The 56954-nt window shown below is 67.7% G+C and carries 48 protein-coding genes, 1 pseudogene and 1 riboswitch (1 of these 50 running past the window's edge); of the genes and pseudogenes, 34 read left to right on the forward strand and 15 right to left on the reverse strand.

Annotated features, from left to right (window positions below; translation table 11 throughout):
* Positions 1 to 225 precede the first annotated feature (225 nt).
* The 4 genes from V5F48_RS16570 to cydB all read left to right on the forward strand — a co-directional run bounded on the left by V5F48_RS16570 (position 226) and on the right by cydB (position 4996).
* A complete protein-coding gene (locus tag V5F48_RS16570) occupies positions 226 to 450 on the forward strand; it encodes a hypothetical protein (protein WP_394259593.1) in 225 nt (74 codons plus the stop codon).
* Positions 447 to 2096: an MFS transporter gene (locus V5F48_RS16575; RefSeq protein ID WP_394259594.1), complete on the forward strand. Its 1650-nt coding sequence runs from the start codon at positions 447 to 449 to the stop codon at positions 2094 to 2096. The genes V5F48_RS16570 and V5F48_RS16575 overlap by 4 nt, the downstream gene beginning before the upstream one ends.
* A 448-nt stretch (positions 2097 to 2544) precedes the next feature.
* Positions 2545 to 3936, forward strand: coding sequence for a cytochrome ubiquinol oxidase subunit I (locus tag V5F48_RS16580; RefSeq protein WP_394259595.1), 1392 nt, complete (start codon positions 2545 to 2547; stop codon positions 3934 to 3936).
* A 55-nt stretch (positions 3937 to 3991) separates the two neighbouring features.
* Positions 3992 to 4996, forward strand: a complete 1005-nt coding sequence (cydB, locus tag V5F48_RS16585; RefSeq protein WP_394259596.1) for a cytochrome d ubiquinol oxidase subunit II — start codon at positions 3992 to 3994, stop codon at positions 4994 to 4996.
* 30 nt (positions 4997 to 5026) lie between these two features.
* Here the strand turns inward: cydB and V5F48_RS16590 are convergent, their stop codons facing one another.
* Positions 5027 to 5773: a ribonuclease HII gene (locus V5F48_RS16590; protein WP_394259597.1), complete on the reverse strand. Its 747-nt coding sequence runs from the start codon at positions 5771 to 5773 to the stop codon at positions 5027 to 5029.
* Positions 5774 to 6002: 229 nt separating this feature from the next.
* Between V5F48_RS16590 and ypfJ the strand changes: the two genes are divergently transcribed.
* The 16 genes from ypfJ to V5F48_RS16670 all read left to right on the forward strand — a co-directional run bounded on the left by ypfJ (position 6003) and on the right by V5F48_RS16670 (position 21436).
* Entirely contained in the window at positions 6003 to 6899 is an 897-nt protein-coding gene (ypfJ, locus tag V5F48_RS16595) for a KPN_02809 family neutral zinc metallopeptidase (RefSeq protein WP_394108500.1), read from the forward strand.
* A gap of 516 nt (positions 6900 to 7415) precedes the next feature.
* A complete protein-coding gene (locus V5F48_RS16600; RefSeq protein ID WP_138399461.1) occupies positions 7416 to 7697 on the forward strand; it encodes an acyl carrier protein in 282 nt (93 codons plus the stop codon).
* A gap of 9 nt (positions 7698 to 7706) precedes the next feature.
* Positions 7707 to 8180: a 3-hydroxyacyl-ACP dehydratase FabZ family protein gene (locus V5F48_RS16605; protein WP_394108501.1), complete on the forward strand. Its 474-nt coding sequence runs from the start codon at positions 7707 to 7709 to the stop codon at positions 8178 to 8180.
* Entirely contained in the window at positions 8173 to 9366 is a 1194-nt protein-coding gene (locus V5F48_RS16610; protein WP_394259598.1) for a beta-ketoacyl-ACP synthase, read from the forward strand. Before V5F48_RS16605 ends, V5F48_RS16610 begins: the two co-directional genes overlap by 8 nt.
* A gap of 306 nt (positions 9367 to 9672) precedes the next feature.
* Complete coding sequence (locus V5F48_RS16615; protein ID WP_394259599.1) at positions 9673 to 10956, forward strand: beta-ketoacyl-ACP synthase; 1284 nt, start codon at positions 9673 to 9675, stop codon at positions 10954 to 10956.
* 160 nt (positions 10957 to 11116) lie between these two features.
* Positions 11117 to 11875, forward strand: coding sequence for an SDR family NAD(P)-dependent oxidoreductase (locus tag V5F48_RS16620; RefSeq protein WP_394259600.1), 759 nt, complete (start codon positions 11117 to 11119; stop codon positions 11873 to 11875).
* Between the two features lie 23 nt (positions 11876 to 11898).
* Positions 11899 to 12921, forward strand: coding sequence for a zinc-binding dehydrogenase (locus tag V5F48_RS16625; protein WP_394259601.1), 1023 nt, complete (start codon positions 11899 to 11901; stop codon positions 12919 to 12921).
* 21 nt (positions 12922 to 12942) lie between these two features.
* Positions 12943 to 13878, forward strand: coding sequence for a lipid A biosynthesis lauroyl acyltransferase (locus V5F48_RS16630; protein ID WP_394259602.1), 936 nt, complete (start codon positions 12943 to 12945; stop codon positions 13876 to 13878).
* A gap of 101 nt (positions 13879 to 13979) precedes the next feature.
* Positions 13980 to 14462 carry a 5-(carboxyamino)imidazole ribonucleotide mutase gene (gene purE / locus V5F48_RS16635; RefSeq protein ID WP_394108507.1) on the forward strand — a complete coding sequence of 161 codons (483 nt, stop codon included), beginning with the start codon at positions 13980 to 13982 and terminating at the stop codon, positions 14460 to 14462.
* A 3-nt stretch (positions 14463 to 14465) separates the two neighbouring features.
* Complete coding sequence (locus V5F48_RS16640) at positions 14466 to 15575, forward strand: 5-(carboxyamino)imidazole ribonucleotide synthase (RefSeq protein ID WP_394259603.1); 1110 nt, start codon at positions 14466 to 14468, stop codon at positions 15573 to 15575.
* A 246-nt stretch (positions 15576 to 15821) separates the two neighbouring features.
* Positions 15822 to 16091 (forward strand): hypothetical protein, encoded by a 270-nt coding sequence (locus V5F48_RS16645; RefSeq protein WP_394108509.1) that lies wholly within the window; start codon positions 15822 to 15824, stop codon positions 16089 to 16091.
* Between the two features lie 250 nt (positions 16092 to 16341).
* Positions 16342 to 16572 carry a 30S ribosomal protein S21 gene (gene rpsU / locus V5F48_RS16650; RefSeq protein WP_012113273.1) on the forward strand — a complete coding sequence of 77 codons (231 nt, stop codon included), beginning with the start codon at positions 16342 to 16344 and terminating at the stop codon, positions 16570 to 16572.
* Positions 16573 to 16995: 423 nt separating this feature from the next.
* On the forward strand, positions 16996 to 18471 hold the full coding sequence (gene zwf / locus V5F48_RS16655; protein ID WP_394259604.1) for a glucose-6-phosphate dehydrogenase: 1476 nt from the start codon (positions 16996 to 16998) through the stop codon (positions 18469 to 18471).
* Between the two features lie 22 nt (positions 18472 to 18493).
* Positions 18494 to 19207 (forward strand): 6-phosphogluconolactonase, encoded by a 714-nt coding sequence (gene pgl / locus V5F48_RS16660; RefSeq protein WP_394259605.1) that lies wholly within the window; start codon positions 18494 to 18496, stop codon positions 19205 to 19207.
* Positions 19208 to 19360: 153 nt separating this feature from the next.
* Positions 19361 to 21016: a glucose-6-phosphate isomerase gene (pgi, locus tag V5F48_RS16665; protein WP_394259606.1), complete on the forward strand. Its 1656-nt coding sequence runs from the start codon at positions 19361 to 19363 to the stop codon at positions 21014 to 21016.
* Between the two features lie 198 nt (positions 21017 to 21214).
* Positions 21215 to 21436, forward strand: coding sequence for a hypothetical protein (locus tag V5F48_RS16670; RefSeq protein ID WP_394259607.1), 222 nt, complete (start codon positions 21215 to 21217; stop codon positions 21434 to 21436).
* A 279-nt stretch (positions 21437 to 21715) separates the two neighbouring features.
* On the opposite strand, the gene oxlT (V5F48_RS16675) is transcribed toward V5F48_RS16670, so the two are convergent.
* From oxlT (V5F48_RS16675) to V5F48_RS16690, 4 genes are all read right to left on the reverse strand, one after another.
* Positions 21716 to 23026: an oxalate/formate MFS antiporter gene (gene oxlT, locus V5F48_RS16675; RefSeq protein ID WP_394259608.1), complete on the reverse strand. Its 1311-nt coding sequence runs from the start codon at positions 23024 to 23026 to the stop codon at positions 21716 to 21718.
* A gap of 717 nt (positions 23027 to 23743) precedes the next feature.
* Positions 23744 to 25039 carry an oxalate/formate MFS antiporter gene (gene oxlT / locus V5F48_RS16680; protein WP_394259609.1) on the reverse strand — a complete coding sequence of 432 codons (1296 nt, stop codon included), beginning with the start codon at positions 25037 to 25039 and terminating at the stop codon, positions 23744 to 23746.
* A gap of 106 nt (positions 25040 to 25145) precedes the next feature.
* Positions 25146 to 26375 (reverse strand): formyl-CoA transferase, encoded by a 1230-nt coding sequence (gene frc / locus V5F48_RS16685; protein WP_394108516.1) that lies wholly within the window; start codon positions 26373 to 26375, stop codon positions 25146 to 25148.
* A gap of 267 nt (positions 26376 to 26642) precedes the next feature.
* Positions 26643 to 27110 carry a CBS domain-containing protein gene (locus V5F48_RS16690; RefSeq protein ID WP_394259610.1) on the reverse strand — a complete coding sequence of 156 codons (468 nt, stop codon included), beginning with the start codon at positions 27108 to 27110 and terminating at the stop codon, positions 26643 to 26645.
* A gap of 401 nt (positions 27111 to 27511) precedes the next feature.
* Between V5F48_RS16690 and V5F48_RS16695 the strand changes: the two genes are divergently transcribed.
* Positions 27512 to 28201: a GntR family transcriptional regulator gene (locus V5F48_RS16695; protein WP_394108518.1), complete on the forward strand. Its 690-nt coding sequence runs from the start codon at positions 27512 to 27514 to the stop codon at positions 28199 to 28201.
* A gap of 71 nt (positions 28202 to 28272) precedes the next feature.
* On the opposite strand, the gene carA is transcribed toward V5F48_RS16695, so the two are convergent.
* Positions 28273 to 29508, reverse strand: coding sequence for a glutamine-hydrolyzing carbamoyl-phosphate synthase small subunit (gene carA / locus V5F48_RS16700; RefSeq protein WP_394259611.1), 1236 nt, complete (start codon positions 29506 to 29508; stop codon positions 28273 to 28275).
* Positions 29509 to 29779: 271 nt separating this feature from the next.
* Between carA and V5F48_RS16705 the strand changes: the two genes are divergently transcribed.
* The gene (locus V5F48_RS16705) at positions 29780 to 30241 is read left to right on the forward strand and encodes a GatB/YqeY domain-containing protein (RefSeq protein WP_394108520.1); all 462 of its coding nucleotides are present in this window, start codon (positions 29780 to 29782) and stop codon (positions 30239 to 30241) included.
* 61 nt (positions 30242 to 30302) lie between these two features.
* On the opposite strand, the gene V5F48_RS16710 is transcribed toward V5F48_RS16705, so the two are convergent.
* On the reverse strand, positions 30303 to 31718 hold the full coding sequence (locus V5F48_RS16710) for an alanine/glycine:cation symporter family protein (RefSeq protein ID WP_394259612.1): 1416 nt from the start codon (positions 31716 to 31718) through the stop codon (positions 30303 to 30305).
* A 543-nt stretch (positions 31719 to 32261) separates the two neighbouring features.
* On the opposite strand from V5F48_RS16710, the gene dnaG reads away from it, so the two are divergent.
* Together dnaG and rpoD are read left to right on the forward strand one after the other, a co-directional pair.
* Positions 32262 to 34181, forward strand: coding sequence for a DNA primase (dnaG, locus tag V5F48_RS16715; protein ID WP_394259613.1), 1920 nt, complete (start codon positions 32262 to 32264; stop codon positions 34179 to 34181).
* A gap of 293 nt (positions 34182 to 34474) precedes the next feature.
* Positions 34475 to 36475: an RNA polymerase sigma factor RpoD gene (gene rpoD, locus V5F48_RS16720; protein WP_394108523.1), complete on the forward strand. Its 2001-nt coding sequence runs from the start codon at positions 34475 to 34477 to the stop codon at positions 36473 to 36475.
* A 96-nt stretch (positions 36476 to 36571) separates the two neighbouring features.
* Here rpoD and gntR read toward each other — a convergent pair whose 3' ends face one another.
* Positions 36572 to 37624 carry an HTH-type transcriptional regulator GntR gene (gene gntR / locus V5F48_RS16725; protein WP_394259614.1) on the reverse strand — a complete coding sequence of 351 codons (1053 nt, stop codon included), beginning with the start codon at positions 37622 to 37624 and terminating at the stop codon, positions 36572 to 36574.
* A gap of 247 nt (positions 37625 to 37871) precedes the next feature.
* Between gntR and V5F48_RS16730 the strand changes: the two genes are divergently transcribed.
* Together V5F48_RS16730 and V5F48_RS16735 are read left to right on the forward strand one after the other, a co-directional pair.
* Positions 37872 to 38441, forward strand: coding sequence for a gluconokinase (locus V5F48_RS16730; RefSeq protein ID WP_394259615.1), 570 nt, complete (start codon positions 37872 to 37874; stop codon positions 38439 to 38441).
* Between the two features lie 193 nt (positions 38442 to 38634).
* Positions 38635 to 39978 (forward strand): GntP family permease, encoded by a 1344-nt coding sequence (locus tag V5F48_RS16735; RefSeq protein ID WP_394259616.1) that lies wholly within the window; start codon positions 38635 to 38637, stop codon positions 39976 to 39978.
* Positions 39979 to 40098: 120 nt separating this feature from the next.
* Here the strand turns inward: V5F48_RS16735 and V5F48_RS16740 are convergent, their stop codons facing one another.
* The 4 genes from V5F48_RS16740 to V5F48_RS16755 all read right to left on the reverse strand — a co-directional run bounded on the left by V5F48_RS16740 (position 40099) and on the right by V5F48_RS16755 (position 42929).
* Positions 40099 to 40560 carry an arsenate-mycothiol transferase ArsC gene (locus V5F48_RS16740; protein WP_394108527.1) on the reverse strand — a complete coding sequence of 154 codons (462 nt, stop codon included), beginning with the start codon at positions 40558 to 40560 and terminating at the stop codon, positions 40099 to 40101.
* A 6-nt stretch (positions 40561 to 40566) separates the two neighbouring features.
* Entirely contained in the window at positions 40567 to 41061 is a 495-nt protein-coding gene (locus tag V5F48_RS16745; protein ID WP_394108528.1) for a UPF0262 family protein, read from the reverse strand.
* Positions 41062 to 41077: 16 nt separating this feature from the next.
* Positions 41078 to 42370 carry a histidinol dehydrogenase gene (gene hisD / locus V5F48_RS16750; RefSeq protein ID WP_394259617.1) on the reverse strand — a complete coding sequence of 431 codons (1293 nt, stop codon included), beginning with the start codon at positions 42368 to 42370 and terminating at the stop codon, positions 41078 to 41080.
* A gap of 94 nt (positions 42371 to 42464) precedes the next feature.
* On the reverse strand, positions 42465 to 42929 hold the full coding sequence (locus tag V5F48_RS16755; protein WP_394259618.1) for a DUF2948 family protein: 465 nt from the start codon (positions 42927 to 42929) through the stop codon (positions 42465 to 42467).
* A 191-nt stretch (positions 42930 to 43120) separates the two neighbouring features.
* Here V5F48_RS16755 and V5F48_RS16760 point away from each other — a divergent pair, with 191 nt between their 5' ends.
* Entirely contained in the window at positions 43121 to 44608 is a 1488-nt protein-coding gene (locus V5F48_RS16760; RefSeq protein WP_394259619.1) for an alpha/beta hydrolase, read from the forward strand.
* 108 nt (positions 44609 to 44716) lie between these two features.
* Here V5F48_RS16760 and V5F48_RS16765 read toward each other — a convergent pair whose 3' ends face one another.
* Positions 44717 to 45733, reverse strand: a complete 1017-nt coding sequence (locus V5F48_RS16765) for an AI-2E family transporter (protein ID WP_394259620.1) — start codon at positions 45731 to 45733, stop codon at positions 44717 to 44719.
* Positions 45734 to 45986: 253 nt separating this feature from the next.
* A riboswitch (guanidine-I (ykkC/yxkD leader) is annotated at positions 45987 to 46097 on the forward strand.
* A 72-nt stretch (positions 46098 to 46169) separates the two neighbouring features.
* On the opposite strand from V5F48_RS16765, the gene V5F48_RS16770 reads away from it, so the two are divergent.
* The 7 genes and pseudogenes from V5F48_RS16770 to V5F48_RS16800 form a co-directional block, all read left to right on the forward strand.
* A complete protein-coding gene (locus V5F48_RS16770) occupies positions 46170 to 47273 on the forward strand; it encodes a putative urea ABC transporter substrate-binding protein (RefSeq protein WP_394259621.1) in 1104 nt (367 codons plus the stop codon).
* Positions 47274 to 47479: 206 nt separating this feature from the next.
* On the forward strand, positions 47480 to 48292 hold the full coding sequence (locus V5F48_RS16775; protein ID WP_394259622.1) for an ABC transporter permease: 813 nt from the start codon (positions 47480 to 47482) through the stop codon (positions 48290 to 48292).
* A complete protein-coding gene (locus tag V5F48_RS16780; RefSeq protein ID WP_394108535.1) occupies positions 48289 to 49113 on the forward strand; it encodes an ABC transporter ATP-binding protein in 825 nt (274 codons plus the stop codon). Before V5F48_RS16775 ends, V5F48_RS16780 begins: the two co-directional genes overlap by 4 nt.
* 11 nt (positions 49114 to 49124) lie before the next feature.
* On the forward strand, positions 49125 to 49937 hold the full coding sequence (locus V5F48_RS16785) for an urea amidolyase associated protein UAAP1 (RefSeq protein ID WP_394259623.1): 813 nt from the start codon (positions 49125 to 49127) through the stop codon (positions 49935 to 49937).
* A 12-nt stretch (positions 49938 to 49949) separates the two neighbouring features.
* Positions 49950 to 50600: an urea amidolyase associated protein UAAP2 gene (locus V5F48_RS16790; RefSeq protein WP_394259624.1), complete on the forward strand. Its 651-nt coding sequence runs from the start codon at positions 49950 to 49952 to the stop codon at positions 50598 to 50600.
* Between the two features lie 3 nt (positions 50601 to 50603).
* Positions 50604 to 54353, forward strand: a complete 3750-nt coding sequence (locus V5F48_RS16795; protein WP_394259625.1) for a 5-oxoprolinase/urea amidolyase family protein — start codon at positions 50604 to 50606, stop codon at positions 54351 to 54353.
* Between the two features lie 93 nt (positions 54354 to 54446).
* Positions 54447 to 54836 (forward strand): annotated as a pseudogene (locus V5F48_RS16800) (allophanate hydrolase-related protein); the annotation flags it as partial.
* Positions 54837 to 54924: 88 nt separating this feature from the next.
* Here the strand turns inward: V5F48_RS16800 and V5F48_RS16805 are convergent.
* Complete coding sequence (locus V5F48_RS16805) at positions 54925 to 55959, reverse strand: Hsp33 family molecular chaperone (RefSeq protein WP_394259626.1); 1035 nt, start codon at positions 55957 to 55959, stop codon at positions 54925 to 54927.
* A 247-nt stretch (positions 55960 to 56206) separates the two neighbouring features.
* Positions 56207 to 56954: the 3' portion of an ornithine carbamoyltransferase gene (gene argF / locus V5F48_RS16810; protein ID WP_394259627.1), read on the reverse strand. 182 nt of this gene lie beyond the right edge of the window; the window shows 748 of its 930 coding nt (coding positions 183–930); the start codon falls outside the window, past its right edge; it ends in the stop codon at positions 56207 to 56209.

Here is a 56954-nt window from a genome sequence, read left to right on the forward strand (position 1 = left end):
TTTCCGCAACCATCTTTGCCGGGTGGAGAGGCCGCAGCCCCCTGCCCTCCCCCGCACCGAAGCTGGATGCTTCCGGCTTCGGCTCTTGGAGAACCGAACTCGGCAACAGCCGAGTTCGGGCGGGAGAGGGTTCCCACCGGACCCGGCCACTCGGCCGGGGACGCGGAGAGATGGGCCCTCCGGTCAAGCCGGAGGGCGACGATGGTCAGAAGGAACCACGCCCCTATGGCTGAACGCGCAAGCAACGCCCTCCTCGCCGCCCTCGCCCGGCGCCTGATATCGCCGCCGCCGGTGCGCTTTCTCGCGCTGCTGGCCCTGTGCGGGGCGTATGTCCAGGGGGGCCTCACCAAGGCCCGCGACGTCGAGGGCATCCGCGCGGAAACGGCCCCGTGGCATGATCTCACCCCCGGCGCCTCCACCGGGACCAGCCTGCACGGGAGGGACCTGTGAGCGACACGACCCACGGCGCGCCATCCTCCGCCTCGCCTCCAGCCGCGCCTGCCGCCCCGCCTCCCGCGGCCGGCGGCGCCTTCGCGCCGTTGCGGCGGCCGGTGTTCGCCGTGCTGTGGGGCGCCACGGTGCTGGGCAACACCGGCAGCTTCATGCGCGACGTGGCCAGCGCCTGGCTCGTCACCGACCTGTCCGCCTCCCCGGCGGCGGTGGGCATGGTGCAGGCTGCCGCCATGCTGCCGGTGTTCCTGCTCGCCATTCCCGCCGGGGTGCTGTCCGATATCCTCGATCGCCGCCGCTTCCTCATCGGCATCCAGCTCGGCCTCGGGGCGGTGAGCGTGGCGCTCATGGCGCTGTCCATGAGCGGCCTGATGACCGTGACCTCGCTGGTGGCCCTCACCTTCCTCGGCGGCGTGGGCGCGGCGCTGATGGCGCCCACCTGGCAATCCATCGTGCCCGAATTGGTGCCGCGTCCCGAACTGAAGAGCGCGGTGGCGCTGAACTCGCTGGGCATCAACATCGCCCGCTCCATCGGCCCGGCGGTGGGCGGCCTGCTGCTGGCCTCCTTCGGCGCGGCGGTGACCTATGGCGCGGACGTGGCGAGCTATGGGCTCGTCATCGCCGCCCTGTGGTGGTGGCGGCGGGATGCGGGCGCGCAGGACGACTTGTCCGAGCACTTCACCGGCGCCTTCCGCGCCGGCCTGCGCTATGCCCGCGCCAGCCGCGAGCTGCATGTGGTGCTGCTGCGCGCGGTCTTTTTCTTCTTCTTCGCCAGCGCGGTGTGGGCGCTGCTGCCGCTAGTGGCGCGGGGGCTGCTGAAGGGGGACGCCGCCTATTACGGCGTGCTGCTGGGCGCGGTGGGGGCCGGCGCCATTGCCGGCGCCCTGCTGCTGCCGCGCCTGCGGGCCTTCGCCACCGCCGACGCCCTGGTGCTGGGCTCAGCCTTCGTCACCGCCGCCGCCACCGCGAGCCTTGCCTTCGCGCCGCCGCGCTGGCTTGCTCTGGTGGTGCTGCTGGCCATGGGCGGGGCGTGGATCATCGCCCTCACCACCCTCAACGCCACCGCCCAGTCCATCCTGCCCAATTGGGTGCGCGGACGGGCGCTGGCGGTCTATCTCACCGCCTTCAACGGCGCCATGGCCTGCGGCAGCATCACCTGGGGCCTGGTGGCGCAGGAGATCGGGCTGGCGGCGACGCTCGTGGTGTCGGGCGCCGGCCTTGCCGTGGCCGGGCTCATCCTCCACCGGGTGAAGCTGCCGGCGGGCGAGGCGGACCTTACCCCCGCCATGCACTGGCCCGAGCCCCTGCTCGCCACCCCCGTGGAGAATGACCGCGGGCCGGTGCTCATCCTCATCGAGTATCGCATCGCACCGGAGGACCGCCCGGCCTTCCTCGAAGCCCTGTACCGGCTCTCCGCCGCCCGGCGGCGCGACGGCGCCTATAATTGGGGCGTCACCGAGGATGCCGCCGACCCGTCGCTGATGGTGGAGTGGTTCATGGTGGAGTCCTGGGCCGAGCACCTGCGCCAGCATCGCCGTGTCTCCCATGCCGATGCCGACGTGCAGGCGGGCGTGCTGAAGTTCCACAAGGGGGACGTTCCGCCCCGCGCCCGCCACCTGATCGGAGTGGAACGCCCCGCCCGGTAAACGTATTATAGCACCACCAAACCGAACCTCATGCCGAAGTCCGGTCCTTCGCCGAGAGCTCTCCGGGGAATCGGGTGCCGATGGTGGCGAACATCATGAATCGCGCACCCCCGCAGGGACCCGCCCGGAGGCCGGGTCTCAGCGGCGGCCGACACCGCCGGCACCGGTTCAATATCCCCGGCCCTGCGGCAACGCGGCATCAACCACGCGGTGCACGGGCCCACTTGCGTATCGACGTGTGGCCGGTACGCAGCTATTGTCCCCGCGTTTTCTGGGAAATGTTTCGCCTGCCGGCGCGCACGCTGGCGGGGGAGACGGAAGGCCAGCCTGAGCGCTGTCCGCAAGCGGTATCCAGCCCGTGGCAAGGGTCCTGTCCCTGCCGCATCCCGGTGGACCCGAGCGGACGACGCCAGCAGAGCTCCCGAGCGGACGACAAGGAGCGGACCCGATGGATTTCGATCCGGTGACCCTCGCACGCATTCAGTTCGCTTTCACGGTATCCTTCCACATCATCTTCCCCGCCTTCACCATCGGGCTGTCCGCCTTCATCGCCACGCTGGAACTGATCTGGCTGAAGACCGGACGCGACGTGTACCACCGCCTCGCACGGTTCTGGACCAAGATCTTCGCCGTGTCCTTCGCCATGGGCGTGGTGTCCGGCATCGTGCTGTCCTACCAGTTCGGCACCAACTGGAGCCGCTACGCCGAGTTCGTCGGCTCGGTGGTGGCGCCGCTCATCGGCTTCGAGGTGCTCACCGCCTTCTTCCTGGAGGCCACCTTCCTCGGCATCATGCTGTTCGGCTGGAACCGGGTGCCGCCGTGGCTGCATGTGCTGTCGTGCTGCGTGGTGGCGTTCGGCACCTTCATGTCGGCCTTCTGGATCCTCGCCGCCAACAGCTGGATGCAGACCCCCGCCGGCTTCGAGCTGCGCGATGGCCTCGCCTATCCGCTGGACTGGCTGGAGATCATCTTTAACCCGAGCTTCCACTGGCGCCTGCCGCACATGCTGCTGGCGGCCTACCTCACCACCTCCCTCGTGGTGCTTTCGGTGGGCGCGCGCTACCTGCTGGCGGGCAAGTTCCCCGAGGAATCCCGGGTGATGATGGTGATGGGCATCGGCATGCTGGCCATCGTCGGGCCGATCCAGGCCTTCGTCGGCGACAGCCACGGCCTCAACACAGCCCATTACCAGCCGGCCAAGATCGCCGCCATCGAGGCCCACTGGGACAGCAAGGAGCCGGCCCCTCTCGTGCTGTTCGCCTGGCCCGACGAGAAGGCGGAGAAGAATCTCTACGAAATCTCCATCCCGCGCGGCGCCTCGCTGATGATCACCCACAGCCTGGACGGCCTGTTCCCGGGGCTGAAGGACTTCGCCCCGCAGGACCGCCCGCCGGTGCTCGGCCCGTTCTTCGGCTTCCGCGCCATGGTGGGCGTGGGCGTGGTGATGATCCTTCTGGGCTGGATCGGCGCATGGCTGATCTACCGGGATGAGGAAACCATCACCCGCTGGTACCTGCGCCTGTGCTCCTGGGCGTGGCCGCTGGGCTTCATCGCCATCCTGTCGGGCTGGGTCGTCACCGAGCAGGGCCGCCAGCCCTGGGTGGTGGACGGACTGTTGCGCACCGAGGATGCCATGTCGCCCCTTGCCGGCTGGACCATAGCGGTGACGCTGGTGCTGTTCCTGATCGTCTACGGCATCATCTTCGCCGCCGGCATCTATTTCATGAACCGCCTCATCACGCGCGGTCCCGGCGGCACGCTGATCGAGCCGCCCAGCACGGAGCGGCCTTCGCCGCTGGCCGCCGCCCAAGGCGAAGGCCAGATGACGCCGGGCACCTGAGCCCGACGCCGGAATACGCTCATCCCTTCAACCGACGCGTGAGAGGATCCAAGCCATGGAATGGTATCTCCCCGTCATCTGGGGCGTCATCATCGGCGTCGCGGTCATCATGTATGTGGTGCTCGACGGCTTCGACCTCGGCATCGGCATCCTCTTTCCGTTCGCGAAGGAGGAGCGCGAGCGCGACACCATGATGAATACGGTGGCGCCGTTCTGGGACGGCAACGAGACCTGGCTCATCCTCGGCGGCGGCGGCCTGTGGGTCGCCTTCCCCAAGGCCTATGCGGTGGTTATGCCGGCGCTCTACCTGCCCGTCATCATCATGCTGCTCGCCCTCGTGTTCCGCGGCGTCGCCTTCGAGTTCCGCTGGGTGGCCATGGGCAGCCGGCGCTGGTGGAATGCCGCCTTCGCCGGCGGATCGCTGGTGGCGGCCTTCTCTCAGGGGGTGATCCTGGGCGGGCTGCTGCAGGGCATCACGGTGAAGAACGGTGCCTTTGCCGGCGGCCCGCTGGACTGGGCGACGCCGTTCGCCGCCTTGTGCGGCATCGGCGTGGTACTGGGCTATGCGCTGCTCGGCGCCACCTGGCTGCTCATCAAGACCGACGGGGTGGTGGCGGAGCGGGCCCGCGCCCACGCCATCCCCCTGCTGCTGGCCGTGATGGCCATGATGGCCTTGGTGAGCCTGTGGACCCCGATCGCGTTCGAGCGCATCGCCACCCGCTGGTTTTCCCGGCCCAACATCTTCTTCCTCGCACCGGTGCCCATCGTCACCGTGTTTGTCGCCCTGGCCGTGCTGCACTGGCTGAAGTCGGGACGGGAAATGCTGCCCTTCTTCGGCACGGTGGGGCTGTTCGTGCTCGGCTTTCTCGGCCTTGCCATCTCCACCTTTCCCTATCTGGTGCCGCCGAGCCTCACCGTGTGGCAGACCGCCGCCGCCGCGCCGAGCCAGATCCTGATGCTGTTCGGCGTCATCTTCCTGCTGCCGGTGGTGCTGGGCTACATGGCGTTCGTGTACTGGATCTTCCGCGGCAAGGTGCGCGAGGGCGAGGGGTATCACTGAGGGCTTGGACTGAGGGCGGTTGCGCCGTCCTCAGTCCGCCTCTTCCAGTTCCCCAGCCACCGGAAACAGGGCGAGCTGCTGCTCGCGCACCGGGGCAAACGACCGGCGGTGGTGCAGGCAGGGGCCGTGGGCCTTCAGCGCCGTGCCGTGCTCCCGTGTGCCATAGCCCATGTGGCGCTCGAACCCGTAGGCGGGAAAGGCCGCGCCGAGGCCCGCCATCAGCCGGTCGCGGACCACCTTCGCAACGATGGACGCCGCCGCGATGGAGGCGATGAGGCCGTCGCCCCCCACGATTGCCTCGACCTCGCAGGCCACGTCAGGCGGATCATTGCCGTCCACCAGAAGGAACGCCGGCCGGCACGGCAGGCCCCGCACCGCGTTCGCGAGCGCCCAGAGCGTCGCCTGGCGGATGTTGTCGCGATCGATGCGCGCCGGCGGGGCGAGGGAAATGGCGACCTCGGCGGTGGCGCAGATCTCCAGGTAGAGCGCCTCGCGCTTCGCCCGCGTCAGCCGCTTCGAATCATCGAGCCCCTGCGGCACCCGTGCCGGATCCAGCACCACGGCCGCCGCCACCACGGGGCCGGCGAGCGGGCCGCGGCCCACCTCGTCGGCACCGGCCACCGGGGCGATCCCCCTGGCGTACAGCGCCTGCTCGCGGGAGAAGTCGAGCCCCACCCAGCCGGCCGTGACGGCCTTAGCCTTCGGCGGCCGTCCACGCGGCCTTGGCGCAGAACCGGGATCGATGGCCTGAGGTGGGGTTTTCGGGCGCGACGCCATGGGGAAAGCGAAACCCTGATCTGACGGTGAGCTGGCAATGAGCTGGCCGCCTTGGTTCGAAGCGTGGCCCGCGCGTCTTGATAGCATGGAACCCCGGGACGGGCTGGGCATTGCTGCCGTCACACTGTAAACCCATATTCAGGAACGCGTCCAAGGCGCCCCTCGGCGGTGTGGACGTGACCTGAGCGTGATCTGGCCAAGGCCGGGAATCCTGTGCGGGAGGCGCGCGATGCGTTGGGACGATTTCCGCTCCAGCGATAATGTGGAAGACCGGCGAGGCGGGGGCGGCGGGGGCTTCCAGATGCCCGGCGGCCGGGGCGGCCTCGGCATCGGCACCATCATCATCGTCGGCATTGTCGGCTGGGCGCTGGGCATCAATCCGGCCGTGCTCATCGGCGGGCTGGAGGCCATAAACGGCTTGGGCGGCGGCAGTGCCCCGCAGCAGCAGGCGGCGCCGAGCACCACCCCGCAGGGCGCGCCCAAGGATGAACTCGGCCGTTTCGCCGCCGCCGTGCTCGCCCAGACCGAGGACGTGTGGACCGAGCTGTTCCGCGCCGAAGGCAAGACCTATCAGGAGCCCAAGCTGGTGCTGTTCTCCGGCGCCACACGCTCGGCCTGCGGCGGCGCGCAGTCGGCCATGGGGCCGTTCTATTGCCCGCTCGACCAGAAGGTCTATCTCGACCTCTCCTTCTTCCAGGAGATGAAGACCCGCTTCAAGGCGCCGGGCGACTTCGCCGCCGCCTATGTCATCGCCCACGAGGTGGGCCACCATGTGGAAAACCTCATCGGCATCCTGCCCAAGGTGCAGCAGGCCCAAGCCCGCGCCACGTCGAAGGCGGAGGCGAACAACCTGTCCGTCCGCGTCGAGCTGATGGCGGATTGCCTCGCGGGGGTGTGGGCCTACCACGCCAATGCCCGCTTCCGCATTCTGGAGCAGGGCGACGTGGAAGAGGCGCTGAACGCCGCCAGCGCCATCGGCGACGACCGGCTGCAGAAGCAGTCCCAAGGCTATGCGGTACCCGACAGCTTCACCCACGGCTCTTCGCAGCAGCGGGTCAACTGGTTTACCCGCGGCCTGAAGGGCGGCTCCATGCAGCAGTGCAATAGCTTCTCCGGCCCAATCTGAGGGCGGCTGCAGCCGATTGCACCGTCAAGCGAATCAGCCCCGACGAATCAGCCCCCGACCGCGGTGGCGGCAGCGTCCGCCACCCCGCCCCTTGCCCCCCGCGCAGCATCTTTGGCGCCATGCGCCGGGGCGGGAGCGTGGCCTCATGCTCTTCCTCATGCTCTTCCTCATGCTCGGACGGGCGCGTGGGGCGTGGGGCGCGGCACCCGCGCCCGTCGCGGCTCCTGCCCGCCCGTCTCCCGCACCCGCTCTTGCCTCCTGCTCTTGCCTCCCGCGGCCAAGCATGCGAAGGACGGCCGATCGCACGGCGCCGCCGCGGAGGAACCCTTCGCGCGGGCCGTTCGGCGTCGGCCATTGAAACCTCTTGCAGCCTTCGCTATAGGGGCCGACAACTTCTTCCGAAGGGGCCATGCGGCCAGCCCTCGGCCCCGAACGCAGACCTTGCAGAATGCCCAAGGGCGTGATGCGCGGGCCGGCGGCGAGCAGAGCGGCCGAGCACACGAGAGGCGTCAGTCCATGTCTTCGACGTTCGACACGGTGGCCAGTATCATCGCGGAAACCTGCGATATTCCGCGGGACACCATCACGCCGGACAGCCACGCCATCGACGATCTGGGCATCGACAGCCTCGACTTCCTGGACATCGCCTTCGCCATCGACAAGGCGTTCGGCATCAAGCTGCCGCTGGAGCAGTGGACCCAGGAAGTCAACGACGGCAAGGCCACCACCGAGCAGTATTTCGTGCTCAAGAACCTGTGCGCCCGCATCGACGAGTTGGTCGCTGCGAAGGCCGCGTGAGGCGCCTAGATGCGTCCTGAAGTCTTCAAGATGATCGACCGGGTCGTCGCCATCGACCCGTCGCTCCAGAAGATCCACTGCCAGGGCCTGGTGCCGGAAGAGAGCTCCATCTTCGAGGGGCACTTTCCCGGCTATCCCATCATGCCCGGCGTGCTGCTCATCGAGGCCATGGCCCAGACCACCGGCTGGCTGGTGCTTGCGCGCAACCGCTTCAACAAGATGCCCTTCCTCGCCACCGTCAAGGAAGCGAAGCTGCGCACCTTCGTGCTGCCGGGGCAGAATCTCGACCTCTACTCCGAAATCCTCCACGAGGGCTCGGGCTTCGTCGTGGCGAAGACCCAGGCCACGCTCGAAGGCAAGCCCATCTGCTCCGCCGAGCTCACCTTCCGCGTGCTCCCCTGGCCGGAAGGCAAGATGAAGCCCGTGGTGATGAAGGTGGCCGAGCACGTCTCATTCCCCCTTGCGGACTATACCGATGCCTGACGCGAACGCTGGCCGGCGCCGGATCCACCGCGACGTGTGGATTACCGGCGTCGGCCTCGTCTCCTCCCTCGGGGAGGGGCTGGATGCCCATTGGGAAGCGCTCGCCTCCGGCGCCTCGCCGGCGACCGATACCACCACCTACGCGCCCTACGTGGTTCACCCGCTCGTCAAGGTGAACTTCGACACCCAGATCCCCAAGAAGGGCGACCAGCGGCAGATGGAGCCGTGGCAGCGCATCGGCACCTATGCGGCCGGCCTTGCCCTCGAGTCGGCGGGGATCGCCAAGAATACCGAGATCCTGTCCGAGACCGACATGATCGTCGCGGCCGGCGGCGGCGAGCGCGATTTTGCCGTGGATGCGTCGATCCTGAACGAGCTGTCCACGTCCAACGATCCCGGCCGGCTGCTCAACGAGCGCCTTCTGTCGGACCTGCGGCCGACCCTGTCGCTGGCTCAGTTGTCCAACCTGCTGGCCGGCAACATTTCCATCGTTCACGGCGTCACCGGCTCCTCCCGCACCTTCATGGGCGAGGAGAGCGCGGGGGTGGACGCGACCCGCGTCGCCTATTCCCGCATCGCCGCCGGGCAGAGCAAGATCGCCCTGGTGGGTGGCGCCTACAATGCCGAGCGCGAGGACACGCTGCTCCTCAACGACCTCGACAATTTCTGCCTGAAAGGCGACCTCAAGCCGGTCTTCGCCGCGTCGGGCATCGCCTCCGGCTCCATGGGCGCATTCCTGGTTCTGGAATCGCCGGAGCACGCCGCGGCGCGGGGGGCCAAGCCCATCGCCAAGCTGTCCGGCGTGTGGTCGGAACGGGCGAAGCGCGCGGTAGAAGGCGCCGTCGCCGAAAAGGTGAAGGCGCTGTTGGCCACCGCTGGAACGCCGGCCGGCACCGCTGTCATCTCCGGCGCCACCGGCGCCCATGATGCCACCGAGGCCGAGCGCGCGGCGCTGGCCGCCTCCGGCCTGCCGGTGCGCGCGGTGGCAAACCGCATGGGCCACGGCTTCGAGGCCCAGTTCATCGCCGGCCTGGCGCTGGCCGCCCTGTCCCTGTCGAAGGGCGCGCTGTTTCCGCCCCTCGCCGGCGATCCGCTGGAGCAGGCGGGCGACGCCGCCGAGCGTATCGTGGTGACGCAGGTGGGACACTGGCGCGGCGAAGGCGCGGGGCTGGTGGAGAAGGCGTGAAGCTTCAGCGGACCGCCATTTGCCCTGAGCGTTTTGCGGCGCCCGGGAGCGGTTCGTGCCCCCTCACTCATCGCCTGCCCGGCGGACCCAGTCCGCATGATGGCAACAAAAGCGGCGCGCTCAGGACGAGGGGCGAAGGACCGGAAGTACAGGACGAGGCACCCGCGCATTGTCCTTTCCGCAACCTTCAGCTTATTTTTCCGACCCGCCGGCACGGACGCCCGCGCAGCAGCGATTTGCGCGGGGCCGGGGGACACCATGGACGGCGCCTGGGGCGGGCGCGCTTCACTTAAAGGAGCCGCGAACATGACGCAGGCGCATCTGGACAAGTTCGGCCGCCCCATCGTGGTGGTGACGGGCATCGGCATCGTCACCTCCCTGGGCCAGGGCAAGGAAGACAACTGGCGCCGCCTCACCGCCGGCGAATCGGGCATTCACACCATCACGCGCTTCCCCATCGAGGGCATGCGCACCACCATCGCCGGCACGGTGGACTTCCTGTTCGACGGCCGCGTCGCCGCCCCGAACCTATCGGAAAAGCTGGCGACGCTGGCGGCGGAAGAGGCCATCGCCGAATCCGGCATCGGCTCGGAGGGGGATTTTCCCGGCCCGCTGTTTGCTGCCGTGCCTCCCGTGGAACTGGAATGGCCCGAGCGGCGGCAATTGGCCGATGCGGTGGGTCACTACCCCATCGTCTATCACGACCTGCTCGGCGCGGCGGCCTCCGGCAAGTTCCGCCCCTGGCACGAGCGCTTCCTGTTCGGCTCGGTGGCGGATCGGCTCGCCGACCGCTTCGGTACCCGCGGCCAGCCCATCTCGCTGTCCACCGCCTGTGCGTCGGGGGCAACCGCCATCCAGCTGGGCGTGGAGGCCATCCGCCGCGGCGAGACCGATGTGGCGCTCTCCCTCGGCACCGACGGCTCGGTGCACCCGGAAGCACTCATCCGCTTCTCCCTGCTCTCGGCGCTGACCACCGCCAACGACAATCCGGAGGGCGCCGCCCGCCCCTTCGCCAAGAATCGCGACGGCTTCGTCATGGCCGAGGGCGCCGCTGCCCTGGTGCTGGAGAGCTATGAGCATGCGGTGGCGCGCGGGGCGAAGATCCTCGGCGTGCTGGAAGGCTGCGGCGAGATGGCGGACAATTTCCACCGCACCCGCTCCAGCCCCGACGGCCGCCCCATCATCGGCTGCATGACCAATGCCTTCGCCGACGCGGGCGTGACCCCTGACGACGTGGACTACATCAACGCCCACGGCACCTCGACGCCGGAAAACGACCGCATGGAATATGTGGGCATGAAGGCGGTGTTCGGCGACGAGAAGCTGGCGCAGACCCCCATCTCGTCCAACAAATCCATGATCGGCCACACGCTGACGGCGGCGGGCGCCATCGAGGCGGCGGTCTCGCTGCTCACCATCGCCAATGGGCGCATCCCGCCGACCATCAACTACAACATCCCGGACCCGGCCATTCCCCTCGACGTGGTGCCCAACGTGGCGCGCGACGCCACGGTCCGGCGGGTGATCTCCAACTCCTTCGGCTTCGGCGGACAGAATGTCTGCCTGGTGCTGGCGGGGGAGCCGGCGTGAGGGTGCAACGCACCGGTCGCTCCCTCTCCCGCTTGCGGGGGAGGGCTGGGGTGGGGGCACGTCTCTCCGCCTGCGCCAGCCTTTCGCGTTTTGGGCGAGACATACTGCTCTGCCCCCTCCCTAGCCCTCCCCCGCAAGCGGGAGAGGGAACAGTGCAGTGATGGCCTCCAGCAAGCCCATCCTCGTCACCGGCGGCGGGCGCGGCCTTGGCGCCGCCATCGTGCGCGCGCTGGTGGCGGCGGGATATCCCGTCACCTTCACCTACCGTTCGGCCGTTGCCGAGGCGCAGGCGCTGGTGGACGAGATCCGCGTCGCGCACCCGGATGCCATCCTTTCCGCCCGCGCCCTGGACCTTGCCGACCGCGCCGCGGTGGAGACGTTCGCCGAGGAGCTGGAGGCGGGGGAGACGCTCTACGGCCTGTGCCACAATGCCGGCGCCTCCTACGACACCCTCGCCGCCATGATCGACCAGGACAAGGCCGAGGCGGTGATGCAGGTGAACCATTTCGCCTTCGTGCGCCTTGCCCGCGCGGTGGTGCGGCCCATGACGCGGGCGAAGGCGGGGCGTATCGTCGCCATCGGCTCGGTGGCAGCGCTCCAGGCCAACCAGGGCAATGCCGCCTATGCCGCCTCCAAGGCGGCGCTGCTCGCCCATGTGCGCGGCCTCGCCATCGAGACCGCCCGGCGCGGGGTGACGGTGAATTATGTGGCCCCCGGCTTCATCGACACCGCCATGCTGGAAAAATTCGCCGACTATCGCGCCAAGATGGAGGCGCAGATCCCCGCCGGCCGCTTCGCGACGCCCGATGACGTGGCGCAGGTGGTGGCCTTCCTCTTCTCCCCCGGCGCGGGCTATATGACCGGCGCCATATTGCCGGTGGATGGCGGGCTCTCCGCCTCGCTCGCCGCCCACCGCTGACCCAACTTCCGAGATTAAAAAGAATGCGTGGCCTCCAGCTCGTCTCCGACCGCAGCCTCGAACTCGTCGACCTGCCCGAACCCGACGCCCCCGGCGCCGGCGAGGTGCAGATCCGCGTCAAGGCGCTGGCGCTCAACCATATCGACGTGTGGGGCTGGCGCGGCATGGCGTTCGCCAAGCGCAAGATGCCCCTCGTGGTGGGTGCGGAGGCCGCCGGCGAGATCGTGGCGCTGGGCGCGGACGTGCGCGGCCTGAAGGTGGGCCAGACGGTGGCCATGTACGGCGCCATGACCTGCGGCCACTGCGTCAACTGCCTGAAGGGCCGCGATAATCTTTGCCAGAACGTGGGCGGCGTGCTGGGCTTCCACATCGACGGATTCGCCCGCGACGTGGTCAACATGCCCGAGCGGCTGGTGATCCCGGCGCCCCAGGGCGTCTCCTTCGAGGACGCGGCCTGCGCCGGCATCACCTTCTCCACCGTCGAGCACATGCTGTTCGACAATGCGCAGCTGGAGACCGGCGAGACCGTGCTGGTGCATGCCGGCGGCTCGGGCATCGGCTCCGCCGCCATTCGCCTGGCCAAGGACGTGGGCGCCACCGTCATCACCACGGTCGGCGACGACGAGAAGATGGCGAAGGCTCTGGCGTTGGGCGCCGACCATGTCATCAATTATCGCAAGGACCGCTTCGAGCACGAGGTCCGCAAGATCACCAAGAAGGTGGGCGTGGACGTGGTGTTCGAGCATGTGGGCGCCGACACCTGGAACGCCTCGCTCCTGTCCATGAAACCCGGCGCGCGGCTTGTCACCTGCGGCTCCACCTCCGGCGTCAGCGTGCAGATGAATTTGATGCAGCTGTTCCAGCGCCAGTACAAGATTTTCGGCTCGTTCGGTGCCACCATCCGCAACGTGTCGGAAGGCCTTGCGAAGATGGGCCGCGGCATCAAGCCGGTGATCGACACCGTGGTGCCGCTGGAAAACTTCAACGACGGCCTGGAGCGGCTGGAAAGCCGCAAGGTCTTCGGCAAGATCGTGGTGAAGTTCTAAGGGTTGGCGCGGCGCCCGGCCGTGACCCGCCTCCCCCATTCCGTCCGCCGCCTGCTGTTCCGGCTGCGCCTTGCGCTGCAGCCGGTGGTGGAGGCGCTGGTGGGCGGCTATGTGCGCTTCTCCATCTGGTGGCTGCGCCTGTGGCCGCTGTGGCTTTCCGCCGGAGGCATGGCCTTCTGGGCGCGCACGTTCGGCCCCTTCTTCGCGGTCAGCAAGGTGGCGCGGCGCAACCTCACGGCCGCCTATCCGGAGAAGAGCAAGGACGAGATCAGCGCCCTCGTGCGCGGGGTCTGGGCCAACATGGGCCGCCTCACCGCCGAATTCGCCCAGCAGGACCGCCTGTGGGACTACGACCCCACCCGGCCCGGTGAAGGCCGCGTGGAAGTGGTGGGCGCCGAGATCTTCCAGCGCCTGCGCGGCGACGGACGCCCGGCCCTGTTCTTCACCGCCCATACCGGCAACTGGGAAATGTGCGCCATCGCCGGCGCCAAGTTCGATGTGCCCGGCGGCGTGCTCTATCGCGCACCCAACAATAAAAAGGCGGCCGCGCTGATCGAGGAGATGCGCTCCGGCACCATGCCGGGCCTCATCCGCGCCGGCCGCGACGCCGGCCGCCAGATGGCGCGCATGCTGGCCGAGGGGCAGCACCTGGGCATGCTGGTCGACCAGTATTGGACCGGCGGGCCGCAGGTGACTTTTTTCGGCCGGCCCTGCGCCACCAACCCGACGCTGGCGCGCCTCGCCCGGCAGTTCGATTGCCCGGTGCACGGCATGCGCGTCATCCGCCTGCCCGGCGCGCGCTTCCGCGTGGAGATCACGCAAGAGATCGCCCTGCCCCGCGATGCCGAAGGCAAGATCGACGTGGTGGGCGCCATGCAGACCGTCACCGGCGTGATCGAGGGCTGGGTGCGCGAATATCCCGACCAGTGGCTGTGGCTCCACCGCCGCTGGCGGTGAGGCCCGGCGCCCCGATGCAGACAGGAGAGTTGGCCGCAACCCTTGCCCCGGCTGCAGCGATCCTATAAAGCCGCGCTTTCCGTTTTAAGGGATCTTGTGGGATGAGCACGGCTGATGTTGCCGTCATCATGGGCAGCCAGTCCGATTGGGAGACCATGCGCCACGCGGCCGAGACGCTGGAAGCGCTGAAGATCCCGCACGACAGCCGCATCGTCTCCGCCCATCGGACGCCCGAGCGCATGTACGCCTTCGCCCGCAGCGCGAAGGCGGACGGCTTCAAGGTGATCATCGCCGGAGCAGGCGGCGCGGCCCACCTGCCCGGCATGGTGGCAGCGCTCACCACGCTCCCCGTCTTCGGCGTGCCGGTGCAGTCCAAAGCCCTGTCCGGCCTCGACAGTCTCTATTCCATCGTCCAGATGCCGGCGGGCGTGCCGGTGGGAACGCTCGCCATCGGCGTCGCCGGCGCGACCAATGCGGCGCTGCTCGCCGCCTCGGTGCTGGCGCTTTCGGACCCGGCCCTGTCCGCGCGCCTCGAAGCCTGGCGCGCGGCGCGCACCGGGGCGGTGGCGGAACGGCCGGCCTGAGCCATGCTGAAACCCGGCAGCGTCATCGGCATCCTCGGCGGCGGCCAGCTCGGTCGCATGATCGCGCTCGCGGCGGCGGAGCTCGGCCTGAAGACGCACATCCTGTGCCCCGACAAGGACAGCCCCGCCTTCCATGTGAGCGAGCGCCACATCTGCGCGCCCTATGACGATTTCGCGGCGCTGGAGCGCTTCGCGGCGGGCGTGGACGTGGTGACCTACGAATTCGAGAACGTGCCGCTCGCCACCGCCGAGTTCCTCGCCGCCCGGGTGCCCCTGAAGCCGGGGGCGAAGGCACTCGCCATCACCCAGGACCGGCTGGCGGAAAAGAGCTTCGTGCGCGACCTCGGCATCGAGACCGCCCCGTTCGCCGCGGTGGACGATCTCGCCAGCCTTGAGGCGGGGGTAGCGGCCCTTGGCCTTCCGGCGGTGCTGAAGACCCGCCGCTTCGGCTATGACGGCAAGGGCCAGGTGATGATCCGCCCGGATGAGGACCTCACCGCGGCCTGGCACGCGCTGGGCCGGCAGAGCGCGATCCTGGAAGGCTTCGTCGCCTTCGAGCGCGAGGTCTCGGTGGTGGCGGCGCGGCGGGCGGATGGCGCCTTCTGCGCCTTCGACGTGACCGAGAACGTGCACCGCGAGCACATCCTGCACTCCTCCACCGTGCCCGCCACCCTGTCGGCCGGCGCAGCGCGGCAGGCCCGCTCCATCGCCCGCGCCATCGGCGATGCCCTCGATTATGAGGGCGTGTTCGCGGTGGAGCTGTTCGTGGTCGGCTGCGGCGGACCGGAACGGGTGATCGTCAACGAGATCGCCCCGCGCGTGCACAATAGCGGGCACTGGACCCAGGACGGCGCCGTGACCTCCCAGTTCGAGCAGCATGTGCGCGCCATCGCCGGCTGGCCGCTGGGTGAGGTCGCGCGCATCGGCCGGGTTGAGATGACCAACCTCATCGGCGCCGACGTGCATGACTGGCAGGCCCTGCTCGCCGAGCCCGGCGCCCACGTCCACCTCTATGGCAAGGACGAGGCCCGCGCCGGCCGCAAGATGGGCCACGTGGTGCGGGTGCGCCGCGATCCGGAAGCCTGCACCAACATTCCCGACGGCGATTGCTAGAGCACGCCTTGTCCGATCAGATTGCATCGCGATCCGATCGGACAACGCGTTCTCGAGAGCTTTTTTCGAGCGAGGCGGAGACCAGCGCGCCACCTGTCGCAGTCCTGTCATCACACAGCACCACTATACCGCTTCAAGCTTGACCATTCGAAACCTGAGGCGAATCGCCATGGCGACGAGGGGCTCGCCATCGGGCATATCTGCCCAACTCGGATTCATTACTATAATACCATATTGGTTCGGGGAATGCAGGTGGCCCAGGATCGCTTCAAGGAGTGGCTGCGCGAGCTGGCGCGGCACATGGCCCGGACGGGCCGCTATGGCAGCTGGCGTCTGATCCAGATCGAGCTGCGGTTCATGCAGGGCATCCGGGAGGCGGCCAACTGCTTCGCCGATTCCGAGATCCGGACGGAGCTGGACGCCCTTTGCCGCGAGGCACAGAAGCAGGCCGCCCGGGCCATCGTGCTGCCTGGGCTGGAGCCATCCACCGATTCCGCCTTCGCCACCGCCCGGTGATCGCGTCTTCCCGGACCCGGTAGACCGCTTCGACCGGCCGCAGCGAAGATGAGCCGACACAAGGCCCCGCCTCGCTTTTCCAGCGCATATGGCATGTGGACAAGGTTCAGGGCTTCTGATAAGAGAGCAGCCTTCCGGATGAGCTGAAGTCGAGCGAAAGGCTCGGGCTTCCCCGGTCCGGGTGTTCAGATCATGGTTGGCCAGATCACGGCTTGCTGGGCTCGGCGCAACAGCTCGAAGAGGTAAACACGTGCAAGTTCTCGTCCGCGACAACAATGTTGATCAAGCCCTCAAGGCGCTCAAGAAGAAGATGCAGCGCGAGGGGATCTTCCGCGAGATGAAGCTGCGTGGCCACTACGAGAAGCCGTCCGAGAAGCGCGCCCGCGAGGAGGCCGAGGCCATCCGCCGCGCCCGCAAGCTTGCCCGCAAGCGCGCCCAGCGCGAGGGCCTCATCCCCTCCAAGCCGCGCCCGACCCGCTGATCCGGCGGAGCGCCGGCCGACGCTGAACCAGCACGGCGCAGGTGCCTCCAGGTTTTGTGCCGTTTCACACGTTTGAGCCGTTTCAACCGCGCGTGCGGCCACGCGCGGATTGCGCTTAGGTGATGTCCGGACCAGCCCGTGATCCCCGAGCGGAACGATGATCGCGCCGTGCCAAGACGGTGCTGACGCCTGCAGACGCCCCGCCCCCTTGCCCGCCCCCCTTGCCCGCCCCACCCCGCTTTCATGACCCTCGCGCATCCTGTGGAGCGCGCCAGCCGGTCTGGCACGTTCTCTTTCCAAGTTTTTGAGCCCGATCCGATCAGAGTGATTCAATCTGATCCGGTCGCGCTCTAGAGTAGCCATTCCGCGGCGGGGCGGCGGGGACGCGAGCGTGGTTGGCGCCGCGGTCAGGGGGAGAGGCTCATGTTTGCGCGTGTGGTCGCGGTCGAACCCTTCGACATCATCGTGTTCGGCGCCACCGGCGATCTGGCGCGGCGCAAGCTGCTCCCGGCCCTGTTCGAGCGCGATCTCGCCGGCCAGATGCCCGACGAGGCGCGCATCATCGGCGTATCCCGGCGCCCCATGGAGCGGGCGGCCTTCCAGGACTTCGCCCGAGACGCGGTGGAAACGTCCGACGGCATCGAGGAGGCCCGCCCCGCCCGCCTCGCGCGTTTCCTGAACCGGCTCGATTATGTGGCCGTGGATGCCCAATCCGACGCGGGTTGGGCAGACCTCGCCCGCCTGCTGGAGGAGGGGCGCGAGCATGTCCGGGTGCTCTACCTCGCCGTGGGGCCGGACCTGTTCGACCCCATCTGCGCGCGCATCGGCGCCCACGGCATCGTCACCGACACCACCCGCGTGGTGGTGGAAAAGCCGGTGGGCAAGGACCTCGCCTCGGCGCTGAAGGTGAACGCCGCCGTCGGCAAGGTCTTCCGCGAGGAAGCGGTGTTCCGCATCGATCATTATCTGGGCAAGGAGACGGTGCAGAACTTGATGGCGCTGCGCTTCGCCAACGCCCTGTTCGAGCCGGTGTGGAACAATGCCCATGTCGACCACGTGCAGATCACCGTCGCCGAGAGCATCGGCACCGCCGGCCGCGCCGGTTACTACGACACGGCCGGCGCCCTGCGCGACATGGTGCAGAACCACATCCTCCAATTGCTCTGCCTGGTCGCCATGGAGCCACCGGTGTCGCTGGACGCGGATGCGGTGCGCGACGAGAAGCTGAAAGTGCTCAAGGCCCTGCGGCCTATCGACGAGAGCAATGCCGCGCTGCTCACCGTGCGCGGCCAATATCGCGCCGGCGCCTCGGCGGGCGGGGCGGTGCCGGGCTATCTGGAAGAGCTGGGCTCTTCGACCTCGCAGACCGAGACCTTCGTGGCGCTGAAGGCGGAGATCGGCAACTGGCGCTGGTCCGGCGTGCCGTTCTACCTGCGCACCGGCAAGCGGCTGGCCTCGCGGGTGTCCGAGATCGTGGTGGCGTTCCGGCCCATCCCCCATTCGGTGTTCGATGGAGAGGCGGGTCCCATCATGCCCAACCGCCTGGTCATGCGCCTCCAGCCCGACGAGGGTGTGAGGCTCTGGCTGATGATCAAGGACCCCGGCCCCGGCGGCATGCGGCTGCAGCATGTGCCCCTCGACATGAGCTTTGCCAGCGTGTTCGGGGTGCGCAACGCCGACGCCTATGAACGCCTCATCATGGACGTGGTGCGCGGCAACCAGACCCTGTTCATGCGCCGCGACGAGGTGGAGGCGGCCTGGCACTGGATCGACCCCATCCTTGATGCCTGGCGAACCTCCCGCGAGCCGCCGAAACCCTACACCGCCGGCACCTGGGGTCCCTCCGCCGCCATCGCCCTCATCGAGCGGGACGGACGGACCTGGACCGATGATGCCTGAGGCCCCCAATTCAGAGCCTGCCATGACACCGCCCGCCCTCCCCTTCGCCCTCGCCGCCTATGATGATCCCGCCGCCCTCGCCCGCGCTTTGGCGGCGCATGTGGCGGAGGCGCTGCGTGCCCGCATCGCCCGCGACGGGTCGGCGAGCCTTGCCGTCTCCGGTGGCCGCACGCCGACGCGCTTTCTCGAGACCCTGTCCGGCGCCCCGCTGGACTGGAGCCGCATCTGCGTCACCCTGGTGGACGAGCGCTGGGTGCCCGAGACATCGGACCGCTCCAACGCGGCCCTGGTGCGGCGCCATCTGCTGAAAGGCCCGGCCGCTGCCGCCCGGTTCGTGCCGCTCTTCACCGGCGCGCCGACGCCGGAAGACGGCCTTGCGGACGCCGAGGCCGCCGCCGCCGCCCTGCCCGCCCCGTTCGCCGCCGTGGTCCTGGGCATGGGGGATGACGGGCACACCGCCTCCTTCTTCCCCGGCGCCCAGGCGCTCGCCGCCGCCACCGATCCGGCCGGCACGGCGCGCCTTATCGCGGTGCGGGCCGAAGGGGCCGGCGAGCCGCGCATCACCTTCACCCTGCCGCCCCTCGTCGCGGCCGACCTGCTGCTGTTGCACATCGAGGGCGCCACCAAGCGCGCGGTGCTGGAGCAGGCGGCGGCCGGCGGCGACGTGGCGCAATGGCCCATCCGGGCCGTGCTGGGCAACGCCCGTACGCCGCTCGACGTGCTCTGGTGCCCCTGACGCCCGCGCCCCGAAGGCAGGCAATGCCTTTCCGGGGTTGAGAAACGCCACCCTCGCCCATGAGGTCGGAGGGTTTAGTTCACCCTTGTCGCACGTTCTTCATGCGAACCTGCATCCACTTCGCCGACCTGGCCTGACGGAGATTTCGCGCCCATGACGTCCAACGTCCCGTCCAACGCCCTTGCGACCGACGCTGCCTTCAAGGCCCTCGCCACCGCTTGGACCTCCCGCGAGGGACGCATCCTCGACCTGTTCGCGACGCCGGACCGGTTCGAGCGCTTTTCCGTCGCCTATGGCGACTTGCTCATCGACTTCTCCAAGACCGCCATCTGCGATGACATCCTCAAGCAGCTCTTCGACCTCGCCCGCGCCGGGGGGGTGGAGGCGCAGCGCGACGCCATGTTTGCCGGCGACCACATCAACCTCACCGAGGATCGCGCGGTGCTGCACACCGCCTTGCGCGACCAGGCGAGCGAGACCATCCAGGTGGACGGCATCGACGTGAAGCCCGGCGTGGTGGACACGCTGGCGCGCCTTGGCGCGTTCGCCGCGGGCGTGCGCGAGGGCCGCATCGCCGGGGCGAGGGGCGGCGTCATCACCGACGTGGTGAACATCGGCATCGGCGGCTCGGACCTCGGGCCGGCCATGGTGACGCTGGCCCTCGCGCCCTACCACGACGGGCCGCGCTGCCACTTCGTCTCGAACGTGGACAGCGCCCACATCACCGACGTGCTGAAGCGGCTCGACCCCGCCACCACCCTGTTCATCGTGGCCTCCAAGACCTTCACCACGGTGGAGACCATGACCAATGCCGCCACCGCGCGCGCCTTCATCGTGAATGCGCTGGGCGAGGACGCGGTGGGCGCCCATTTCGCCGCCGTCTCCACCGCCCTCGACAAGGTGGGGGCCTTCGGCATCCCGGCCGATCGCATCTTCGGCTTCTGGGACTGGGTGGGCGGTCGCTATTCGGTGTGGTCGGCCATCGGCCTGCCGCTGATGCTGGCCATCGGCCCGGACCGATTCCGCGAATTCCTCGCCGGCGCGGCGGCCATGGACGAGCACTTCTGCTCCGCCCCCCTCGACCAGAACCTGCCGGTGCTGCTCGGCCTCATCGGGCTGTGGCATCGCAACGCCTGCGGCTTCCCGAGCCGCGCCATCATCCCCTACGACCAGCGCCTCGCCCGTCTGCCGGCCTATCTCCAGCAGCTCGACATGGAGAGCAACGGCAAGGGCGTGACGCGGAACGGGCAGCCCGTCGCCCGGCCCACCGGCCCCGTCGTGTGGGGCGAGCCCGGCACCAATGCGCAGCATGCGTTCTTCCAGTTGCTGCACCAGGGCACGGATATCGTGCCGGTGGAATTCCTGATCGGGGCGCAAAGCCACGAGCCGGCATTGAAGGATCATCAGGACCTGCTGGTGGCCAACTGCCTTGCCCAGTCGGAGGCGCTCATGCGCGGGCGCTCGCTGGATGAGGCGACGGCCCAGCTTCAGGCCAAGGGCATGGCCGGGGACAAGGTGGCGGAGATCGCGCCCCATCGCGTCTTCCCCGGCGACCGGCCGTCGGTGACCATCGCTTATGCCACCCTCGATCCATTCACCCTCGGGCGCATCATCGCCCTCTACGAGCACCGGGTGTTCGTGGAAGCGGCGGTGTGGGGCATCAACGCCTTCGACCAGTGGGGCGTGGAACTGGGCAAGGAACTCGCCACCCAGTTGCTGCCGGCGGTGACCGGCGGGGCGCTGCCGGCCAGCGCGTCCGCCTCCACATCCGGCCTGATCGGCCATCTCCAGGCGATCATCGGGCGCTGAGCCCCGACCTTTCGGTCGGTATCTTGTTCTTCTCGTCCGACGACGCATGGGCGATGCTGCTATGCAGCAATGCGGGGGTCCCCCTGCGTATTATGTATACCAAATCGGCCTCGGCCTGCGTTATGAAGAGGTCGATCCCGATGGTGCACCGCACATGTGGGCACGTTCGGGGTGGCACTTGAGGTGCCCGGAGACAAGATGATGAACGTGCTTGAACTGACGGCCTTCGGCCTTTTCGGCATTGTACTTTCGCTCGCGGTTACCGGCTTGAGCGCACAGAAGCCTTACATGACGGTTACTGGCGGCATGGGCATTCCGGTGGAAGACGTCCTGCTGCAGCCGTCCGAGCCGCGCTTTGCCTCCGTGCGCACCGCAGCGAACGGCGCCGTCGAGGTGGCCGTCGCCCCCCGCCACAACTGATGCCAACGGTCCTTGAGCTTGGCTCATGGGCCATTGCTCGAGCCCGCGCGGTATTTAGGCCTCGCCCGCTCGGCATCGGCCCAAGACCGAAGCCGACGGTGTGAAGGCCCCGCGCTGGGGACGCGGAGCCCTGGACGCGGAGCCCTCTGCCGCCTCACGCACGTGCGGACAAAAGAAGGGAGCGGCAAGCCGCTCCCTCAAGTTAGGCCCGGGGTAGGAGGGCCAAAGTGAAGCCCGTGGTGGGGCCGGGTTTCCCCGCCCCCTCCCATCGGACAATCTTCAGCTGACGACCTTGGCGCTGGCGACCTCGACGTTCTCCTTCGCCGCCGCCCCCAACACGAAACGGGCCCGCAGGGGCTTCAGGACGAAGAGCGCCATGAGCGCGGCGACGGCATTGACGCCCGCCGTCAGCATGAACACCAGGTCCCAGTTGCCGAGTTTTGCAACCGCGACCGAGGCCAATGGCACCACCAGCGAGGCGGTGCCCTTCGCGGTGTAGAGCAGGCCCGCGTTGGTGGTGGCATAGCGCGAGCCGAAGGTATCGCCGCACGTCGCCGGGAACAGTGAGTAGATCTCACCCCAAGCGAAGAAGACGAGGCCGGTGAGAATCACGAACGCGATCGGGTCTGCGCCGAACTGGGCCAGAGCCAGCACGCCCACCGCTTCCAGCGAGAAGGCGATGAACATGGTGTTCTCGCGCCCGATATTGTCCGACACCCAGCCGAAGAACGGGCGGGTGACGCCGTTCAGCACCCGGTCGATGGACAAGGCGAAGGTCAGGGCAGGCAAGGTGAGGCCCATGATCGAGACCGGCACGTCGGCGATCTTGAAGTCCTTGGCGATGGAGCCGAGCTGGGCCGTGGCCATCAGGCCGCCCGCCGCCACCAGCACGAACATCAGATACATGACCCAGAACACCGGGGCCTTCAGCATCTCGCCCGGACCATAGCTGCGACGGCTCTGGGTGGTGGAGGTGGTGGCGACGCTGGGAACCTGCCCCGGCTTCGGGCTCATCAGGAAGAGCGACGCCACCAGCACCACGGCCCCCTGGATCAGGCCGAAGAACAGGAAGGTGTGCTCGTAGCCCTGCGCCTTGATCATGGCCGCGATGGGCACGATGGTCAGGGCCGACCCGGCGCCGAAGCCGGCGGCGGTGATGCCCGCGGCAAGGCCGCGGCGATCGGGAAACCACTTCAGCGCCGCACCCACGGCGGTGCCGTAGACCGCGCCGGCGCCGGCGCCGCCGAGGGCCGCCGAGACGTAGAGCATCGCAAGGCTGGAGGCGACCGAGTTGAGCGCCCAGGACAGGGCGCACAGGATGCCGCCGAGAAACACGACCGGCCGCGGTCCGAACTTATCCACGAACCAGCCTTCCACCGGGACCAGCCACGTCTCGAACACGACGAAGATGGTGAAGGCCACCTGGATGGCGGCGCGGCCCCACTGGTGTTTCTCGTTCATCGGTTCGACGAACAGGGTCCAGCCGTACTGGAGGTTGGCGATCATGGACATGCAGACGACGCCGATGGCGAGCTGCATCCACCTTCCGCCCAACGGCCCGCGCACGGGCGTCGAGAGATTCTGCGACATTTCCTTCCCTTTCTCACTGGGGATCATCGAGAGCGATGAACGGCCCGTGACGGTCGCCATTCTTGTCGCGGGCTTTCTTGACGGAGCCCGCTCGCGTACCACGGGGGAAGGTGTATCAAAAATACGGTATACATAATGCGTCTAACGGCTATGTAACCGATACCTACCGGCGCTTTCAGGGATAATCGGGATGAGAAGAGCCGATCTTGCCCGGCATGGCCAAGATTAGATCAAAGACCTCCTCTTCGCTATTGATCACATATGCCCAGCGTAGATGCACATAACGCGGATTTATAACCCGCTATGACAGTGATCGACTTTCAGCATCACAACAAATGCCTCAGCTGACATGCCAGAGCACGCGCCGCCCGGTGCGCCGCGCACTGGGATCTGGCAACGCATCCCGTGTCGGAGGTAGAGCAGCGCACAGACAAAAAAAGCCCCGGCACAAGGCCGGGGCTTGAGGGGCCGCCACTGGGGCGGCGGAGGGACCGCTTCGGTCGCCCCACTCCTGCGCTCGGCACAGGTGGGGCGAAGCCCTGAGGTGCGCGGATCGTCCGGATCCGGATCTGATTATCCGCGCACCCTTGGCTTGGGCTTTCCGATCTGAAACCCGGTCAGCCGGCACCGCAGGCCAACCGGAAATTACTTTGTCTCTTGAAACAGGCCTGGCTGGTCCGACCGGGGCGGGTAGCCGTCCCGGTCGGGTCTCACCCGTCAGGCCGGAACTTCGCGGGCGGCGGACTCAGCTGCCGCCGCCTCGGCATTGAGCCGGTGGTGGCGCGCCAGCATGGGCCGCAGGACGAAGAGCGCCCCGAACGCCGCGGTCAGATCCATGGCAGCCACCGTATAGAGCACGGTGGTCCAGGTGCCCGTCGCCTCCATCAGGATGTTGGCGAGCGGCACCAGCAGGGCGGCGAAGCCCTTGGCCGTGTAGAGCATGCCGTAGATCTTGCCGATGTGCTTGGAGCCGAAGGTATCCGCGGCAGTCGCCGAGAACAGGGAGTAGACTTCACCCCAGGCTAGGAAGACCACGCCCGACAGGATGATGAACGCCCACGGATTGTGGCCGAACGTGCCCAGCGCGACGATGCCGATGCCTTCCATGGCGAAGGCGAAGAACATGGTCTTCTCACGGCCGATATGGTCCGAGATCCAGCCGAAGAAGGGACGCGAGAAGCCGTTCAGGATGCGATCCAGCATCAGGGCGAAAGGCAGCGCCGCCATGGCGAAGAAGTAGAGGTTGACGTTGATGTGCTTCACGCCGAGGTCTTCGGCGATCACGCCCAGCTGCGCCACGGCCATGAGGCCGCCCGACACCGTCAGGACGAACAAGACGAGCATGATGTAGAACACCGGGGTCCGGAGCGCCTCACCCAGGGTGTAGTCGCGCCGGCTCTGGGCCACGATGGACGAATACACCACCTCGGTCTTGGACGGCGCCCGCAGGAAGCCGGCGGCGAGCAGGATCACCGCGCCCTGGATCAGGCCGAAGGTGAAGAAGGTTTCCTGATAGCCGCTCGTCTTGATCATGGCGGCGATGGGCAGGATGGTGAGCACGGTGCCCGAGCCGTAGCCGGCAGCGGTGAGGCCCACGGCCAGGCCGCGGCGATCCGGGAACCACTTCAGCGCGGCGTTCACGCAGGTGGCGTAGACGCAGCCGACACCGATGCCGCCGACAGCCGCCGCCACATAGAGCGCGGTGAGGGATTCGGCATAGGAATTAAGCACCCACGACAGGCCGGTGAACACGCCGCCGACCAGCACCATGACCCGCGGGCCGTATTTGTCGATGAAATAGCCCTCGATGGGCGTCAGCCAGGTCTGCACCACGACGAACACGGTGAAGGCCACCTGCACGGAGGCGCGCGTCCAGCCGCGGGTGGAGACGATTTCCGGAACGAACAACGTCCAGGAATACTGGATGTTTGCCGCCGCCACCATACAGACGATACCGGCGATGAGTTGCAGCCAGCGATTGGTCGCAGGCGCCTTTACTGCTGCTTCAACCATTTTCCTACCCCTTGAGACTCTTTGTTCTTTTTGATGCTGGTAACCGCCCCACCCTCTTTTTGTCCCTCATGGAGCGGCGGATGTTCAAACGGGTGTTTTTATCCCGTCAGACTGCACCGGCGGCACGCATGCCGGCGATCTCTTCGTGGGTGTAGCCGAGCGTGGCCAGCACCTCGTCCGTATGCTCGCCCAGGAGCGGCGCGCGCTCGACGGGGACATGGCTTGCGGACAAATGGATGGGGGATCCAACGGTGACATAGGTGCCGCGCTCGGGATGCGGCACCTCCACCAGGAACCCGCGGTCATAGAGTGCGCGATCCTCCAGGATGTCCTTGGTGGACAGCACCGGGCCGCACGGCACGTCGATGGCCTTCAGGGCGGCCATGACTTCGAACTTGGTGCGCTTCGCGGTCCAGCGCTCGATGATTTCGAAGCATTGGTCGAGCCTTTGGGCCCGCGCCTCGTGCGAGGCGAACTTCACGTCTTCGATGAGGTCCTTGCGACCCACCAGCCGCATCAGCGGCGCCCAGCCCTGGGGCTGGATGATGACGTAGCAATAGTCGTTCTCGCCCCCCGGAGCGCAGCGCAGGGCGGCACCCGGCTGGCCGCCGCCGGAGCAATTGCCCGCCCGCGGCACGCATTCCCCCTCCGGCGCGCCGGGATATTCGGTGAGCGGCCCGGCGCCAAGGCGCTGCTGGTCGCGCAATTTCACGCGCAGAAGGTTCACCACGCAATCCTGCATGGCCACGTCCACCTTCTGGCCTTCACCGCTGATGGTGCGCTGGTAGAGCGCCGCAAGGATGCCGGTCACGCAATGGATGCCTGTGCCGGTATCGCCGATCTGGGCACTGGAAGCGGTGGGCGGGCCGGAGCGCCAGCCGGTGGTGCTCATGGCGCCGCCCATGGCCTGGGCAATGGTCTCATAGGCCTTGGCATCCACACCGGCGCCTTCGGCAAAGCCGCGGATGGAGGCATAGATGAGCCGGGGATTGCGGGCGCGGACGGCCTCGTAGCCGAAGCCCTGCCGATCCAGCACACCGGGGCCGAAATTCTCCACCAGCACGTCGCAGGCGTCGATCAGGCGACCCATGGCCTCCTGGCCCTGCGGCGTCTTGATGTTGATGGTGACGCTCCGCTTGTTGGCGTTCAGCATCGTGAAGTAAAGGCTGTCCACATTGGACTTGTCTCGCAGCTGCGAACGGGTGATGTCCCCGCGCCGCGGCATCTCAACCTTGATGACCTCTGCCCCCAGCCACGCAAGAAGTTGCGTCGCGGATGGGCCGGACTGCACGTGCGTCATGTCCAGGACGCGCACGCCGTCGAGCGCCTTGCCCATGCATCCACTCCCGGATTTCCCTGCCCTGATTGCGGAGCCGCCGGTCTGCGCCGGCTTGCTATTCGCTGGGTTGCCGGCTTGCGCCGGCGCGCCATCTTCTCGATTACCGGCGTTGCCGGCGTGTCTTGTGCGGGTTTGCCAGCTTTGGCCGGCGGGGACTGGACCCTGAGGGCGTGGTCCGCGGTACTCTTGTGTACTGAATTACGTATGCCAGATACAAAATGTAGCACCGTCGTTCGGTCCCCGCAATCCCTTTGCGCAAGGACATCACCTAAGAGCGGCGAGACCTGCTTCCATGCCGGCGCTGACCGGCTCGCGAAGGGCCGCTTCCTCTTCCTTGAGGTAGTGGCGCATGAGATCGGTGGCGCTGATGACACCGACGAGGCTGTGATCCTCGATCACCGGCAGGTGACGCACCTGATGCTCCACCATCAGCCGCAGCACGGTTTCGATGCTGTCGGCCAGAGTGCAGCTGACCACCTCCCGCTTCAGCAGGCTGGCGAGGACCATCTTGGGCGTATTGGCGCCGTGCTCCAGCACTGCGCGGGTGACATCGCGCTCGGAAAAGACTCCGACCACGGTGTTGCCCTCGGTACGACAGACATCCTTGACGATGACGGAGGAGATGTTCTCCCGCTTCATCACCAATACGGCGTCAGCCACAGTTTCATGCATCCGCAAGGTAATGATGCGGGTGTCGCGCTTGGCCCGCAGCATATCGTCCACGGTCTTCATAGGCGTTCTCCCCTGGCTCGAGCGCGCGCCGACGCCTGCAAGGCAAGCGGCTGGGATGGCGCATCGTCGATGACACATTCAGAAACGGATTCACCGACCAGGTCGGTTCGACCTGATCGGACCCGGCCCTGTGTTCGCCGTCATGGGCGGGGCTTGGGCCAAATAGGCCGCCCCGTCTTCTCGGAGAGATGCTGGTATTCAAAATACATTCTGTCAACGCGCAACGCGGCAGGAACCGGCCCATATCTTTGCTGCACCGCAATGCAACTACGCAGCAGGTGCGGCATTGCTTACCACCAGCAATCATGCTGCCATTCGATATGATGTATATGGTGGGCAAAGGCGGGAATCGCGCGGCGCCGGTCCGGCGAACCTGAATCAGCCAGGGGCAAAAGGGTGCGATGACGTACCAGGATATCAATGTGAAGCCGATCGAGACCGAATCGAGCTTCCGCATGAAGGCGTACAAGGCGCTGAAGACGGCCATCATGGAGATGGACATCTACAGCCACCCCGAGGAAATCCGCCTTGAGGAACGCCAGCTCTCCGAACGGCTCGGCGTCTCGCGCACGCCGATTCGCGAGGCCATGACCTTGCTGGAGCAGGAGGGCTTCGTGCGCTCCGTGCCCCGCCGCGGCATCTTCGTGGTGCGCAAGACCAAGCGGGAGGTGATCGAGATGATCACCGTCTGGGCGGCTCTGGAAAGCATGGCCGCGCGACTCGCCTGCGAGCGGGCCAGCGAGGCGGAGATCCGCCTGCTGCGCGAGAATGTGCGCGCCTTCGCCAACCGCGATCCGGAAGAGTATGTCTCGGAATATTCCGAGGCGAACCTTGCCTTCCACAAGCTCATCATCCGCATGTCCGGATGCCAGCTCATCGCCGAGACCACGGAAAACCTGTTTCCCCACATGCGCGGGGTGCGCAAGGTGACCATCGGCCAGGACCACCGCGCCCAGCGCTCCATCGTGGACCACACGAAGATCGTGGAAGCCATCGAGAAGCGCGACCCGGATCTCGCCGAGCGCCTGGTGCGCGAGCACACCATGGGCCTTGCCCGCCACGTCTCCGACCACGGCAACTTCCTGGACTGAGCGGCGGCCACGCACGCAAATAAAACGGCCGGCGCATGCGCCGGCCTTTTTACATGTCCAGGGAAGGCCCCTCAGGCCGCCTTGTGCTTGCCAATCATCTCGACGAAGCGGTCGAAGAGATAGTGACTGTCCTGCGGGCCGGGGCTCGCCTCGGGGTGATACTGCACCGAGAACACCGGCCGGTCGGCCAAAGCGATGCCGGCATTCGACCCGTCGAACAGGGAGACATGGGTCTCCACCACATTCTTTGGCAGGGTCTCGCGATCCACCGCGAAGCCGTGGTTCATGGAGGTGATCTCCACCTTGCCGGTGGTGAGGTCCTTGACCGGATGGTTCGCGCCGTGGTGGCCTTGATGCATCTTCACCGTGCGTCCGCCCACCGCGAGGCCGATCATCTGGTGGCCGAGGCAGATGCCGAAGGTGGGCACGCCGGTCTCGATGATCTTGCGGATCACCGGCACCGCATATTCCCCCGTGGCCGCGGGATCGCCGGGGCCGTTGGAGAGGAACACGCCGTCCGGCTCCAGGGCCAGGATGTCGTCGGCCGAGGCGGTGGCCGGAACCACCGTCACCTTGCAGCCGGCGCGGGCGAGCAGGCGCAGGATGTTGCGTTTCACGCCATAGTCCACCGCCACCACATGGTGGCGCGGCGCGGCCTGGTGGCCGTAGCCCTTTTCCCATTCCCAGGTGGTCTCGTCCCAGCCGAAGCGCTGGGCGGAGGTGACGCCGGGCACGAGGTCCATGCCGATGAGCCCGGGCCAGGCCTGCGCCTGCGCCTTCAGCGCCGCCATGTCGAACACGCCGTCGGCGGCATGGGCGATGACCGCGTTGGGCATGCCCGCCTCGCGGATGAGGGCGGTGAGCGCGCGGGTATCGATACCGGTGATGCCGGGAATGCCGCGCGCCGTCAGCCATTCATTCAGGTGGCGGGTCGCCCGGTAGTTGGAAGGCTCGGTGATGGCGGTGCGCAGCACCACGCCGCGCACGCCCGACGCGGCGGCCATGGACACCGTCTCGATGTCTTCCTCATTGGTCCCCACATTGCCGATGTGCGGGAACGTGAAAGTGATGATCTGGCCTGCATAGGAGGGATCGGTGAGGATCTCCTCATAGCCGGTGATGGCGGTGTTGAAACACACTTCGCCGGCAAGGCAGGCTTGGGCGCCGATACCGAAGCCTTCGAGGACCGTGCCATCCGCGAGGACGAGGACGGCGGTGGGCTTGGGCTCGCTCCAGCCTTCGGCGGAGGGGCGCGCATCCCGGCCTTCGGCCGGAGCGGTCGGGGCGTGGTCTTGTTCGTTGGTCATGGATCGCCTAGATAGAGCCTCGCGCGTCGGGTTTCCAGCGTCCCGCGCGAATTTGTGCGGCGCGGCACCGGAGAGGCGGCGCCAGACCGTCGAGGGACCGGGGAGGACCAAGCCTCCGCAGGCCGGCGTTTGGATGGAGCCGAAAGCGTACAACCGGGTCATTCCAGCCCCGTTGCTCCACCCGGCGCCCCGAAACCGCCAGAGCTTAAACCGCCAGAGCTTCCGCGTTTCCCCCCTTACAAACCATTCTCCCAATCAAGGACGACGTTCCGTGCTTCGTGACGACATCAACACGGCCCTTAAAGAGTCGCTGAAGGCGCAGGACAAGCGCCGCACCGGCACGCTCCGGCTGATCAACGCCGCGCTCAAGGACCGCGACATCGAGCAGCGCGGCCACGGCAAGGACCCCCTCACCGACGACGAGCTGCGCGCCCTGCTGGCCAAGATGGTCAAGCAGCGCGAGGAAAGCGCCAAGATCTACGAGGAGAACGCCCGCCCCGAGCTCGCCGAGCAGGAGCGCGAGGAAATCACCTATATCCAGGCCTTCCTGCCGCAGCAGCTCTCGGAAGCGGACACCCGCGCCGCCATCACGGCGGTGATCGCGGAAATCGAGGCCAAGGGCATCAAGGACATGGGCCGCACCATGGCGGTGCTGAAGGAGCGCCACGCCGGCGCCATCGACTTCGGCAAGGCCTCTGGCTGGGTGAAGGAAGCCCTCACCGCCGCCGGCTGAGGCCGTTCGCCGGCGGGTATGCCCGCCGGCTACCGCCTCCCTTCATGGAAGGCAAACCCGGTCAGCCCCGGCGCTTCCAGATCTCGCCGTCCACGCCCGGCGGCAGGTCCGGCATGTCCGCGGCGATGAAGACCGGCTCCACGCCGGCCTTGCGCTTGGCGAGATAGTCCTGCGCCAGCCGCACCACCGTGCCCGACAGCAGCACGATGGCCACGAGGTTGATGGAGGCCATGAGCCCCATGGAAGCGTCGGCCGCGTTGAACACGGTGGCGACGCTCTGGATCGCGCCCCACACCACCATGGCGAGCACGCCGATGCGCAGGATCACCACCCCGGACACATGGCCGTGGCCGAGGAACACCAGCGCATTCTCCGCATAGGAGTAGTTGCCGATGATGGAGGTGAAGGCGAAGAAGAAGATGGCGATGGCGACAAAATAGCGTCCCAGCCCGCCCACATGCGCCTCCAGCGCCGCCTGGGTGAGCTGCGTGCCGGTGAGCGTCCCCAGTTCCACGCCCGACAGCAGGATGAGCAGCGCGGTGGCGGTGCAGATCACGATGGTGTCGATGAACACGCCCAGCGACTGCACGAAGCCCTGGCTCACGGGGTGGTGCGGATCGGGCGTCGCCACGGCGGCGATGTTGGGCGCACTGCCCATGCCGGCCTCGTTGGAGAACAGGCCGCGCTTCACCCCGTTGAGCATGGCCGCGGCCACCGCTCCCGAGACACCGCCCGCCGCCGGCTCGAGACCGAAGGCGCTGCCGACGATATGGCCGAGCATGGCCGGCACCGCGCCAAGATGGGTGACCAGCGCATAGAGCGCGAGAGCCACATAGGCCAGCGCCATGAATGGCACCACCAGCTCAGCGGTGCGCGCGATGGCGGAGATGCCGCCGAAGATGATGACGCCCGACAGCGCGGCGACGGCCAGCCCGGTCCAAAGCTTGGGGATTTCGAAGGCACCGTGCATGGCATCGGCGATGGAATTGGCCTGCACGGCGTTGAAGACCAGGCCGAAGGAGAGGATGAGGCAGACCGAGAATACCCCGCCGGCCCACGGCGCCTTCAGCCCCCGCGCGATGTAGAAGGCCGGCCCGCCGCGATAGCGCCCTTCGTCGTCCTTCACCTTATAGAGCTGGGCGAGAGTGCTTTCGGCGAAGGCGGTGGCCATGCCGAGGGCCGCCACCACCCACATCCAGAAGATGGCGCCGGGCCCGCCGAGGGTGAGCGCCACGGCGACGCCGGCGATGTTGCCGGTGCCCACCCGCGAGGCGAGCGAGGTGCACAGGGCCTGAAACGGCGTGATCCCGGATTTGTCGGTGACATCCGACCGCAGCACGGAGCGCAGCATCTCCGGAAAATGCAGGATCTGGATGAGGCGCAGGCGGAAGGTGAAATACACGCCCACCGCCAGCAGGCCGTAGATGAGGATGTAGCCCCAGAAGACCGTGTTCAGGAAATCGATCAGTGCGTCCATTGCGCCCGAGCCCCGTGCAACGCCACCGTGCACCGGTCAAGCTAGAGCAATTTCAGCAAAAGTGCGAAGCGGTTTTGCGTCCGCAATTGCGATGAAACAAAGGTCTAGAGCATGTTCGGCGAACCGGTGATTGCCGAACATGCTCAAGAGCATTTTCGAGCGAAGTGGATACCGGTTCGCGTAAAGAAAATGCGTAAACTCAATGACCTAGAGCATTTCCACGATTCAGTGAAACGGGGAAATGCTCTAGCGGCGGGTCGCCCCGGGGTCCATCGGGATCGGCAGCGGAACGTGCCGCTCCGCCACGTCATCCCGTGATGTGGATAACGAGGATTTGCCTGTCCGGTTGCAGTCTTGTTCAGCCCGCCGAACACGCAGCGCTTTACAAGCGAGGGTCCTCCTCCCACTGTTACAGGCCGTGTCCTGCAGCGCCCGCGATGGGCCTCGGCGGCCCTGCGCGCCATAGCCGCCAGACCACGCCTACGAAACCACGAAGACGACACCTCGAAGACGACCCAACAGACGAGGCACCGATCAGGCCATATGCGCTTTTCGCCCGCCTTCCTCGACGAGATCCGTGCCCGCCTTCCCGTGTCGGAGGTGGTGGGACGCCGCGTCAAGCTGAAGAAGCAGGGGCGCGAGTTCGCCGGCCTCTCCCCCTTCAATGCCGAGAAGACGCCGTCCTTCTTCGTCAACGACCAGAAGGGCTTCTACCACTGCTTCTCGTCCGGCAAGCACGGCGACGTGTTCGACTTCCTGATGGAGACGGAGGGCCTGCCCTTCGGCGAGGCGGTGGAGCGGCTTGCCGCCATGGCCGGCCTCCCCCTGCCGCAGGAGACCCCGGAAGCCGCCGCCAAGGAGCGGCGCCGGCACACCCTGTTCGAGGTCATGGCGCTGGCCGCCCGGCATTTCGAGGAGACGCTGCAATCGCGCCTCGGCGCCAAGGCCCGCGGCTACCTGGCCGACCGGGAACTGGGCGCCGCCACCCAGAAGCGATTCGGCCTCGGCTATGCCGCCGGTGAGCGCTTCCGCCTGAAGGAGGCGCTGGGCAAGGCCGGCGTGCCGGTGGACGACATGGTGGAAGCCGGCCTGCTGATCGCCGGCGACGACATCCCCGTGCCCTATGACCGCTTCCGCGACCGGGTCATGTTCCCCATCACCGATCTCAAGGGCCGCATCGTCGGCTTCGGCGGGCGGGCGCTGGAGAAGGACGTCCCGGCAAAATACCTCAATTCGCCCGAGACGCCGCTCTTCCACAAGGGATCGCTGCTTTATAACGGGGCCGCCGCCCGCACCGCCGCCCAGTCGGGCGCGCGGGTGATCGCGGTGGAAGGCTATGTGGATGTGATCGCCATGGCCGAGGCCGGCTTCGACGCCACCGTGGCGCCGCTGGGCACGGCGCTGACCGAGGAGCAATTGCAATTGCTCTGGCGCATGTCGGAAGAGCCGCTGCTGCTGTTCGACGGCGACAAGGCCGGACGGCGCGCCGCCCATCGCGCCATCGACCTCGCCTTGCCGCACCTGAAGGCGGGCCGCAGCCTCGCCTTCGCCACCCTGCCGGACGGCCAGGACCCCGACGACCTCATCCGCCGCTCCGGCCGCGAGGCCATGGAGGGCGTGCTGGCCCAGGCGCGGCCATTGGTGGCGGAACTGTGGGCGCGCGAGAGCGAGAGCGCCACTCTGGACACGCCGGAGCGCCGCGCGGGCCTCGAGGCGCGCCTCGGCGAGGTGGTCTCCGCCATCGCCGACGAGACGGTGCGCAAGCACTACCGACAGGAATTGCTCGGCCGCTTCAACGCCCTCGTCTCCCCGCAGGATCGCGCGCCGGCCAGGGCCCGGCGCGAGGGCTGGAAGGACGGCTGGCAGCCATCCGGCGGCCGCCGCGGCGCGCCCTTGCCCCCGCCGCTGGTGCCGCGCGGCACCGAGATCGCCCGCAGCGCGCTGGTGCGCGGCCCCATGGCCGCCCTGCCCCGCAACGAGGCGTTATTGCTGTTCTGCCTCATAAATCACACTTTCCTGCTGGACGAGGCGGATGAGGACGTGGCAAGCCTGCCGCTGGCCAACCCGGAGGCGGATCGCCTGCGCCGCATCCTGATCGACGCCCACCTCGAAGGTGCCGATGCCGAGTCCCTGGCGGAGCGCCTGGGGCAGGCGGACATCGACGCCCTGACGCGCCGGGTGAAGGCATTCGCCAACCCCCGGCACGACTGGCCGGCATATCCCGATACCGCCCAGAGCGATGTCCGGCTCTGGTGGCATCAGCGCACGGCCTTGCATCGCAAGGCCCACGCGCTATCTAGAGAGCTAAAGGAGGCCGAGCGCACCCTGGGGGAGGACCCCAGTGAAGCCAATTTTGCCTGGCTTCGGGACGTCCGCGAGCGCCTTTCGGCGCTGGACGGGACCGAGGCACTGGTGGAAGGCTTTGGTGCGTCATCCGGCCGGAGTGCCGTGCGCTCCCTTTGAACCGGCCGTGGTCCTGGAACGGGTTTTCCGGGAACCGGTGGGGTACAAAGGTGGTTTACGGCACTCTTTCTCGCCATCCGGTCGTCGGCCCCCATGGTGGCCATGCCGGTGAGCGAATTGGAATGAAAGGGAGCCTAACGCATCAACCATAGGGGTTGGAAGTGCGTTCAGGCTGGTTTAACGGGATGGCGTCAAAAAAGCCGCTCCCGGGCGCAAAGGCAAAAGGTGGCACGGCCGAAGCGCCGCGCCGCCGTTCTGCTGTTGGCAGTCAGCAGGATCCGCAGGAGAAGTCCATGGCGAAGCAGTCTTCCGAAGCGACCGAGGCTCCCGAGAAGGAGACCGACGCGCCCGACGGGCCGTTGCTCGACCTCTCCGACGCCGCCGTCCGGAAGATGATCAAGAATGCCAAGCGTCGGGGCTATGTGACCTACGAGCAGCTCAACGAGGTGATGCCTTCCGAGGAAGTCACCTCCGAGCAGATCGAGGACACCCTCGCCATGCTCAACGACATGGGCATCAACGTCATCGAGGCCGAGGAAGCCGAGGCCGAGGAGGGCACTGAGGAAACCGAGGCGGCCGAGGAGCCCGAGGAGGCCGAGGGCGGCGAACTCACCGAGCCCGCCCCGCGCGCCGTCGCGCGCTCCGAGACCAAGTCCGAGCCGGCCGAGCGCACCGACGATCCGGTGCGCATGTACCTGCGCGAAATGGGCTCGGTGGAGCTGCTCTCCCGCGAGGGCGAAATCGCCATCGCCAAGCGCATCGAGGCCGGCCGCGAGGCCATGATCGCCGGCCTGTGCGAGAGCCCGCTGACGTTCCAGGCCATCATCATCTGGCGCGACGAGCTCACCGAAGGCCGCGTGCTGCTGCGCGACATCATCGACCTGGAGGCCACCTACGCCGGCCCCGAGGGCAAGAACCCGCCCGCAGCCCTGGGCGAGGAGGCCGCCCTGGCCCCCGAAGCGGGGGAAGACGGGCTTTTGGGCGACGCGCCCGGTCCCGAGGGCGACGACGACGACATGGAAAATTCCATGTCGCTCGCCGCCATGGAAGCGGAGATCAAGCCGAAGGTGCTGGAAACCTTCGACCGCATCGCCTCCTCCTACACCAAGCTGCGGCGCCTTCAGGACCAGAACGTCGAATCCAAGCTGAAGAACGAGACGCTCTCGCCGGCGCAGGAGCGCAAGGCGAAGAAGCTGAAGGAAGACCTCGTCGGCGACGTGAAGAGCCTGTCCCTCAACCAGGCCCGCATCGACGCCCTGGTGGAGCAGCTCTACGAGATCAACAAGCGTCTCGTCGGGCTGGAGGGGCGCCTGCTGCGCCTCGCCGACAGCTATGGCGTGACCCGCGACGACTTCCTGAAGAACTACATGGGCGCGGAGCTGGACCCCAAGTGGGTGCTGCGCGTGTCCAAGCTCGGCACCAAGGGCTGGAAGGGCTTCGTCGGCCACGAGAAGGATACCATCCACGAGATCCGCGGCGACATCCACGCGCTGGCCACGGAGACCGGGCTGGAGATCGCCGAGTTCCGCAAGATCGTGCAGATGGTGCAGAAGGGCGAGAAGGAAGCCCGCCAGGCCAAGAAGGAAATGGTGGAGGCCAACCTGCGCCTCGTCATCTCCATCGCCAAGAAGTACACCAACCGCGGCCTGCAGTTCCTGGACCTGATCCAGGAGGGCAACATCGGCCTGATGAAGGCGGTGGACAAGTTCGAGTACCGGCGCGGCTACAAGTTCTCCACCTATGCCACCTGGTGGATCCGGCAGGCCATCACAAGGTCCATCGCCGACCAGGCGCGGACCATCCGCATCCCCGTGCACATGATCGAGACCATCAACAAGATCGTGCGCACGAGCCGGCAGATGCTGCACGAGATCGGCCGCGAACCCACCCCTGAGGAGCTGGCCGAGAAGCTCGGCATGCCCCTTGAGAAGGTGCGCAAGGTGCTGAAGATCGCCAAGGAGCCCATCTCCCTCGAAACGCCCATCGGCGACGAGGAGGATTCGCACCTCGGCGACTTCATCGAGGACAAGAACGCCATCCTGCCCATCGACGCGGCGATCCAGAGCAATCTTCGCGAAACCACGACGCGTGTGCTCGCGTCGTTGACCCCGCGCGAGGAACGCGTCCTGCGCATGCGCTTCGGCATCGGCATGAACACCGACCACACGCTGGAAGAAGTGGGCCAGCAGTTCTCGGTGACCCGCGAGCGTATTCGCCAGATCGAGGCGAAGGCGCTGCGCAAGCTCAAGCACCCCTCGCGCTCGCGCAAGCTGCGGTCGTTCCTCGACAATTGAGCGGGCGGTAATCCCAGTCGGAAAAGGCGGCCTAAACAGGCCGCCTTTTCTTTTGCCGCTTTTGCTATCAGCCTGCCGGCGCCAGCAAAGCCTGCCTCAGCTGCTCTCGCGCTCCACCAGTTCAAAGCCCAGATCGATGGCCGGCTCGGCACGGCACTCCCCCTCCATGAGATCCACGAGCCGGCGCGCTGCCGCCTCGCCCACCCTGGCTCGCGGGGTGCGGATGGAGGTGAGGCGCGGGGCCATGTGGGCCGACAGCGGCAGGTCGTTGAAGCCGACCACGGCGACCCGGCCGGGAATGGGGATCTGCCGTCGCGTCGCCTCGAAGATGGCACCCTGCGCGAGGTCGTCGTTGCAAAAGAAGATGCCGTCGATGTCGGGATAGGCCTCCAGCAGGCGCACGAACAATTCGCCGCCGAGGACGACCGATGAGGGTTCAGGCACCGAGAGCCACACCGGGGGCCGCACCTCCCGTTCCGACGCCAGCACCCGCTGGAAGCCGAGCCCGCGTTCGAGGGCGCGCGGATCGAGCTGGGCGGCCACATAGGCAAGATGGCGCCTGCCCCGCGCCAGCAGGTGACGCGCCACCGCCGCGCCGGACTCCTCCTGCGAGAAGCCGACGCTGTGAAGCCCCGCCTCCCGGCTCAGCTCCATCATGTAGACAACGGGGATGCCGCTCGCCTTCAGCAGGCTGCGCGTGGCCGGCGTCTGCTCCAGGCCGGTCAGCAGGATGCCGCGGGGCTGGTAGGCGAGATAGTTGCGGACAAGCTTTTCCTCCTCCTCCGGCGAATAGTGGAAATTGCCGATCAGCACCTCCAGGCCCCGCGGCATGAGCACGTCGTGGATTGCCTCCAGCGTGTCGATGAAGAGCAGGTTGGAGAGGGAGGGAATGAGCACCGCCACCGCATCGCTGTGGGCGGAGGCGAGGGTGCGTGCGGCGGGATTAGCCACGTAGTTCAGCGCCGCCGCGGCCTCCCGCACCCGCTTTGCCAGATCGGGATCCACACTCGCAACGCCGCGCAGCGCCCGCGAGGCGGTGATCGGCGAGACGCCGGCGATCCGGGCCAGCTCCGCAAGGGTGGGACGGCCGCTGGCGCGCGACCCGCGGGAGGAGCCACCGGACGATCCACTCGAAGACCGTTGGGACATGGACGCGTTTTTCCGCTTGATAGCCGCCGCCGACAGCGGCATAAGATAACGCTATCTTGACGGCATCAAGCAAGAAAATTGCGCGCTCCACAGTAACGGAAGCGCGATTCCTTTTGAGAGTTAGGGACATGCCCGATTTGAGGTCAATAGCCCGTCGGCGCATGGCTGGTCTGTTTGGGGCCGGCAAAGATAGCGCTATCTCCAAGCGGTCGCGCGACACGCCCAGAAGGCACGGGGGGAGACTGAGATGGGCGATACGATTGCAGCCCTGGTGGTCATGGGTGTTTCGGGCTGTGGCAAGAGCAGCGTCGGCGCGGCCGTGGCCGAGTTGGCCGGCGCGCGCCTGATCGAAGGCGACAGCTTCCATCCCGCAAGCAACATCGCCAAGATGTCGGCCGGCGTTCCCCTCGACGACGACGACCGCGCCGGATGGCTGGCGCGCCTTGGCGACGAGATGGGGCGGACCATCGGCGCGGGCGCGACGCCCGTTCTCACCTGCTCGGCGCTGAAGCTGAAATATCGCGACGCCCTGCGGGCGGCGGTCCCTGGCCTCGGCTTCGTCTTCCTTGACCTGACCCGCGAGATGGCCGCCCGCCGGGTGGCCGAGCGGCCCGGTCATTTCATGCCGGCCAGCCTGATCGACAGCCAGTTCGCGGCGCTAGAGCGCCCCTCGGCCGAGGCCTTGACCCTCACCCTCGACGCCACGCTCCCCCTGTCCGAGATGGCCGCCCAGGTGGTCGCATGGTGGCGCGACTCGGCGGCGCCGGCCACGGACGCGCGGCAAGGCTCAGGCCCCACTCTTCGTCAGACTGTCTAACTCCCTTCCCCCTCCATCCGCCCAAGTCCGGGATTGCTGGCGCACGCCATGTCTCGGACTTCAAAGATAGCGCTATCTCACCCGGTGTCATCGGCGCGTTCTCGCCTTCCGGCCATGCCGGCGGGGTGACCGGACCTGCGGGCGGCATTTTTCCACTGATCTTGAAGACCATTGCGAGGAACCCATGCTGGGCATGAGCAAGGACACATTTCTACTGGTCGACGCGGCGGTGACCATCATCGGCCTCATCGTCCTCATCACCCGCTTCAAGGTCCATCCCTTCGTGGCCCTGATCCTGGCCGCGGGCTTCCTGGGCCTCAGTTCCGGCATGCCGGTGGACCTCATCATGAAGTCCTTCCAGGACGGCTTCGGCGGCGTGCTCGGCTTCGTCGGCATCGTGCTGGGCCTCGGCACCATGCTGGGCAAGCTCATGGCCGAATCGGGCGGCGCGGACCAGATCGCCCAGACCCTCATCGATGCCTTCGGCAAGCAGCGGGTGCATTGGGCCATCATGCTCGCCGCCTTCCTGGTGGGCATTCCGCTGTTCTTCGAGATCGGCTTCGTGCTGCTCATCCCCCTCGTCTTCGTGGTGGCGAGCCGCACCGGCGTGTCGCTGGTGAAGGTGGGCATCTCGCTGCTGGCGGGCCTCTCGGCCGTGCACGGCCTGGTGCCGCCCCATCCCGGCCCGCTGCTGGCGGTGGGGGTGTTCGGCGCCGACATCGGCAAGACCATCTTCTACGGCCTCATCGTCGGCCTTCCCGCCGCCGCCATCGCCGGCCCCATGTTCGGCTCGTTCATCTCCCGGCGCATTCCGGGCCACGCGTCGCCGGAACTGGTCGCCCAGTTCGTGCAGGATACGCGCACGCACACCCTGCCTGGCTTCGGCGTCACCCTCGCCACCATCCTGCTGCCGGTGGTGCTGATGTTGCTGAAGGCCTTCGCCGATGTCGCGTTCGCCGCAGGCAACCCGATCCGGGCATGGCTGGACCTCATCGGCCACCCCATCACCGCCCTGCTCGCCGCGCTGCTGCTGTCGCTCTACACCTTCGGCAGCGCCCGCGGCTTCTCCCGCGAGGTCATCGGCAAGCATCTCAACGACAGCCTCCTGCCGGTGGCGGGCATCATCCTCATCGTCGGTGCCGGCGGCGGCTTCAAGCAGATGCTGGTGGCGAGCGGGGTGGGCGATGTCATCGGCCACATGGCGGTGCAGGCCCACGTCAACCCCATCCTGCTCGCCTGGCTGGTGGCGGCGGTGATCCGGGTGGCCACGGGCTCCGCCACGGTGGCGACCATCACCGGCGCAGGCATCGTCGCCCCGGTCCTCGCGCTCACCCCCGGTGTCAACCGCGAGCTGCTGGTGCTGGCCACCGGCGCCGGATCGGTGGTGCTCTCCCACGTCAACGACGCCGGCTTCTGGCTGGTGAAGCAGTATTTCAACATGACGGTGGAAGAGACCTTCAAGACCTGGACCGCCATGGAGACGATCCTGTCGGTGGTCGCCCTCGGCCTCATCATGGCTCTGTCGCTGGTGGTGTAGCTCCCCCGCGACAGCGCGCCCGCCGCCGCTTCCCCACGTCCGGCGGCGGGCGTATCTTTTACAATCCTGAGGATGCTGCGCATCCGGGATATCTTCGCTCAGGCGCCGCGCGGGCTGGTGTCAGGGCTGGCGGAACCGGGCGCGGATGCGCTGCTCCAGCTCGTCGCGCACGGTGCGGTAGGCATCGAGGCGCTGCTCGCGATTGCCCGCCTCCCGCGAAGGGTCGGAGGTGGGCCAGTATTCCACGCCCAAAGCGTTGGTGCGGGTCAATTCCAGCGCGCGGTGGTGGGCGTCCGGCGAGAGGGTGATGGCGAGATCGAAGCTGAGGCCCTCGTATTCCTCAAGGTCTTCCACGCTCTGCGGCCGATGCTTCTTCACGTCGAGGCCGATTTCGTCCAGCACCGCGGTCACGAAGGGATCGGCCTCGCCCGCGATCACGCCGGCCGAAGCCACATAGATGGACTTGCCGAACAGATGCTTGGCCAGCGCCTGCGCCATCACCGAACGCACCACGTTCTGCCCGCATATGAAGAGAACCGATTGCGGCCGCGCCGAGCGCCTGGGTGCCGCATCCGGCTCCATGGTCGCTCAGCCTTTCCAGTGCAGGGCGCAGATGAGCGTGAACAGGCGCCGGGCGCTGTCGAAATCCAGCTCCACCTTGCCATCCAGGCGCTCGCGCAGCAGCGTCGAGCCCTCGTTGTGGAGCCCGCGCCGGCCCATGTCGATGGCCTCGATCTGGCTCGGCGAGGCGGAGCGGATGGCGTTGTAATAGCTCTCGCAGACGAGGAAATAATCCTTCACCACCTTGCGGAACGGGGCAAGGGAGAGGTGGTGCTGCACCACCTGCTCGCCGCTCTCCCGCTTGATGTCCAGCACCAGCCGGCTCTCCACGAGCGAGATGTGCAACGTGTAGGGCCCCTCCCCCGGATCGTTGCACGGGGCGAAGGTGTTGTCCTCGATGAGGTCCCAGATGGCGGTGGCGCGCTCGTGGTCGATGTCCGCGCTGGAATGGCCGATGGAGGCGTCGTCGAGCGTCACCGCGGTGAGGCGGGCTGAGGGGCGGGCATCCGGCGTGTCGCTCATCGCCTCGTCCTTCCGATCATCTGTTGGTGCGGATGGAGACCGATCGCCCGTGCGCGTCGAGCCGCTCCACCGCCGCAAGGCGCACGGCAGCCGGCCCGAGTTGCGCCAAAGCGCCGGCGTCGAGCTTCAGGATCGAGGTGCGCTTCATGAAGTCGAGCACGGACAGGCCCGAGGAAAAGCGCGCCGAGCGGGCGGTGGGAAGCACATGGTTGGTGCCGCCCACATAGTCGCCGATGGCCTCCGGCGTGAAGGCCCCGACGAAGATTGCCCCCGCATGCCGCACCTTGGCTGCGAGGTCGTCCGCATTCGCGGCGTGGATCTCCAGGTGCTCGGGCGCGATGCGATCCACCAGCGGGATGGCCGAGGCAAGATCCGGCACCAGGATGATGGCGCCATGGTCGCGCCACGAGGCCGAGGCGATGGCGACGCGCGGCAGGGTCGCCAGCATGCCCTCCACCGCCTTCTCCACCTGGTCCGCCAGTTCGGGCGAATCGGTGATGAGGATGGACTGGGCGGCGGTGTCGTGCTCGGCCTGGGCGAGGAGGTCCGCGGCGATCCAGTCGGCGCTGGCATCCCCGTCGGCGAGGATCAGCACCTCGGAGGGGCCGGCCACCATGTCGATGCCCACCTTGCCGAACACCTGCCGCTTGGCCGCCGCCACATAGGCGTTGCCGGGGCCGACGATCTTGTCCACCGGCTGGATGGTCCTGGTGCCATAGGCGAGGGCCGCCACCGCCTGGGCTCCGCCCACGCGATAGACCTCGTGGACGCCGGCAAGGCGCGCCGCCGCCAGCACCAGCGGCGCGATCTCGCCATCCGGCGCCGGCACCACCATGACGATGCGCGGAACGCCCGCGACCTGTGCCGGCACCGCATTCATGAGCACCGACGAGGGATAGGCCGCCGTACCGCCGGGGACATAGAGCCCCACCGCGTCCACGCTGGTCCAGCGGTGGCCCAGCACCACACCGGCCTCATCGCGATAGGTTTCGTCGGTCGGCTTCTGCCGGGCATGGTGCGATTCGATGCGCGCCTTGGCAAAGACAAGGGCTTCGCGGGTCTCGTCCGGGATGGAAGCAAGGGCCGCGTCCAGCTCCGCGTCGCTCACGCGCAGGCCCAGCTTTTCGAGGTCCACCCGGTCGAAGGTGCGCGACAGATCAATCAGGGCATCATCGCCCCGCGCGCGCACGTCGGCGATGATGGTGGCCACTTGCTCCTGCACGTCCACCGAGGCCTCGCGCTTAGAGCCGAGGAAGGTGGTGAAACGCTCAGGAAAGTCGGGTTGTTCGGTGATGAGGCGGATCGGCATGCCGCCTTGCTAGAGCAGGTTCGCCCGCGAGGGAAGCCCCGCGGTCACCGTGCCGCGCCGGCGGCGTGTGGCGCCGGCGCCTCTGCGGCATCGCTCAAGCGGCGGTGCCCTTGGTTTCCGGCAGTTCTTCGGGCACCGGATGCCTGGGTGCGTGGGTGCACCCCCAGGCCGGCCCGAGGTCCCGCATGCCGGCCTCGATGCATTCCACCTCAAGCCGCACTTCCGCGCCGCCCGAGAAGGTGAGAAGCACGAAGCCCGAGGGCGTCTCCCCGGGGATGAAAGTGACGGCGAGGAGGTTGAGCACGCCGGTGCGGCGCCCCTCCTCCATGTTGCGGCACTTCACGTCGCGCACCCGCTCGAAATGCAGGCCGGTGCGCCGGCGCACGGTCTCGTTGGCGCAGACCTGCTGGTCCCAATCGAACCGGTTGAGCACCATGGCGAAGCGCTGCAACCGCGGCAGGAACCCCATGTCCACCGTCTTCACCACCGCATCCTGAAGATGGGCGGAGAAAATGGCGAGATCCTCGTCGTCGAGGGCGATGAGCTTCAGATTTTCCATGGCGATACCGCCTTTCTGGCATGGAGCGGAGATAGCCATCACGGCCCTGCCCTTCAAGGGGCAAAGGCGCGGCTCAGCCCTGCAACCGCTCGCCGGGACGGGCGAAACGCCATGCTTCGCCTTTGCCATGGCACCCGGGCGACCTATAGGTTCCCTGCGCCGGGGCGTGCGGCATAAGGGATGACGGCACCATGAGGATTTTCGGCCCGCTGTGGCGGGGCTCCAAGCGCGCGGTGAAGCTGTTCGCCCTGCTGGTGGCTGCCGTCCTCCTCACCATCTTCGTGGTGCGGGCGGTGGACAGCCAGCGCGGCCCGCCGCTGGAGCCTTGGCATACCTTCGTGCCGCCGGAACTCAGCCGCAGCGAACTGGCGACGGCCGACCTTGCCCAATACCTCCAGGCCGAGGACAAGGCGTTCGCCGCCGTGCGCACCGAGGTGACGCAGAAGCTCGACACTGCCGAGCGGGTGCGCTTCAATCGCTACTTTGATGCCAGCCCCATCCATCCCGGCCGCTTCGCCCAGGATTTCAACCGCACCTATGTGCTGGAACCGAACGGCGCGCCGGAAGGGGCGCCGGAGGGGGCGGCGGTGTTCCTGCACGGCCTCACCGATTCGCCCTACAGCCACCGGCATCTGGCCAAGCTCTATGCCGATCACGGCTTCATCGCCATCGTGCTGCGCCTGCCGGGCCACGGCACCGTTCCCGGCGCCCTCACCCGGACCGATTACGAGGACTGGATCGCCGCCACCCGCCTTGCCATGCGCGAGGCGCGCCGCCGCGTGGGGCCGGACAAGCCGGTGCACATCGTCGGCTATTCCAATGGCGGGGCGCTGGCGCTCATGCATGCGCTGGATGCGCTGGATGATCCCGCGCTGGTGGCGCCGTCCCGCATCGTGCTGATGTCGCCCATGGTGGGCGTGACGGAGTTCGCGCGCTTTGCCGGCCTCGCCGGCCTGCCGGCCATCTTCCCCGCCTTCGCCAAGGCGGCTTGGCTGAGCCTGATCCCCGAGTTCAACCCCTTCAAGTACAATTCATTCCCGGTGCATGCCGCCCGCGAATCCTTCCTTTTGACCCAGGCGCTGCAAGCGAACATCACGCGCCATTCACGCTCCGGGCGGCTTTCGGGCCTTGCCCCGGTGCTCACCTTCCAGTCGGTGCTGGACCACACGGTGAGCACCCGCGCGGTGATCGACGAGTTGCATGCCCGCCTCGACGACAATGGCAGCGAGCTGGTGCTGTTCGACATCAACCGCGGCGGACAGTTCGAGGAGCTTTTGACGGTCAATGCCGGCACCGCCCTCTCCCGCCTGCTGCCGCCGGCGCCGCGCCGGTTCCGCACCGCCGTGATCGCCAACGCCTCGACCACGACCGAGGCCATGGAGGTGCGCGAGACCCTGGCTAACGCCACCGAGGAAACCCGGAGCGCGCTCTCGGTCACCTATCCGGAGGACGTCTATTCCCTGTCCCATGTGGCGATCCCGTTCCCGCTCTCCGACGGGCTCTACGGGCTGGAGCCGGACCTGGCCGACAGCTTCGGCATTCGGCTCGGCGACATCGCCGCGCGGGGGGAATTCGGGTCGCTGGTGGTGAATGTGGACATGCTGGTGCGCATGTCCTCCAACCCCTTCTTCCCCTATCTCGCCGAGCGGGTGGCCGCGGGCCTGCCCCCCGCGCGGTGAATGTTTGCGGCCTGCGCTCAGGCGCCGCGCGGACTCCTTTGCGGCCTACGCTCAGGCGCCGCGCGGGCTTCCTTGCGGCCTACGCTCAGACGCCGCGCGGGCTTGGGGTCACACCTCTTCCGGGACCGTCTGGCCGGAGAGCAGTTCCGCCACGTAGCGGGACGAGGGGTGGTGGGCGCAGATGGTGAGGACGGCGATCAGGATCGGGACGCCGATGAAGGCGCCGGCAATGCCCCACAGGAAGGCCCAGAAGAACACGGAGAACAGCACCAGGAACGGCGACACCGCCAGCGCCTTGCCGGCCAGACGCGGCTCCAGATAGGAGCCGGAGAGGAACTGGATCACGTTCAGGCAGGCAAAGACGAATAGCGCCATCTCCCAGGATTCGAACTGGGCGAGGGCGAACAGGGCCGGCAGCAGCGTCGCCACGAACGGGCCGATGAAGGGGATGTAGTTCATGGCGAAGGCGATGGCGCCCCAGGCCAGCGCCAGTTCCAGCCCTGCGGTGAGCGTGAACACCCACACCACCGCGCCGGTGGCGATGCTCATGAGGGTGCGCACCGCCATGTATTTCTGCAGCTTGGCCGCCGTATCCGCGAGGGCCGCCGGCAGGTGCGGCGCGCGCCCGGAGCGGCCGAGGCGCAGCACCTGGCTCTTGATGGCATCCACTTCCAAAAGCCCCAGCAGCACATAGACGAAGGTGAAGACGAGGAAACTCGCCAGCCCCTGCAGGCGGCCGGACAGGTCCTGGAACACCCGCAGCAGCCAGCGCACGTCGAAATGCTCGGCCCACAGCCCCGCGAGCACGAAGCCGTGCCCCTCCAGCCAGGTGGCTGCCTGGCCATAGAGCGCCTGGAAGCGGGCGGTGTTCTGGAACACCCAGGTCGCCACATGGCTGAAGCCCCACACCACCACGGACGACACCCCGGCCACCACCGCCAGCGTGATGACGAGGGTTGCCAATACGGCCAGCAGCTTGGGCAGGCGTTTCTCCAGCAGGGCCTGGAGGGGATAGACCACGGCGATGACAAATACGGCGAAGGCCACCGGCACGATCAGGGTGTCCGCGACATAGAGGGCGGCGAAAGCCAAGATCGCCGCGGCGAGACCGACCGGAAACGTCATGCTGCATCCTTCCCCGAAAGCGGACCTGCGCCGAATACCTCAGGCGCAACCGTATGGCGAGGGATGCAGACGGGATGGCGGGCGGGCGGCGCAGGACACACCGATGTATGCAATACGCACATCGAATGACACTTCTGCATAAAATTTATGCCATCGCTGCACGACTCCGACGCACAGGGTCGACCGGCGAAGTCCATAAAGTGTTGATTTTATTAAAGCCAAAATCTGGCACGTCCGTTGCTTGATAGCAGGATGAGTTGGTGGCTAGGGTTCCGGCATCCTGCGGGATGTGCTGGTCCGAGAGCTACCACTGCTCCGGGAGACATCCGGGGCGGGTGCACGGCGGGATAAAAGCCCGGGAGACCTCAGTGGCCAAGGAATTGGCGGCACTTGGGTTTCCGCCAGTTCCCAATCGTTCGAAACGAAGGGGAATTACATGCACACTGCGTTCTCGTTCTCAGCTCAGCGCCTGAAATCCTTCGCCGCCCGCGCCCTCGGCGCCGCCGCCGTGGTGGGCCTTGTGTTCGCCGCCCAGCCGGCCGCCGCCGCGCCCAAGAAAGACTTCAAGGTCGCCTGGTCCATCTATGTGGGCTGGATGCCGTGGGGCTACGCCAACGACGCCGGCATCGTGAAGAAGTGGGCCGACAAATACGGCATCAAGATCGATGTGGTGCAGTTCAACGACTATGTGGAGAGCATCAACCAGTACACGGCCGGCGCCTTCGACGCCCTCACCGTCACCAACATGGATGCCCTTTCCGTGCCCGCCGCCGGCGGCGTGGACACCACCGCCGTCATCGTCGGCGACTTCTCCAACGGCAACGACGCCGTCATCCTGAAGGGCAAGAAGGAGCTTTCGGCCATCAAGGGCCAGAAGGTGAACCTGGTGGAGTTCTCCGTCTCCCACTATCTGCTGGCCCGCGCGCTTGAGAGCATCAAGCTGAAGGAGCGCGACGTGAAGGTGGTGAACACCTCCGACGCCGACATGGTCGCCGCCTTCAAGACCAAGGACGTGACGGCAGTCGTCACCTGGAACCCGCTGGTCTCCGAGGTCCTCGCCGACAAGGCCGCCCACAACGTGTTCGATTCATCCAAGATCCCCGGCGAGATCATGGACCTCATGGTGGCCAACTCCGACACGCTCAAGGATAACCCGGACTTCGGCAAGGCCCTCGCCGGCATCTGGTACGAGACCACGGCCCTCTTCACCGCCGACACCGAGGCCGGCAAGGCGGCGCGGGCCGCCATGGGCAAGGCCTCCGGCTCCGACCTCGCCGGCTTCGACAGCCAGCTTGCCGCCACCAAGCTCTTCGCCAAGGCCTCGGACGCGGTGGCCTTCGTGCGCTCCCCCGCCGTGGGCACCACCATGGACCGGGTGCGCACCTTCCTGTTCGAGAAGAACCTGCTCGGCTCCAACGCCAAGTCCGCCGACGCCGTGGGCATCGCGCTGGCCGACGGCAAGGTGCTGGGCGACGCCAAGAACGTGAAGTTCCGCTTCGTCGATACCTGGATGGCCCTCGCCGCCGACGGCAAGCTCTGAGGGTCTCTCCGTCCGAAGCCCTCTCCCGCTTGCGGGGGAGGGTTGGGAGGGGGCGGATGGCTCCGCCTCCCACGGTGCCGGGCAATACACGCAGCGGCGCTTACCTCACGGCGTCGCCCCCTCCCCTGCCCTCCCCCGCAAGCGGGAGAGGGAGCCCCTGCGGCCCTGACGGGCTGCCACCCAACCCAATTTTCGGAGCAGCGCTGATGCGCCTCGTCAACATCAGGCCGGATCGGGGAACGGCGCTGTTCCTCGCCATCCTGCCCTTTGCCCTTGTCGTGCTTGCCTATGTGCTGGGCTCGGCCGAGCGCCTGTCCGCAAATCCCGACGACAAGCTGCTGCCGAGCCTCGCCTCCCTGGGCGAAGCCATCGGCAAGGTGGCCTTCACGGCGGATGCGCGCACCGGCAATTATTTGTTGTGGTCGGACACGCTGGCGAGCCTTGAACGCCTGTTTTCGGCGCTCGCCATTTCCACCGCCATCGCGCTTCTCATCGGCGTGCTCGTGGGCATGCTGCCCATGGTGCGGTCCTTCCTCGCGCCGTTCGTGGCCATGGTGTCCATGGTGCCGCCGCTGGCGCTTTTGCCCATCCTGTTCATCGTGATGGGGCTGGGGGAAGCCTCCAAGATCGCGCTCATCACCATCGGCATCACGCCCTATCTGGTGCGCGACCTCGCCATGCGGGTGGAGGAACTGCCGCGCGAACAGATGATCAAGGCGCAGACCCTGGGCGCCTCCACCTGGCAGATGGCCCTGCGGGTGGTGCTGCCGCAGATCCTGCCGCGCCTGATGGACGGGCTGCGCCTGTCGCTGGGGCCGGCTTTCCTGTTCCTGATCGCGGCGGAGGCCATCGCCTCGGACAGTGGCCTTGGCTACCGGATCTTCCTGGTGCGGCGCTATCTCGCCATGGATGTGATCCTGCCCTACGTGGCCTGGATCACCCTCCTTGCCGTGGCCATGGATTTCGCGCTGGTGCGCGCCCGCCGCTTCTTCTTCCCCTGGTTCGGAGCCGCGACATGACGACAATCGCCGTGCGCCACCTGTGGAAGGAATATGGCGACCAGATCGTGCTGGAGGACATCTCCCTCGATTTCACCCCGCGCTCCTTCATCGCCCTCGTCGGCCCCTCGGGCTGCGGCAAGACCACCTTCCTGCGCATCCTGCTCTCCGAAGAGACCGTGACGCGCGGCGAGGTGCTGATCGACGGCAAGCCCATCGCCCGCGAGCCGGGAGCCGACCGGGGCGTGGTGTTCCAGCGCTATTCCGTGTTCCCGCACCTCACCGTGCTGGGCAACGTGGTGCTCGCCGCCGAGATGGAGGAAGCCCCCTTCATCGGCCGCCTGTTCGGCGCCCGCCGCCGTCAGGTGGAGGAGGAGGCCCGCGCCCTCATCGCGGAAGTGGGACTGAAGGGCGCGGAGGACAAATATCCCGCCGCCCTGTCCGGCGGCATGCAGCAGCGCCTGGCACTGGCGCAGGCCATCATGCGCAGGCCGAAGATCCTGCTGCTGGACGAGCCGTTCGGCGCGCTCGACCCCGGCATCCGGGCCGACATCCACCAGCTCATGCTGAAGCTGTGGAACGAGTGCGAGATGACCGTGGTGATGGTGACCCACGACCTGAAGGAAGCCTTCACGCTGGCCACCCGCATCATCGCCTTCGAGCGCCGCCGCAACCGGCCCGAGGAAAAGGCCCGCTACGGCGCCACCATCGCCAAGGACATCGAGGTCTGGCCGACCCGCATCGCCGGCAAGCCTCAAAAGCCATCACCCACCCCAGGCCGGGACGACCCGGCCATCCCCTCGGGACCCGGCCGGGACGACCCGGCACTCCAGACGGCTTGAGGAGACACGCCATGACCGTCACCGAGGATACCCGCCTCTTCATCGAAGAGAACAAGCGCCGCTATGCCGAACTGAAGGCCGCCGGCCAGCAGCACGCGCCCAAGGCCCTGCCCGGCCCGACGCCCCGCGATGGCGCGCCCATCCCCGAAGGCGCCCTGATCCATGCCGAGACCATTCCCGGCGGCTGGTACTGGTCGACGCCGCTGCAAGCCGGCGAGGCGCTGCGCATCCATCTGGCCCACGGCCCGGCGGCGGTCTCCATGATCGCCTGGGCGGCGGCGGACAAGACCGAACGGCTGAACTATGCCGACACGGTGAAGGTCCAGTGGACCGCGGCGCTGGGCAAGGGCCGCGTGCTGTTCTCCGACATGGGGCGGGTGATGCTCTCCCTCATCGAGGACACCACCGGCTTCCATGACGCGCTGGTGGGCGGCTCCACCGCCACCTCCAACCGCGCCCGCTATGGCGAGAAGGTGCTGCGCAACACCCGCGACAACTTCATCCTCGCCGCTGGCAAGCTCGGCTACGACAAGCGCGATATCCCCCCGGCCCTGACCTTCTTCGCCCCCGTGCGCACGGACGCCGACGGCACCTTCCACTGGATCGAGGACAAGCGGCAGGCCGGCGATTTCGTGGACCTGCGCGCCGAGATGGACCTCATGGTCGCCCTGTCCAACTGCCCCCACCCCCTGGATTCGGCGGTGCACTACGCCCCGCCTGCCGTGGAGGCCGTCCGCTTCCGCGCGCCCGCGCCGGCCGCGGACGATCTGTGCCGCACCGCCACTATCGAGGCCGTCCGCGGCTTCGAGAACAATGCGCGCTGAGGGGAGGCTGACATGAGCACGTTTTTCGCAACCCCCGTGCGGGATGCTTCCGCGGCCATCGCCGATTACGTCGTGCCGGCCAACGCCCCCTTCTCCTGCGTGGTGAAGAAGGGCGAGAGCGTGCGCATCGTGGATCTGGAAGGCCAGCAGGCGGTGGATACCCTGTTCTACCGCGCCGACGATTTCTCCGAGCGCTATTCCTCGCAGGATACGCTGCGGGTGCAGGGCTCGGCCTATGTATCCACGGGCACGAAGCTGATTTCGTCCGAGGGTAACCTCATGCTCACCGTGACCGCCGACACCTGCGGCCGGCACGACACCTCGGCGGGGGCCTGCTCGTGCGAGGCGAATACGGTGCGCTTCGGCCACCAGGTGAAGTATCTGCACGCCTGCCGGGAGAATTTCGTCATCGAGGTGATGAAGCACGGCATGTCGAAGCGCGACGTGGTGCCCAACATCAACTTCTTCATGAACGTGCCGGTGGAGCCCTCGGGGGAACTGGCCATCGTGGACGGCATCTCCGGCCCCGGCGACTATGTGGAGCTGTTGGCGGAGATGGATGTGCTTCTCGTCATCTCCAACTGCCCGCAGATCAACAATCCCTGCAACGGCTTCAACCCGACGCCGATCCAGGTCCTCGTCTTCGCCGGCGAGGAGGGTTGAACCATGTTCACGAAAGTCCTCATCGCCAATCGCGGCGAGATCGCGCGGCGGGTCATCCGCACGCTCCGCGCCATGAATATCGCCTCGGTGGCCGTGTATTCGGACGCCGACCGCTTCACCCGCGGCGTGCTGGAAGCGGACGAGGCGGTGCGCCTCGGCCCGGCCCCGGCCGCCGAGAGCTATTTGAACGTGGATGCCGTGATCGCCGCCTGCAAGGCGACGGGCGCGCAGGCGGTGCATCCGGGCTACGGCTTCCTGTCGGAGAACGTGGCCTTCGCCCAGCGGCTCGCCGATGAAGGCATCCGCTTCATCGGCCCCAAACCCGAGCATTTGAAGGATTTCGGACTGAAGCATACGGCCCGCGCGCTGGCGAAAGCCTCCGGCGTGCCGCTGCTGCCGGGCACGGACCTGCTCGACAGCGCCGAGGACGCGCTTGAGGCGGCGCAGGCCATCACCTATCCGGTGATGCTGAAGTCCACCGCCGGCGGCGGCGGCATCGGCATGCAGCTGTGCCACACGCCGCAGGAGCTGGCCGACACCTTCGAGCGCGTCCAGCGCACCGCCCGCGCCTCCTTCGGCGATGCGCGGGTGTATCTGGAGCGCTTCGTGGCCGCGGCGCGCCATGTGGAAGTGCAGATCTTCGGCGACGGCAAGGGCCGTGTGGTGGCGCTCGGCGAGCGCGACTGCTCGCTCCAGCGGCGGAACCAGAAGGTGGTGGAGGAGACCCCCGCCCCCCTCCTCTCCGACGCCGTGCGCGCGCGCCTGCACGCCGCCGCCGTGAAGCTGGGTGAGAGCGTGGCCTATGAGAGCGCCGGCACGGTGGAGTTCATCTACGACCCGGCCCGGCAGGAATTCTACTTTCTGGAGGTGAACACCCGCCTGCAGGTGGAACATCCCGTCACCGAGGCGGTGTTCGGCATCGACCTCGTGGAATGGATGATCCGGCAGGCCGCCGGGGAAGATCCCATCGCCGCCGCCGGCCCGCTGGTGCCGAAGGGCGCGGCCATGGAGGTGCGCGTCTATGCGGAGATCCCTCACGCCAATTTCCAGCCCTCGGCGGGCCTTCTCACCGAGGTGAAGTTTCCCGCAAATGCGCGCATCGACGGCTGGATCGAGACCGGCACCGAGGTGACGCCCTATTACGATCCCATGCTCGCCAAGGTGATCGTGACCGGGGAAGACCGCCCCGCCGCCATCGCGGCGCTCAATGCCGCACTGGCGGCAACCTCCATCTGCGGCATCGAGACCAACCTTCAGTATCTGCGCGCCATCGCGGCGTCCGAATTGCTCGCCTCGGCCAAGGTGGCGACCACGGCGCTGAAGGATTTCGCCTTCCGCCCCGAAAGCGTGGAGGTGCTTGTCCCCGGAGCGCAGTCCAGCCTTCAGGAACTGCCGGGGCGGCTCCACCTGTGGCATGTGGGCGTGCCGCCCTCCGGCCCCATGGACGACTATTCCTTCCGTCGCGCCAATGCTTTGGTGGGCAATGCCGAGACCCAATGCGCACTGGAACTGACCGTGAACGGGCCGACCCTGCGCTTCCATGACGATGCGGTGGTGGCCCTCTCCGGCGCGCTGATGCCCGCCACCCTCGACGGCACCCCCGCCCCGCATGATGCCGCCTTCGCGGTGAAGGCCGGGCAGGTGCTGGCCATCGGCGCCATTTCGGGGCCGGGGCAGCGGGCCTATCTGGCGGTGAACGGCGCGTTCCAGGCCCCCGTGGTGCTGGGCTCGCGCGCCACTTTCGCTTTGGGCGCGTTCGGCGGCCATGCCACCGGCACGCTGAAGGGCGGCGACACCCTCCACCTCGCCCCCAAGTCCGCACGCCCACAGGTTCCGGACCATGTCGCCGGCACCCCCGCGCCGCTGACGCGGGCGTGGAGCATCGGCGTGGTCTATGGCCCCCATGGCGCGCCGGACTTCTTCCAGGACGACGACATCGCGGATCTGTTCTCGGCGACCTACGAGGTGCATTTCAACAGCGCCCGCACCGGCGTGCGCCTCATGGGGCCGACGCCGCGCTGGGCGCGCACCGATGGGGGGGAGGCGGGGCTCCACCCCTCCAACATCCACGACAATGCCTATGCCATCGGCGCCATCGACTTCACCGGCGACATGCCCATCATCCTCGGCCCGGACGGCCCTTCGCTGGGCGGTTTCGTCTGCCCGGCGGTGATCGCCCGCGACGAGCAGTGGAAGATGGGGCAGCTGAAGCCCGGCGACACCGTGCGCTTCTTCGCCCTGCCCCGGCCGGAAGACCCCATCGCCGGACCGGCCTTCGCTGCGCAAAGCCCTCTCCCGCTTGCGGGGGAGGGTTGGGAGGGGGAGGACGGCGCCACTCGCCCCGCCGCCGGGCCAACGGAAACCGGCCACCTCCCCAGCCCTCCCCCGCCCCCACTCCGCGTCAGCGGAGTTGGGATCGAGAGTGCCGAAGCCGGAAACATCCGGCTTCGGGCGGGAGAGGGGGCGCCGCTCGTGCTAACTTCAAAGTCGGGACAAAACGCCGGCTCGCCCATCCTCGCCCGGAGGGAGGACGGCCCGGTGAGCGTGGTCTACCGCCGGCAGGGGGACGACAATCTCCTTGTCGAGTTCGGCGACATGCACCTCGACATCGCGCTGCGCCTGCGCGCCCACCTGATGGCACAGGCAGTGGAGGCGGCGCGCCTGCCGGGGATCATCGACCTCACCCCCGGCATCCGCTCGCTCCAGATCCACTACGATGGCGGGGCGATGCCACGCGCCAAGCTGCTGGACGCCCTCGCCGAGATCGAGAGCGGCCTGCCCCGCGCCGAGGACGTGGTGGTGCCGAGCCGCGTCGTCCACCTGCCCCTCTCCTGGAACGACCCGCAGGCGGAACTTGCCATGCGCAAGTATCAGGAGCTGGTGCGGCCGAACGCGCCGTGGTGCCCGTCCAACATCGAGTTCATCCGCCGCATCAACGGCTTGGCGGACGAGCAGGCGGTGAAGGACATCATCTTCGGGGCGAGCTACCAGGTACTGGGCCTCGGCGATGTCTATCTCGGCGCGCCGGTGGCCACCCCCATCGATCCGCGCCACCGCCTGGTCACCACCAAGTACAATCCGGCCCGCACCTGGACGCCGGAAAACGCGGTGGGCATCGGCGGTGCCTATATGTGCATCTATGGCATGGAGGGACCGGGCGGCTACCAGCTGTTCGGCCGCACCATCCAGATGTGGAACACGTGGCGCTCCACGAAGGTGTTCGAGCCCGGCACCCCGTGGCTGCTGCGCTTCTTCGACGAGATCCGCTTCTTCCCCGTGAGCCACCAGGAGCTGATGGAGGCGCGCGAGGCCTTCCCCCACGGCGCCTATCCGGTGCGCATCGAGGACGGCCGCTTCTCCTACGCCGACTATGCCGCGACCCTCGCCGCCAATGCCGGCGAGATCACCGCCGGCAAGGCCCGCCAGCAGGCGGCCTTCGAGGCCGAGCGCGCCCGCTGGAAGGCGGAAGGGCTCGACAGCTTCGTGGTGGAGGACGGCGCCGGCCCCTTCAGCGAAGGCGAGATGCCGGCCGGCTGCTTCGGCGTCTCCGCCAGCGTGCCCGGCAATGTCTGGAAGGTGCTGGTGGCGGAGGAGACGGTGGTCGCCGCAGGCGAAACCATCGCCATCATCGAATCCATGAAGATGGAAATCTCCATCACCGCCCATGCCGCCGGGCGGGTGCGGGAGATCCGCGCCGTTCCCGGCCGCACCGTGCGCTCCGGCGATGTGGTCTGCGTGCTCGAAGCCCTGTGACGAACGCCGAGAGAAAAGCCCGGAGGAAAGCTCATGACGACCGATCTGCCGCTCAGCGGACATCGCCCGTCCGAAACCAGCCCACGGGAGGCCGTGCCCATCGCCGTGGTGGGTGCGCATCTCTCCGGCATGCCGCTCAATCCGGAGCTTACGGAGGCCGGCGGCGTGCTGGTGAAAAGCTGCCGCACCGCGCCGGACTACCGGCTGTTCGTGCTGCCGGACACCACGCCCCTGAAGCCCGGCGTGGTGCGCGCCCCGGGCTTTGCCGGGCCAGGGCTGGAGGTGGAGGTCTGGGCGCTGGACCCTGCCGCCTTCGGCCGCTTCGTCTCCCGCATCCCGGCGCCGCTCGGCATCGGCAAGGTGCGGCTGGAGGACGGCAGCGAAGTGCCCGGCTTCCTGTGCGAGGCCCATGCGGTGGAGCGCGCCGAGGAGATCACCGCGCTCGGCGGCTGGCGCGCCTATATGGAGCGGCGGCGCGGATAGGGCGACCCGCTGGTCCTCTCATCCCCCGGCTCGTCCGGGGGATGACGCCCCTCCCCTGCGGCAGAGGGGCACTTCGCGGCAAGGCGCATCAGCCGTCCGTGTGCCCGCCGACCACTTCCTCGGCACTGTATTTGTAGACGCGGCCGCAGAATTCGCAGGTGACGGCGATATGCCCGTCGTCCTGGATCATGTCGCGCCGCTCCTCGCCGGAGAAGGAGGCGAGCACGCCGGATACCCGCTCGCGCGAGCAGGAGCAATGGGCCGCCATGGGCGCGGGATCGAACACCCGCACCCCGCGCTCGTGGAACAGGCGGAACAGCAGCCGCTCGCTGGAGAGGTCGCGGTCGATCAGTTCCACGTCCTCCAGTGTGGCGACGAGGGAACGCGCTTCCACCCAGGCGTCGTCCTCGTCCACGGCGTGGGGCGTGGTGCCCTCCGGCGCATCTCCCGGCGCAAGGTCGGACATGCGGGAGCGGGAGGCGTCCTGCGGCAGGAACTGGGCCAGAAGCCCACCTGCCCGCCAGGACGAGGCCGCGCCCCCCGCCTTCATTTCCTCGCCCACGGCGAGGCGCACGCGGGTGGGGATCTGCTCGGACTGCTGGAAATATTCGTGCGCCGCTTCCTCCAGCCCCGAGCCGTCCAGCGCCACCACACCCTGGTAGCGGTTGGCGGAAAGGCCCTGGTCGATGGTCATGGCGAGGTGGCCGCGGCCGATGAGGGCGGCGGGCGAGGTCTCGTTGCGCCGCTCGGCCTCGGCCAGCGCCTCCTTGTCGAAGCGCGCATAGGCGCGGATCTTGTCGGGGGTGAGGAAGTCCGCCACCACCATGTCCACCGGCCCGTCGGTCTGGGTCTGCAGGATGAAGCGGCCCTCGAACTTGAGGGACGATCCCAGCAGCACGGCCAGCGTCACCGCCTCGCCCACCACGCGCTTCACCGCCGCGGGATAATCATGGTGCGCCAGCACCGCATCCAGCGTCGCGCCGAGGCGCACGGTGCGCCCGCGCAGGTCCAGCGCATCCACCTGGAAGGCGGTGACGATGTCGTCCTGCGCCGCCTCGGCCCGGCGGGTGCTGCCGTGTCTCTCGCCGCGGGATTGTTCGCCGCCGGACCGCTCGCCGCTCATGGGGACTCCTCGAAACGATGGGCCGGGCAGGACGATCGTGGCCGCTGACCGCAGTCGCTGACCATAGCCGCGAATCCGGGCAGCCGCTGCCCCGGCCAGATGCCATCCCACCCGGAAGGGTTGAGCCGGCATATAGGCACCCGACCCCGCCGGCGGAAGATGGCCGCCGGATCGGTCCGTCAGACCGGCGCAGGCCGCCATCGTCCCGGATCTTCGCCCCCAAGATCGCGCTTGCGATCGGCGTGCGCTAGTCGCCCGCCGCGTGGAAGCACCAGGCGAGGATGCCCTTCTGGGCATGCAGGCGGTTCTCCGCCTCGTCGAACACCACCGACTGCGGGCCGTCCATCACCTCGTTGGTCACCTCCTCGCCGCGGTGGGCGGGCAGGCAGTGCATGAAGATGGCGTCCTTGTGGGCGCGCGCCATGAGGGCGCTGTTCACCTGATAGGGCTTCAGCAGATTGTGGCGGCGCTCCGCCTCCTTGTCGCCCATGGAGACCCAGGTGTCGGTGACGACGCAGTCCACGCCCGCCACCGCCTCCTCGGGATCGCGCACGAACTTCACCTTCGCCTTGGTGCGCTTGACGAAGTCCTTCAGCGCCTGGCGCGGCGACAGCTCCTTCGGGGTGGCGACCCTGAGCGAGAAGTCGAAGCGCTGGGCGGCATGGACCCAGGAGGCGAGCACATTGTTGGCGTCACCCGTCCAGGCCACGGAGCGACCCTGGATGTTGCCCTTGTGCTCCTCGAAGGTCAGCACGTCCGCCATCACCTGGCAGGGATGGGAGATGCGCGTCAGCCCGTTGATGACCGGCACGGTGGCGTGCTTCGCCAGTTCGGTCAGGTCGTCATGGTCCAGGATGCGGATCATGATGGCGTCCACGAAGCGCGACAGCACGCGGGCGGTGTCGGCGATGGTCTCGCCGCGGCCCAGCTGCATCTCCTGGCCGGTGAGCATGATGGTATCGCCGCCGAGCTGCCGCATGGCGAGGTCGAAGGAC

This window comes from Xanthobacter autotrophicus ATCC 700552 (assembly GCF_043194565.1).
Lineage (GTDB): Bacteria > Pseudomonadota > Alphaproteobacteria > Rhizobiales > Xanthobacteraceae > Xanthobacter > Xanthobacter autotrophicus_F.

Bases quoted from the DNA above. Each gene is read 5' to 3' on its own strand.
- V5F48_RS16570 (WP_394259593.1), top strand. From the start codon at position 226: ATGGCTGAACGCGCAAGCAACGCCCTCCTCGCCGCCCTCGCCCGGCGC.
- V5F48_RS16580 (WP_394259595.1), top strand. From the start codon at position 2,545: ATGGATTTCGATCCGGTGACCCTCGCACGCATTCAGTTCGCTTTCACG.
- cydB (WP_394259596.1), top strand. From the start codon at position 3,992: ATGGAATGGTATCTCCCCGTCATCTGGGGCGTCATCATCGGCGTCGCG.
- V5F48_RS16590 (WP_394259597.1), bottom strand. From the start codon at position 5,773: ATGGCGTCGCGCCCGAAAACCCCACCTCAGGCCATCGATCCCGGTTCT.
- ypfJ (WP_394108500.1), top strand. From the start codon at position 6,003: ATGCGTTGGGACGATTTCCGCTCCAGCGATAATGTGGAAGACCGGCGA.
- V5F48_RS16600 (WP_138399461.1), top strand. From the start codon at position 7,416: ATGTCTTCGACGTTCGACACGGTGGCCAGTATCATCGCGGAAACCTGC.
- V5F48_RS16605 (WP_394108501.1), top strand. From the start codon at position 7,707: ATGCGTCCTGAAGTCTTCAAGATGATCGACCGGGTCGTCGCCATCGAC.
- V5F48_RS16610 (WP_394259598.1), top strand. From the start codon at position 8,173: ATGCCTGACGCGAACGCTGGCCGGCGCCGGATCCACCGCGACGTGTGG.
- V5F48_RS16615 (WP_394259599.1), top strand. From the start codon at position 9,673: ATGACGCAGGCGCATCTGGACAAGTTCGGCCGCCCCATCGTGGTGGTG.
- V5F48_RS16620 (WP_394259600.1), top strand. From the start codon at position 11,117: ATGGCCTCCAGCAAGCCCATCCTCGTCACCGGCGGCGGGCGCGGCCTT.
- V5F48_RS16625 (WP_394259601.1), top strand. From the start codon at position 11,899: ATGCGTGGCCTCCAGCTCGTCTCCGACCGCAGCCTCGAACTCGTCGAC.
- purE (WP_394108507.1), top strand. From the start codon at position 13,980: ATGAGCACGGCTGATGTTGCCGTCATCATGGGCAGCCAGTCCGATTGG.
- V5F48_RS16640 (WP_394259603.1), top strand. From the start codon at position 14,466: ATGCTGAAACCCGGCAGCGTCATCGGCATCCTCGGCGGCGGCCAGCTC.
- V5F48_RS16645 (WP_394108509.1), top strand. From the start codon at position 15,822: ATGCAGGTGGCCCAGGATCGCTTCAAGGAGTGGCTGCGCGAGCTGGCG.
- zwf (WP_394259604.1), top strand. From the start codon at position 16,996: ATGTTTGCGCGTGTGGTCGCGGTCGAACCCTTCGACATCATCGTGTTC.
- pgl (WP_394259605.1), top strand. From the start codon at position 18,494: ATGACACCGCCCGCCCTCCCCTTCGCCCTCGCCGCCTATGATGATCCC.
- pgi (WP_394259606.1), top strand. From the start codon at position 19,361: ATGACGTCCAACGTCCCGTCCAACGCCCTTGCGACCGACGCTGCCTTC.
- V5F48_RS16670 (WP_394259607.1), top strand. From the start codon at position 21,215: ATGATGAACGTGCTTGAACTGACGGCCTTCGGCCTTTTCGGCATTGTA.
- oxlT (WP_394259608.1), bottom strand. From the start codon at position 23,026: ATGTCGCAGAATCTCTCGACGCCCGTGCGCGGGCCGTTGGGCGGAAGG.
- oxlT (WP_394259609.1), bottom strand. From the start codon at position 25,039: ATGGTTGAAGCAGCAGTAAAGGCGCCTGCGACCAATCGCTGGCTGCAA.
- frc (WP_394108516.1), bottom strand. From the start codon at position 26,375: ATGGGCAAGGCGCTCGACGGCGTGCGCGTCCTGGACATGACGCACGTG.
- V5F48_RS16690 (WP_394259610.1), bottom strand. From the start codon at position 27,110: ATGAAGACCGTGGACGATATGCTGCGGGCCAAGCGCGACACCCGCATC.
- V5F48_RS16695 (WP_394108518.1), top strand. From the start codon at position 27,512: ATGACGTACCAGGATATCAATGTGAAGCCGATCGAGACCGAATCGAGC.
- carA (WP_394259611.1), bottom strand. From the start codon at position 29,508: ATGACCAACGAACAAGACCACGCCCCGACCGCTCCGGCCGAAGGCCGG.
- V5F48_RS16710 (WP_394259612.1), bottom strand. From the start codon at position 31,718: ATGGACGCACTGATCGATTTCCTGAACACGGTCTTCTGGGGCTACATC.
- dnaG (WP_394259613.1), top strand. From the start codon at position 32,262: ATGCGCTTTTCGCCCGCCTTCCTCGACGAGATCCGTGCCCGCCTTCCC.
- rpoD (WP_394108523.1), top strand. From the start codon at position 34,475: ATGGCGAAGCAGTCTTCCGAAGCGACCGAGGCTCCCGAGAAGGAGACC.
- gntR (WP_394259614.1), bottom strand. From the start codon at position 37,624: ATGTCCCAACGGTCTTCGAGTGGATCGTCCGGTGGCTCCTCCCGCGGG.
- V5F48_RS16730 (WP_394259615.1), top strand. From the start codon at position 37,872: ATGGGCGATACGATTGCAGCCCTGGTGGTCATGGGTGTTTCGGGCTGT.
- V5F48_RS16735 (WP_394259616.1), top strand. From the start codon at position 38,635: ATGAGCAAGGACACATTTCTACTGGTCGACGCGGCGGTGACCATCATC.
- V5F48_RS16740 (WP_394108527.1), bottom strand. From the start codon at position 40,560: ATGGAGCCGGATGCGGCACCCAGGCGCTCGGCGCGGCCGCAATCGGTT.
- V5F48_RS16745 (WP_394108528.1), bottom strand. From the start codon at position 41,061: ATGAGCGACACGCCGGATGCCCGCCCCTCAGCCCGCCTCACCGCGGTG.
- hisD (WP_394259617.1), bottom strand. From the start codon at position 42,370: ATGCCGATCCGCCTCATCACCGAACAACCCGACTTTCCTGAGCGTTTC.
- V5F48_RS16755 (WP_394259618.1), bottom strand. From the start codon at position 42,929: ATGGAAAATCTGAAGCTCATCGCCCTCGACGACGAGGATCTCGCCATT.
- V5F48_RS16760 (WP_394259619.1), top strand. From the start codon at position 43,121: ATGAGGATTTTCGGCCCGCTGTGGCGGGGCTCCAAGCGCGCGGTGAAG.
- V5F48_RS16765 (WP_394259620.1), bottom strand. From the start codon at position 45,733: ATGACGTTTCCGGTCGGTCTCGCCGCGGCGATCTTGGCTTTCGCCGCC.
- V5F48_RS16770 (WP_394259621.1), top strand. From the start codon at position 46,170: ATGCACACTGCGTTCTCGTTCTCAGCTCAGCGCCTGAAATCCTTCGCC.
- V5F48_RS16775 (WP_394259622.1), top strand. From the start codon at position 47,480: ATGCGCCTCGTCAACATCAGGCCGGATCGGGGAACGGCGCTGTTCCTC.
- V5F48_RS16780 (WP_394108535.1), top strand. From the start codon at position 48,289: ATGACGACAATCGCCGTGCGCCACCTGTGGAAGGAATATGGCGACCAG.
- V5F48_RS16785 (WP_394259623.1), top strand. From the start codon at position 49,125: ATGACCGTCACCGAGGATACCCGCCTCTTCATCGAAGAGAACAAGCGC.
- V5F48_RS16790 (WP_394259624.1), top strand. From the start codon at position 49,950: ATGAGCACGTTTTTCGCAACCCCCGTGCGGGATGCTTCCGCGGCCATC.
- V5F48_RS16795 (WP_394259625.1), top strand. From the start codon at position 50,604: ATGTTCACGAAAGTCCTCATCGCCAATCGCGGCGAGATCGCGCGGCGG.
- V5F48_RS16805 (WP_394259626.1), bottom strand. From the start codon at position 55,959: ATGAGCGGCGAGCGGTCCGGCGGCGAACAATCCCGCGGCGAGAGACAC.